General features: G+C 48.0%; 43 protein-coding genes and 3 tRNA genes. 8 read left to right on the top strand and 38 right to left on the bottom strand.

Going from position 1 to position 53844, the window contains the following annotated elements:
* From KOI40_RS17905 to KOI40_RS17885, 5 genes are all read right to left on the bottom strand, one after another.
* Nucleotides 1-3442, bottom strand: a 3442-nt coding sequence (locus KOI40_RS17905) for a VCBS domain-containing protein (protein ID WP_216098922.1), incomplete at its 3' end; no start/stop codon positions are given.
* Nucleotides 3443-3453: 11 nt separating this feature from the next.
* A complete protein-coding gene (locus KOI40_RS17900) occupies nucleotides 3454-4017 on the bottom strand; it encodes a retention module-containing protein (RefSeq protein WP_216098921.1) in 564 nt (187 codons plus the stop codon).
* 91 nt (nucleotides 4018-4108) lie between these two features.
* Nucleotides 4109-5392 (bottom strand): TolC family outer membrane protein, encoded by a 1284-nt coding sequence (locus KOI40_RS17895; RefSeq protein WP_216098920.1) that lies wholly within the window; start codon nucleotides 5390-5392, stop codon nucleotides 4109-4111.
* Between the two features lie 242 nt (nucleotides 5393-5634).
* Nucleotides 5635-7029: an HlyD family type I secretion periplasmic adaptor subunit gene (locus KOI40_RS17890; RefSeq protein WP_369413204.1), complete on the bottom strand. Its 1395-nt coding sequence runs from the start codon at nucleotides 7027-7029 to the stop codon at nucleotides 5635-5637.
* Entirely contained in the window at nucleotides 7019-9193 is a 2175-nt protein-coding gene (locus KOI40_RS17885) for a type I secretion system permease/ATPase (RefSeq protein ID WP_216098919.1), read from the bottom strand. The genes KOI40_RS17890 and KOI40_RS17885 overlap by 11 nt, the downstream gene beginning before the upstream one ends.
* Before the next feature lie 153 nt (nucleotides 9194-9346).
* On the opposite strand from KOI40_RS17885, the gene KOI40_RS17880 reads away from it, so the two are divergent.
* Nucleotides 9347-9682: a hypothetical protein gene (locus KOI40_RS17880; RefSeq protein WP_216098918.1), complete on the top strand. Its 336-nt coding sequence runs from the start codon at nucleotides 9347-9349 to the stop codon at nucleotides 9680-9682.
* Here KOI40_RS17880 and KOI40_RS17875 read toward each other — a convergent pair.
* Both KOI40_RS17875 and KOI40_RS17870 read right to left on the bottom strand, forming a co-directional pair.
* Complete coding sequence (locus KOI40_RS17875) at nucleotides 9679-9828, bottom strand: hypothetical protein (RefSeq protein WP_216098917.1); 150 nt, start codon at nucleotides 9826-9828, stop codon at nucleotides 9679-9681. The two genes, KOI40_RS17880 and KOI40_RS17875, sit on opposite strands and share 4 nt — an antisense overlap.
* A gap of 163 nt (nucleotides 9829-9991) precedes the next feature.
* Complete coding sequence (locus KOI40_RS17870) at nucleotides 9992-12499, bottom strand: acyl-CoA dehydrogenase (RefSeq protein WP_216098916.1); 2508 nt, start codon at nucleotides 12497-12499, stop codon at nucleotides 9992-9994.
* Nucleotides 12500-12765: 266 nt separating this feature from the next.
* Between KOI40_RS17870 and KOI40_RS17865 the strand changes: the two genes are divergently transcribed.
* From KOI40_RS17865 to KOI40_RS17855, 3 genes are read left to right on the top strand one after another with little or no spacing between them, the layout of a single operon-like run.
* Nucleotides 12766-13566 (top strand): gamma-glutamylcyclotransferase family protein, encoded by an 801-nt coding sequence (locus tag KOI40_RS17865; protein ID WP_216098915.1) that lies wholly within the window; start codon nucleotides 12766-12768, stop codon nucleotides 13564-13566.
* A 48-nt stretch (nucleotides 13567-13614) separates the two neighbouring features.
* Nucleotides 13615-14379 (top strand): hypothetical protein, encoded by a 765-nt coding sequence (locus KOI40_RS17860; protein WP_233710375.1) that lies wholly within the window; start codon nucleotides 13615-13617, stop codon nucleotides 14377-14379.
* Between the two features lie 22 nt (nucleotides 14380-14401).
* Nucleotides 14402-19555 carry a diguanylate cyclase domain-containing protein gene (locus KOI40_RS17855; RefSeq protein ID WP_216098914.1) on the top strand — a complete coding sequence of 1718 codons (5154 nt, stop codon included), beginning with the start codon at nucleotides 14402-14404 and terminating at the stop codon, nucleotides 19553-19555.
* A gap of 129 nt (nucleotides 19556-19684) precedes the next feature.
* Here KOI40_RS17855 and KOI40_RS17850 read toward each other — a convergent pair.
* From KOI40_RS17850 to KOI40_RS17795, 12 genes are all read right to left on the bottom strand, one after another.
* Nucleotides 19685-19761, bottom strand: a tRNA-Pro gene (locus KOI40_RS17850).
* Between the two features lie 175 nt (nucleotides 19762-19936).
* Nucleotides 19937-20296: a MerR family transcriptional regulator gene (locus KOI40_RS17845; protein ID WP_216098913.1), complete on the bottom strand. Its 360-nt coding sequence runs from the start codon at nucleotides 20294-20296 to the stop codon at nucleotides 19937-19939.
* The gene (ihfA, locus tag KOI40_RS17840) at nucleotides 20277-20579 is read right to left on the bottom strand and encodes an integration host factor subunit alpha (RefSeq protein ID WP_167181520.1); all 303 of its coding nucleotides are present in this window, start codon (nucleotides 20577-20579) and stop codon (nucleotides 20277-20279) included. The genes KOI40_RS17845 and ihfA overlap by 20 nt, the downstream gene beginning before the upstream one ends.
* Nucleotides 20580-20603: 24 nt before the next feature.
* On the bottom strand, nucleotides 20604-23003 hold the full coding sequence (gene pheT / locus KOI40_RS17835; protein WP_216098912.1) for a phenylalanine--tRNA ligase subunit beta: 2400 nt from the start codon (nucleotides 23001-23003) through the stop codon (nucleotides 20604-20606).
* Between the two features lie 127 nt (nucleotides 23004-23130).
* Nucleotides 23131-24183: a phenylalanine--tRNA ligase subunit alpha gene (pheS, locus tag KOI40_RS17830; RefSeq protein WP_216098911.1), complete on the bottom strand. Its 1053-nt coding sequence runs from the start codon at nucleotides 24181-24183 to the stop codon at nucleotides 23131-23133.
* Nucleotides 24184-24386: 203 nt separating this feature from the next.
* A complete protein-coding gene (rplT, locus tag KOI40_RS17825) occupies nucleotides 24387-24743 on the bottom strand; it encodes a 50S ribosomal protein L20 (RefSeq protein ID WP_216098910.1) in 357 nt (118 codons plus the stop codon).
* A 32-nt stretch (nucleotides 24744-24775) separates the two neighbouring features.
* The gene (gene rpmI / locus KOI40_RS17820) at nucleotides 24776-24970 is read right to left on the bottom strand and encodes a 50S ribosomal protein L35 (protein WP_216098909.1); all 195 of its coding nucleotides are present in this window, start codon (nucleotides 24968-24970) and stop codon (nucleotides 24776-24778) included.
* A 138-nt stretch (nucleotides 24971-25108) separates the two neighbouring features.
* Nucleotides 25109-25648, bottom strand: a complete 540-nt coding sequence (gene infC, locus KOI40_RS17815) for a translation initiation factor IF-3 (protein WP_216098923.1) — start codon at nucleotides 25646-25648, stop codon at nucleotides 25109-25111.
* Nucleotides 25649-25684: 36 nt separating this feature from the next.
* On the bottom strand, nucleotides 25685-27607 hold the full coding sequence (gene thrS, locus KOI40_RS17810) for a threonine--tRNA ligase (RefSeq protein WP_216098908.1): 1923 nt from the start codon (nucleotides 27605-27607) through the stop codon (nucleotides 25685-25687).
* 209 nt (nucleotides 27608-27816) lie between these two features.
* On the bottom strand, nucleotides 27817-28887 hold the full coding sequence (purK, locus tag KOI40_RS17805) for a 5-(carboxyamino)imidazole ribonucleotide synthase (RefSeq protein WP_216098907.1): 1071 nt from the start codon (nucleotides 28885-28887) through the stop codon (nucleotides 27817-27819).
* A gap of 36 nt (nucleotides 28888-28923) precedes the next feature.
* Complete coding sequence (gene purE, locus KOI40_RS17800) at nucleotides 28924-29412, bottom strand: 5-(carboxyamino)imidazole ribonucleotide mutase (protein ID WP_216098906.1); 489 nt, start codon at nucleotides 29410-29412, stop codon at nucleotides 28924-28926.
* Between the two features lie 153 nt (nucleotides 29413-29565).
* Nucleotides 29566-29642, bottom strand: a tRNA-Val gene (locus tag KOI40_RS17795).
* Between the two features lie 282 nt (nucleotides 29643-29924).
* On the opposite strand from KOI40_RS17795, the gene KOI40_RS17790 reads away from it, so the two are divergent.
* From KOI40_RS17790 to KOI40_RS17775, 4 genes are all read left to right on the top strand, one after another.
* On the top strand, nucleotides 29925-30845 hold the full coding sequence (locus tag KOI40_RS17790; RefSeq protein ID WP_216098905.1) for an NAD-dependent epimerase/dehydratase family protein: 921 nt from the start codon (nucleotides 29925-29927) through the stop codon (nucleotides 30843-30845).
* Between the two features lie 5 nt (nucleotides 30846-30850).
* Nucleotides 30851-31909: an MraY family glycosyltransferase gene (locus KOI40_RS17785; protein ID WP_216098904.1), complete on the top strand. Its 1059-nt coding sequence runs from the start codon at nucleotides 30851-30853 to the stop codon at nucleotides 31907-31909.
* Nucleotides 31910-32070: 161 nt separating this feature from the next.
* Nucleotides 32071-32145: transfer RNA gene (locus tag KOI40_RS17780), tRNA-Asn, on the top strand.
* Nucleotides 32146-32384: 239 nt separating this feature from the next.
* Complete coding sequence (locus KOI40_RS17775; RefSeq protein ID WP_216098903.1) at nucleotides 32385-34322, top strand: polysaccharide biosynthesis protein; 1938 nt, start codon at nucleotides 32385-32387, stop codon at nucleotides 34320-34322.
* A gap of 91 nt (nucleotides 34323-34413) precedes the next feature.
* On the opposite strand, the gene KOI40_RS17770 is transcribed toward KOI40_RS17775, so the two are convergent.
* From KOI40_RS17770 to KOI40_RS17680, 19 genes are all read right to left on the bottom strand, one after another.
* Entirely contained in the window at nucleotides 34414-35256 is an 843-nt protein-coding gene (locus KOI40_RS17770) for a glycosyltransferase (RefSeq protein WP_216098902.1), read from the bottom strand.
* 202 nt (nucleotides 35257-35458) lie between these two features.
* Nucleotides 35459-36514 (bottom strand): glycosyltransferase, encoded by a 1056-nt coding sequence (locus tag KOI40_RS17765; RefSeq protein WP_216098901.1) that lies wholly within the window; start codon nucleotides 36512-36514, stop codon nucleotides 35459-35461.
* A 30-nt stretch (nucleotides 36515-36544) separates the two neighbouring features.
* Nucleotides 36545-37330 (bottom strand): sulfotransferase family protein, encoded by a 786-nt coding sequence (locus KOI40_RS17760; RefSeq protein WP_216098900.1) that lies wholly within the window; start codon nucleotides 37328-37330, stop codon nucleotides 36545-36547.
* Between the two features lie 200 nt (nucleotides 37331-37530).
* Nucleotides 37531-38442 carry a sulfotransferase family protein gene (locus KOI40_RS17755; protein WP_216098899.1) on the bottom strand — a complete coding sequence of 304 codons (912 nt, stop codon included), beginning with the start codon at nucleotides 38440-38442 and terminating at the stop codon, nucleotides 37531-37533.
* Between the two features lie 13 nt (nucleotides 38443-38455).
* Nucleotides 38456-39193, bottom strand: a complete 738-nt coding sequence (locus KOI40_RS17750) for a sulfotransferase family protein (protein WP_216098898.1) — start codon at nucleotides 39191-39193, stop codon at nucleotides 38456-38458.
* On the bottom strand, nucleotides 39190-40623 hold the full coding sequence (locus KOI40_RS17745) for a lipopolysaccharide biosynthesis protein (RefSeq protein WP_216098897.1): 1434 nt from the start codon (nucleotides 40621-40623) through the stop codon (nucleotides 39190-39192). Before KOI40_RS17745 ends, KOI40_RS17750 begins: the two co-directional genes overlap by 4 nt.
* 114 nt (nucleotides 40624-40737) lie before the next feature.
* Nucleotides 40738-41844 (bottom strand): glycosyltransferase, encoded by a 1107-nt coding sequence (locus KOI40_RS17740; protein WP_216098896.1) that lies wholly within the window; start codon nucleotides 41842-41844, stop codon nucleotides 40738-40740.
* A gap of 20 nt (nucleotides 41845-41864) precedes the next feature.
* The gene (locus KOI40_RS17735) at nucleotides 41865-42875 is read right to left on the bottom strand and encodes an NAD-dependent epimerase (RefSeq protein ID WP_216098895.1); all 1011 of its coding nucleotides are present in this window, start codon (nucleotides 42873-42875) and stop codon (nucleotides 41865-41867) included.
* 3 nt (nucleotides 42876-42878) lie between these two features.
* Nucleotides 42879-44048, bottom strand: coding sequence for a nucleotide sugar dehydrogenase (locus KOI40_RS17730; RefSeq protein ID WP_216098894.1), 1170 nt, complete (start codon nucleotides 44046-44048; stop codon nucleotides 42879-42881).
* The gene (locus tag KOI40_RS17725) at nucleotides 44045-44371 is read right to left on the bottom strand and encodes a MarR family EPS-associated transcriptional regulator (RefSeq protein ID WP_216098893.1); all 327 of its coding nucleotides are present in this window, start codon (nucleotides 44369-44371) and stop codon (nucleotides 44045-44047) included. The genes KOI40_RS17730 and KOI40_RS17725 overlap by 4 nt, the downstream gene beginning before the upstream one ends.
* A 198-nt stretch (nucleotides 44372-44569) precedes the next feature.
* The gene (locus tag KOI40_RS17720) at nucleotides 44570-45676 is read right to left on the bottom strand and encodes a glycosyltransferase (RefSeq protein WP_216098892.1); all 1107 of its coding nucleotides are present in this window, start codon (nucleotides 45674-45676) and stop codon (nucleotides 44570-44572) included.
* Nucleotides 45673-46857, bottom strand: a complete 1185-nt coding sequence (locus tag KOI40_RS17715) for a glycosyltransferase family 4 protein (RefSeq protein WP_216098891.1) — start codon at nucleotides 46855-46857, stop codon at nucleotides 45673-45675. Before KOI40_RS17715 ends, KOI40_RS17720 begins: the two co-directional genes overlap by 4 nt.
* A 423-nt stretch (nucleotides 46858-47280) precedes the next feature.
* A complete protein-coding gene (gene gmd / locus KOI40_RS17710; protein ID WP_216098890.1) occupies nucleotides 47281-48315 on the bottom strand; it encodes a GDP-mannose 4,6-dehydratase in 1035 nt (344 codons plus the stop codon).
* A 20-nt stretch (nucleotides 48316-48335) separates the two neighbouring features.
* Nucleotides 48336-48740 (bottom strand): GtrA family protein, encoded by a 405-nt coding sequence (locus KOI40_RS18955; protein ID WP_216098889.1) that lies wholly within the window; start codon nucleotides 48738-48740, stop codon nucleotides 48336-48338.
* Nucleotides 48724-49620 (bottom strand): aldo/keto reductase, encoded by an 897-nt coding sequence (locus tag KOI40_RS17700; protein WP_216098888.1) that lies wholly within the window; start codon nucleotides 49618-49620, stop codon nucleotides 48724-48726. Before KOI40_RS17700 ends, KOI40_RS18955 begins: the two co-directional genes overlap by 17 nt.
* Before the next feature lies 1 nt (nucleotide 49621).
* The gene (locus tag KOI40_RS17695) at nucleotides 49622-50341 is read right to left on the bottom strand and encodes a glycosyltransferase (RefSeq protein WP_216098887.1); all 720 of its coding nucleotides are present in this window, start codon (nucleotides 50339-50341) and stop codon (nucleotides 49622-49624) included.
* A gap of 14 nt (nucleotides 50342-50355) precedes the next feature.
* Nucleotides 50356-51345, bottom strand: a complete 990-nt coding sequence (locus tag KOI40_RS17690; protein WP_216098886.1) for a hypothetical protein — start codon at nucleotides 51343-51345, stop codon at nucleotides 50356-50358.
* Nucleotides 51346-51347: 2 nt separating this feature from the next.
* Nucleotides 51348-52463, bottom strand: a complete 1116-nt coding sequence (locus KOI40_RS17685) for an FAD-dependent oxidoreductase (protein WP_216098885.1) — start codon at nucleotides 52461-52463, stop codon at nucleotides 51348-51350.
* A 10-nt stretch (nucleotides 52464-52473) separates the two neighbouring features.
* Nucleotides 52474-53625, bottom strand: coding sequence for a hypothetical protein (locus KOI40_RS17680; RefSeq protein WP_216098884.1), 1152 nt, complete (start codon nucleotides 53623-53625; stop codon nucleotides 52474-52476).
* Nucleotides 53626-53844: the final 219 nt, after the last annotated feature.

The raw sequence follows: 53844 nt of genomic DNA, 5'->3' as shown, positions 1-53844 counted from the left end.
CCGCATCATCATCGCTGATGCTCAGCGTGCCGGTGTCGCTCAGGGTCGGATCATCCGCATCTTCGGTCACCGCACCCACCGCATCGCCACCGATGACCGCACCGTCGTTGGTGCCCGTGATGGTCACAACGATGTCGTGCGCCGTGCCGTCCGCTGACAACACAGTGAAGGTTTCTTCTTTCGTATCACCTTCGCCCAGGTACTGAACGTCGGCATTCGCAACCGTATACGTCCACACGCCCGCACTGGTGATGCTCAAGCTGCCCAGCGCGCCCGCACTCGCGGTGATGCTCGATGGCTCAGTCTGGAAGATCGCCTCGCCCGCATCATCATCGCTGATGCTCAGCGTGCCGGTGTCGCTCAGGGTCGGATCATCCGCATCTTCGGTCACCGCACCCACCGCATCGCCACCGATGACCGCACCGTCGTTGGTGCCCGTGATGGTCACCGTCACGATCTCGGTGTCACTGCCACCTTCTCTGTCGGTCACGGTCACGTCGAAGCTGACGGTGGTTTCTTCACCCGCAGCCAGACTCTGGAAGTCACTGCCGACACTGTAGGTGTATTCACCTGTGGTCGGATTGATGCTCACGCTGCCCTGACCCGCGCCCAGGGTGCTCACGCTGTAGGTGTGCGTATCCCCGGTGTCCACGTCGGTAAAACTCGGCGTACCACTCACGCTGACACCATCTTCTATCGCACTCAGATTACTGACTGTCAGCACTGGGTCGTCGTTCACCGGCGTAATATCCAGGGTCGCGGTGACACCCGTAACCGTGTGAGAACCATCAGTAACGTCATAGCTGAAGACTACTTCAGTGTCGTCGTTCAGCGCGGGAGTGTATGTCCAGGTACCATCGCCATTATCGTCGAGCGTGCCGTTGCCGCTGGTAATTTGCAGGTTTACAGCCTCAAGCCCATCACCATCGACATCATTGGCAGCTGCCAATAATTTGCTTTGATCAATAACATGCGGACCGCTGTCTTCCTCTATAGCCGGTGGTCTTACAGGACTGGCAGTAGGTGGGTTGTCATTTTCATTTGACAATTCAATGGTAAAGGTTGCTTTACTGCTGCTGCCATCGGTTGAGGTTGCAGTAATTTCAATGGTCGGTGTGGAGTCAGTTTCATAATCCAGCTTAGAGCCATCTGCAACGGTTACTACACCCGAAACAGGATCAATAGTGAAAGCACCATTGTAGTTATCACTCAAACTGTAGCTGACCGAATCCGAAGTATCTGGATCGGTTGCCAGCCCCGTAATACGAACCTCGGTACCATTCAAGGCATTTTCATTGACGGCATTATCCGCAGAATCCGAGTCAGTAACGGGTGAAATGCCATCCAAATTTATGGTGTAGCTTTGGCTATCAGTGGCCGAGCCTTGCGCACCATTTTCGCCAAATGCATAGACTACGGCTTCAACGGTAGTATCAGCATCTGCAGTGAGTTCTGAGCCCGGGACATCTACCGAGAAGCTGCCATCACTCGAATTCATCGTGGTTTGATAGTTGATGCCATTAACCGTGACAATCACGATACCGGTGCTCAAACCGTTAGCGTTGACAGTCCCAGTCAGAGTGATGGTACTGCTTTCTTCCGCCGCACTGATGATGTTGTCATCAGTAACGGGATCCAGAGTGATGCCAACATTGGTATTGTCGACGCCGTCATTATCAAAGATACGCAAAGTACCCTGACTATCCACCAGGACAGCACCCGATGGATTCGACAGATTAACCAGGGCCATTTCCGGATTGGGATTGCTCTCGACAATCAGATCATCAATGATGGGAACCGAAATTGTCGCTGTGGTTTCACCTGGAGCAAAGGTAACAGTGCCTGATGTAGCAATGTAGTCTTCACCGGCTTTCGCAGCGAGATCAGCCGTGCTGAAATCGACAGTGACCGGAGAGTTTGAAGGCTCGCTGAGCGTCAGAGTAAAAACTGCATCACCCTGCCCTTCAATCGCGTAGACAAAGTCGATATTGATACGAGGAAGGTTTGATCCATCGCTGTCGTTATCGGTGATAGCAAATTGAAGTTGCTCGTCATAGACGTTATCACCCGAAACAACCGCATCGAAATATTCAGTACTTTCAATTTTTGCATCATCAAAGATGGGAACACGGATCTCAACAGCGTTGTTTCCCGCCTCCATAACGAAGCTGAAAATTGGACGGGGAACACCAAACTCATCGTACTCGATGCTGGTCTGCTCCATCACCTGCCAGGTCACGCCACCATCGTTAGAATATTCAATGGGTACGAGGTAGTCATCCCCGTACTCTGCAATTTGGTAGCCCAGCGCGGCACTCAGGTTCTCACTGGTAAAGTTGATATTGAGGATTGAGTCGGTATCAAAAGTGAGTTCACTCTTTAGAGTAAACTGATTGAATCCGTCCCCTTCATTGACATCATCGATATCTGCGGACAGATGAGACTTGTAGCTATCCTGAGTGGATGAAGTTACTTCTTTAATTGCCGTCCAGTCTTCCACTCTGTAATCGAGGGTCAGACCTTCCAAATCGTACTGATCAAAGCCTTCTTTCAAAACGATGGCATAGTTACCGTTGCCACGATCTTCAAGAGTGCCTATATCCTGGTAGGCTGCACTTAGCTGTACGTTCTTTACCACCAGGTTTTGTGTAATTACCTGCTGGCCTACAGCCCCTGCGAGGAGATCGCCGGTATTGAACGTGATTTCACCATCCAATTCACTGTAGTTGTAACGCACCGTCCCGCCTGGGACATTAATACTATCGGCCAGTCGCTCATCTGTAGATTCCGGAGCACGGTCACCGGCCAACTGCTGTATGACATCAGCCACATGCTCCATGGCCTGACTTTCAAAGACATTCTCGCCCTGTCCGCTGGAATCCAGCTCACTCTCGCGGGTGAACTCAATCCCGAGCGATGAAAGAACCAGGGACAACATTTCCTTACCAGCGGTTGCCAGATTCAGCGGCTCACCGGTCGTCGGATCGATGTAACCGGTCAGTGCATCGCGAACTGCCTGAGCAATATTGATGTTGGTCGCATAGCTATCGCTGGTATTTTGCAGATCATCAGTCTGCAAAATACCGTCATTGGGTGTGCTATCTTGCAGATCATCGTCCAGGGCCTGCAGGAAAATGGCCATATTTTCGAGATAGTTGGTATTGCTGTCTGAAAGTTCAGTCCCAACAATGTCCTGCAGAAACAACAAGCCATTTTCAATGACATCAGCACTGAATTGGGCAACGGTTACATCGCCAACAGAAAAAGTAACTGTGTCACCAGTGCGATAAGCAAAGGAACCTGGATTCCCCTGATCACCCGTTAATCCTGTAAGACCTGAAGAGGTGGTATAAGTCACACCATTAACAAAAGTATCAATCAGGTTAGCGACCAAATAATCTGGAGCTTCAGGTTGTTGACCACCAGAGTCTGAGTCCCCCAAAGTAAACTGACCTACTTGGGGACGATCAACTCCTGTCGTTTGCTGGATGCCCAGAGCTTCTGTTTCAAAGCCACTGGTCGGCGTGACCCGATCACCGTTGTAGGTGATGCGAATGCCCCCTCAATTGCGCTGTCTGTAGACGCTACGTTATTTTCACCTGCGGCGGGTTTAGGCAGTAATTCTTCAAGAGACTGCCCGTCTTCCAGAGCTTGTGCCAATCGATCAAAATCAACAGCCTCATCAATACTGTCTTTTTCCCCGGCGCTATCGAGAAGAGCGATCAGACGCTGATCAATGGTGAGTGCCTGATCATGACCAAGAGTGACCACAGCACCATTATTAAATGTAAGAACCAAAGCGCTTCCCGAGCCTGTCAGCACGGTTTCGTTCAAACTAATCCACTGCCCTTCCTGGAGGGACTGGGTCTGCTGAGAAGAGCGGGCAGAAACATCCCCCTGGATGGCCGTAACGCGTGCAACACCTGACTGCACAGCCTGATTTTCGTCAGCTGACCAGTGTTCACTCCGGGTAGTATCGCGAGTTTCTGTATTTTCCGTCATATGCTCATCTGCCATAAGTGTTAACGCTCTTCATTTACGCTTTTACACACAAAAGGGCCCAAAAGAACCCCAGAGTTTTGCTTGGTTTACAACGGTCAGAGCCTGCTTACGCCCCGCCTATATCTTTAAGTAATTGGCCCATTGAATTCAGAACCCGATACTGAGAGAAAACACCGTCGTAGTTTGCATTGATCAAGGCTCTTTTCGATTCAATCACTTCATTTTCGGTATTGAGCAAATCCAGTAATGTCCGCTTGCCGATATTGAATTGCTTTTGATAAGCCTCGCGAGTATCTGTAGCTGCTTTCACATGCATTTCCAGATAGGGCATCTGACCTTGAATGGTTTGAAAGGCAGTCCAGGACAGACGCAGACTTTCGATCACTTGTCGGTGGGTGTTGTTGCGGATATCCCTGGCCTGCTCCAGTAAATATGCGGTACTTTTCCGGCGAGCCTTATCTGCGCCACCGTTGTAGAGGTTGTAAGTCATACGTAACGCCACAACGGTGTCTTCGTTATCACCTTCGATACCGTCTACATCTTCATCCCAGCGCTGATCGGCTTCCAGCTGCAATCGCGGCCAGTAATTGCTCTCTGTAGCCTGATATTGGGCTTCAGCAGATTCCACATCAGCAGTGGCAGAAAGAAGAGTTGGGTGCTGCTCAACAGCTGTCTTCTCGGCATCTTGAATCAATGAAGGTAACACCTGGTTGACGGTTGGCATTTTCAGCTCATCAAGATTCGGATAGATACTGGTGACTCGATAGAAATTCGTTTTCGCATCCAGAAGATTACTTTGCGCGGTAATCATATTGCTCTGGGCTAACGCCAGACGGGCAGTAATCTGGTCCAGATCGGCCTTGCTGCCCACACCGGACTTATTCCGCAAAACCATCTGATCATGAATATTTTGATGCTCTTGCAAGGTTTCGCGAGCAAGATCCAGCAGTTGACTCTGGCGTAGCAAATTAAGGTAAACCTCAGCCACTCTGAGGGCTGTATTCTCTTCAACTTCAACCGCCTTGTAACTGGCACTGGATTGACGGGCTTCTTGACGGTTGACCTCTTCACTGGTGGCAAAGCCATCAAACAGCATCTGGCGAACAGAAGCGGACGCCTCGTGCCGGGTCAACGAGACCTCTTCATCACCGGTCGAGGGCGCTTCAACGGTTTGACGACCAATTCCGGCCGCGAGGTCAACCGTGGGCAAATAACCGGCTTTTGCCTCACGAACTTCTTCACCGCGAGATTGGACAACATGATGAGCAGCCAGAACCTCTGGATGTGTTTCCAGGGTGTGCTGCACGGTCTCTTTTAACGTTAGGGCGCTGGCATAGGGCGTCATATTGACCAACACCAGACCAACCCACAAAATCTGTAGCGTTCTCATATTTGGAATGAATCCCTTCTCATAGAAAGTGTGACACAGTTCACAAATAAGAATTTTACAGACAATAATCTATTTAAAGAACATCTTTTTAATCACTTAAACGCATTAATCGTTTAAAAATGCGACAATTCAGTCACAAAAAATACAAAAAATACGTTTGGCTGGGAGAAAAATAGGGAAAAGTGATTGGCACCGCTCAAATGCAAGCTCAAAGAGGAGATGGCGTCATTTTTTTGACAACCTTATCTCTCTCTGAGCGCCAACTGCTTGGTTTTGAGGATGGGCTTTAACAGGTAGTCCAGTACGGTCTTTTTACCCGTTAGGATATCGACACTGGCTGTCATGCCAGCAATGATAGGCAGCGGTTGGGATTCACTGCCCAGAAAGGCGCGATCGGTCTCAATACGCACCAGATAAAAGCTTTCGTCCTTGTCATTCACGATAGTGTCCGGACTGATGAGTACGACCTTTCCGTCGAGACCGCCGTGAATCGAGAAATCATAAGCGGTAAATTTCACCTTGGCCTGCTGCCCCGGATGCAGGAAGGCAATATCCGACGGGCGAACCTTGGCCTCAACCAGCAGCTTGTCATCGGTGGGCACAATTTCGACAATATCCATACCCGGCTGAATCACCCCACCGATGGTTTTAAGCAACAGCTGTTTAACCGTCCCTGATACAGGCGAGGTAACCAGCGTGCGCTGAACCCTGTCTTCCAGTGCATCACTGGTTTCAAGCAGGCGGGACAATTCCGATTGGGCCTCACTCATTTCAGTGTAGGCCTCGGTTTGAAACGCCAGATCGGCATTACTGAGCTTCTGCTTCGCCTCTTTCAGACTGGACTCGGCACGGGGTAATGCCAGCTCCGCACCTTGCAGCTCACCTTCCAGATCATTTACCTGACGCTCCAGACGCAACAGCTCAACCTTTGAAATTGCCCCTTCTGCCGCCAGCGGCGCCGTCATTGCCAGCTCACTTTTGAGTAATTCAAGGCTGCGACTTAAGTGATCCCGCTTCGCACTGAGCTCGGACAACTCCTGCTTCTTCTGCTCAACCTGCTCCTGCAGAACCTGAATACGGCTTTCCAGTTCACGGCTGCGGGACTCATGAATGGCCAGTTGCTCATACAGATATGGCGGTGCGATGTCCGGATAGCCATCGACACCAAAGGTCTCTCCTTCAGCTTCGGCTTTCAGACGCACCACCTTGGCTTTAAGCTGCATCACGGTGACATCAGCTTCCCGCAGTGACGAGGAAAACTGGGTATCATCAATGCGCAGCAAGGGTTCACCACGCTGAACCATCTGTCCTTCATGGACATACAGCTCAGCCAGAATCCCGCCTTCCAGATTTTGTACCACCTGAACATTACTCGAAGGAATAACCTTACCCTCGCCCCGGGTAAACTCATCCACATTGGCAAATGCAGCCCACAGCAGCATGACCAAAAAAAACGCTGCAATAGCCCACAATAACTGCTGCCCACCACGGGGGGAGCGCTCCATAACGGCACCAGCGGCTGAGGACATATAACTGATTTCCTCAACATCCGCTTTTGATTCAGCTTCAAACCACTGTTTCCACAGGGGCTTGCCTTGCCACTCCTGTTTAAGCGCTTCTTTAAGGTTATGTAACACGGAGCTGCCCTTTTCGTAATGCTTCCAGAACCTGCTCTTTCGGACCGTCTGCGATCAGCTTGCCGCTGTCGAGAACAAGAACCCGATCAACCAAAGACAGTAAAGCGGTTTTGTGGGTCACCAGAATCAATGTTTTACCTTCGGTAACTGCGGCCAGTTTCTCTTTGAGCCGTACCTCACTGCTATGATCCATTCCCGTGGTAGGCTCATCCAGCACATACATCGGTGGATCCTTCAACACGGCACGGGCCACTGCGATAGCCTGCCTTTGCCCCCCGGACAGAGCATGCCCTCTCTCTCCCACCGGGCGATTAAAACCCATGGGATGGCTGTTCACAAACTCTGTCACTCCGGCGATGTCTGCAGCGCGAATAATATCGTGATCTTCGACGTGTGGTGCGCCGTAGATGATGTTGTCTTTCACCGAGCCGTAAAACAGAACGGTATCCTGCGGAACACAACCAATATTCTGTCTCAAGTCGGCTGGATCAATTTGTTTGATATCGACATTGTCCACCAACACGGAACCTTCCTGAGCCTGGTAGAGCCCCAACATCAATTTTTGCAAGGTAGTTTTGCCGGATCCGATACGGCCAATAATCCCAACCCGCTCACCCGCCTTGATCTCAAACGAAATACCATCCAGCGAAGCAATCTCTTCGTCGGGATAGGAAAAACGCACCTTATCAAACCGAACACTGCCCTCCAGCTGAGGGCGCTGAATAAATGACTGCTCTTCTTCCCGCTCCTGCGACTTGGCGATCACCTGCTCCAGCCCCTGATAGGCCGTCACCGTTTGATGATAATTTACCAACAAACCGGCCACCTGCCCCATTGGCGAGAGCGCGCGGGAAGTCAGCATGACTGAAGCAATCAAAGCCCCCATGGTCAGTTCGCGCTCGGCAATCAGATAAACGCCAATCACCACCACAGCCACAGAAGTAAACTGAATAATTCCCGACGACACCGTTGCCGAGGAACTGGACAAAACCCGCATCCTTTGTCCCCAGCGGGCAAGATGGCCAACTGACGCTTCCCAGGTCCCCTGAATTCGCCCTTCGGCACCAAGAATTTTCACGGTTTCCAGACTGGAGAGTGTCTCGACCAGCGTTCCGTTCTTCTGGGCACCCGCCTGGTAGGTCTGCTCCACGGCATAACGCAGAGGCCTCTGGATATACAGTGCGTAACCAATAATCAAAGGAATCGCAGCCAAAGGTGCCAGTACAATTGGCCCGCCAATATAAGCCACCACCAGCAGGAACAGGATCACGAAGGGCAAGTCAACAAACGTGGTTACGGTGGTTGAAGTGATAAAGTTGCGAACGGTTTCGAACTCCCGCAACTGACTGGCAAAAGCCCCAACGGACTGGGCTTTCTCAGACATCCTGGCACCAAGCACCCGCTCCAGAATATAACTGGACAACAGGATGTCAGACTTTTTTCCGGCCACTTCGAGAAAATAGGTGCGCAGACTTTTCAATAACAGATCAAACCCGTAGACAATCGCCACACCGATTGCCAGTACCCACAGAGTTTCCAGAGCATTATTGGGAACAACCCGATCGTAAACATTCATCACGAACAGGGGATTGGCAAGTGCAAAGATATTGATCAACAGAGAGGCCAGCAGCACATCCCGATAGATCCGCCAGGAACCGGCGATCACACTCCAGAACCAGTGTCCCTGACGGCGGGGCTTGATATTCTGGGTGCGGCTATCAAACCGAAAAGTCGGTTTGGCGAAAATACAGTAACCTGAGTAATAGCCTTCGAGCTCGTCAAGGTCGATACGCTGCTCACCATCGGTCTCAAGATCCAGAACCAATGCCTGCCTGGTCTTGGTATCCACCTTCACCAACACAACCGCCTGATCATCTTTCAGCAGCAGCACGACCGGACACACCAGAGAGCTGATCGCGGATAACTCTCGCTTAACAACCTGTGCCTTCAAGCCCGCACGCCCCGCCGCCCGAACAAATAACTCCGGGGTCAGACGCTCTTTAACCAACGGCAAACCTGCGGTGACAGAAGCCCGGGAGCAAGGCCTGTGTTCCAGACGAGCCAGCTGCATCAAGCAGGTCAGCAACGGATCAAATACCCCTTCAGTGGCGTCCGCGGGCGAAGTGCGGTCCTTAAACAAATCAGATGGGCCTTGAACAGTCATAAAAATTCACTGATGATTAATAGTCGATGCATTGTAAACGAAAGTGTCTGATCTTGTAGCTATGTTGCATCATACTGATTTGAACGGCAAAGTTATAAAATATTCATCCACCCTACTCTATAGCAAGAAAGCCTTGCAACCGCAGGATTCACCATGCCCTATGCCATTCGTAACTCCAAAGGCCATATCATTGCCCTGCTCAACGAGCCTGCTGTCGGTGCTGATGAATTCGTTTCAGCCGACCATCCGGATGTGGGCGCTTTTTTGAATCATGACGAGGATCTCGACCCCAAGTTTGCACTGGCCGAGTCAGATAAGGAAATTGCACGGGTTACTGAGGATTTGATTCACTTGCTGGTGGCAAAGAATGTGATTCTCTTTACCGAGCTTCCCGATCCGGTACAGCGGAAATTACTCAACCGGGAAAAACTGCGCTCTTCCCTACATGGCGCCATTGATAACTTCCTGGATGAAGACGAATATTTCTAGCCCCCCTGTCCTTGGCAAACTCGCGTCGAGTAATACTCTTCGCTGACAATCTCGTGATGTACCACAACGTCAGTCAGTACAGTCGTTTGATCAATCAGGTCGGGAAAGACTTTTTCATATTCGGACTCAAGAACAATGACAAGCAATCCCGACTCTCCTCAAGCATGAACTTCTGCATGGAGTTAATCACCAGAACTTTCAGTGATCCGGCATTTGCCCCGGTTTTATCAGGGGGGACGACATGCATCAAGGCAAAGCCAAACTGAACACTAGTTGCATACATGGCCAACGGAAGCACTAAGCACAGTATTACTCGTGTCTGGCCGGGCGCTCAACCACTCTGCGCTTGCCTTTGGCACATTCCGCCAGCGCCTGTAAGCCATCCCCATCGAATGCGTCGACACGAATCACGTCGTACAACGCCGTCAGAGCTTCCAGCAGAGGTTCACGCTCTTCTTCTGTTATTACGTTTTCAGAATACGCCCAATCCACCAATTCCTTACGCTGATGCCCCATTAACAAATCGATACCACTCAATTCATCGGCATTTCGCTGGCGCATGGCATCGTGCAGACGCTCACGCAATTCACGGGTTTCATTGGCAAGCTTGTACGCGTTCAGGACACGACCCAATGGATCTTCCGGATCGGTGTTGATGTAACAGCCGCGGGCAATGCGTTGGCGCAGCGGGGTATCGTTAACAATACTGGCCGCCACTTCGGCCCCCAGGCGATCATCAGGGCCATTAAGACCGGTGGCCCCCAGTGGAAACACCAGCAATCGAAGAGGCCAGCGTAACGCCTTAACCGGGAAGTTGATGATCAATTGGCGCATGGAAGCCTGCAGATCCCGCAGGCACATTTTCAGGCACCACTCCACCACCGGGCGCTGATCTTCGGCATAATCCTCTTCGTGCCATTGCTTGATCACTGCCGTGGCGTAATACAGCTGGACAAGACAATCCGCCATTCGTCCGGATAAACGCTGACGCGCTTTAAGACCACCCCCAATACTCAACAACGTCACATCGGTCATCATGGAGAAAGCCGCCGAAAAACGTGCGAGCTGGCGATAGTATGGTTTTATGTCTCCCAAATCGGGAACGGGCTCCAGGTACCCTTTCGTCACGCCCAGAACAAAAGCGCGCAGACCATTGCGGGTGGTGTAAGCCAGATGACGGTAGAACACCTCATCAAAACTGCTCACTGCAGCAGACTCATCATCCATTCCCGCCGCTTCAATTTCTTTAACGATAAACGGATGGCAGCGAATTGCCCCCTGCCCAAAGATCATCAGGCTGCGGGTGAGAATATTGGCCCCTTCCACCGTGATGCCAATGGGCACGGCCTGATACCCCCGTGCGAGAAAGTTGCGCGGGCCAGTGATGACTCCACGTCCGGCGACTACATCCATGGCGTGATTAATGACTTCCCGCATCAGATCGGTGTTACGGTACTTGAGTACCGCTGACGGCACAGACGGTCGGACGCCGCGATCCAGCATTCCGGCAGTCAGCAGGCGCGCTGCATCCATCATGTAGGTGTAACCGGCAACCGGCTCGAGAGCTTCCTGCACGCCTTCAAACTGGCTGATGGTACGACCAAACTGTTCGCGCACCAAGGCATAGGATCCAGTTGCCAGACTGGCAACCTTGCCAGCTCCTGTTCCCAGTGCCGGCAGAGAAATTGAACGGCCTATGGACAGGCATTCCAGCAACATGGTCCAGCCTTTGCCCAACATCTCCTGCCCACCGATCACCTGACTCATCGGGATAAAGACATCGGTTCCCCAGGTCGGACCATTCATAAAGACCGTATTCATGGGCAGATGACGGGCTCCGGCATTCACTCCGTCCAGATCCCGTGGCAGCAGAACACAGGTCACACCGACATCACCGTCATCCCCTCCGAGAAAGCCCGCCGGGTCATACACCTTGATGGCAAGCCCAATCAGAGTCGCAACTGGCGCCAGAGTGATATAGCGCTTGTTCCAGGTCACTTTCAGGCCCAGAACCTCCTCCCCTTGCCACTGCCCTTTGCAGACGATGCCTTTGTCCGGAATGGCACCAGCATCGGAACCCGCCATAGGGGAAGTCAGAGCAAAACAGGGAATCTCTTCACCACTGGCCAGGCGAGGTAAATAATGCTGTTTCTGTTCGTCTGTGCCGTAGTGCATCAACAGCTCGCCTGGCCCCAGAGAGTTGGGCACCATGACCGTGACGGCCCCCGACACACTGCGGGTGGAGAGTTTCATCACGATCTCTGAGTGGGCCGTGTTGGAAAACCCTTTGCCGCCCTGCTCTTTGGGAATCACCAAGCCAAAAAAGCCATTGTCCCGAATGAATTGCCAAACTTCCTCGGGCAAATCGAAATGTTCATGAGTAATTGCCCAGTCATCGAGCATGCTACACAGGGTTTCTACCGGACCATCGAGGAACTCCTGCTCTTCCGGACTGAGGGTTGCCGGTTTTGCATCCAATAGTTTGTTCCATTGCGGCTGTCCGGAAAACAGCTCTCCGTCCCACTCGACAGTGCCGGATTTCAGGGCTTCTGCCTCTGTATCTGACAACGTCGGCAATCGTCCTCGCACCCAACCCAACAAAGGGCGGCTGAGCTTATCTTTCCGCAACTCACCTGGGAGCACCAAGATAAGCCCCAGAGCCAGCAAAACACCCCCAAACACAATACTTAGAATATGGAATCCATCCAGAACCAGACCGAATACGGTGGCGATCACCAGCACCAATGCTGCGGTTGAGCCTCCCACCCCCAGATACAACAGCACCAGGGCACTGAACAGCAATAAAAGGACACTCATGTAAAACCTCCGCAGCAGCTTGGATTTATCGACAAATCCCCCTAAACATCGACCATAGGTCACGGAGTTGCAAGTTTTGACCGAGAGAGAGCACGGTATATTTGACGCAGAAAGCACCGTATAAAAAGAGATAGGAGCTTGCTGCCATCGAAATATTGATTTCAGCCATGATCCCTGTATTGTTATAGCAATTTTGGCGTCAGTACTCAGAAGTCACCAATAGAGTGTGATACGGGCTGACACTGGGAAGGGTGCTTGATAACAGAATGTTTCGCTATTTCGGCTTTGGCTCCAACTTGAACATGACGTCACTGCGAGCCAAGGGGGTCATTCCCCTGTCTGCTCGTCGTGCGGCCCTGTACGGTTGGCGCTTGCGCTTTAATGTTCAGCATTTCTTTCGCCATGAAGGTGGGGTCTGCAACATCGAGCCCAGCGACAATCCCGCCGATCGTGTGCTGGGCATCCTCTACGACTGCCCCGATGAGGCATTGGCCCCTTTGGATGCTGCTGAGGCCTGTGGTCACGGTTATGATCGCATCACGATCGAGGTAGAAACTGAAACCGATGCCGCACCAGTGAGTGCAATGACTTACATCGGCATTCCGGAATTTATCGACAACCGGTGCCTGCCCAGTCGCCGCTATCTGAATATCGTTGTCGAGGGTGCTCGCAGTGCCGGACTCGACAACAGCTATATTGAAGATCTGGCAAGCCAGCCCCTGCATCAGCCGGCGGTTTACCCGACCTTCTGCCCCCCACCCGGCGACTACCCTGTATTTAATGCCAACGATCTGGCCCAACACCCTTTATACACCTCATTATGGGGATCGGTTTTTGATATGACAGAGGCACGCTCTCTGCATACTTTTCTGAAAGGGTTCTTCGGTGGACAGGATATGACCCTGTTTCATCTTAAGCGCCTGGACAGCAGTACCAGCAATGAATCCATGGAAGACATCAGGCAGGGACGCCTTAACAAGGCCCAGCGGGAATATCTCAATGCGTATCTCAATGAGTATGCCAGAGAGTACCGCTACGCTGGCCAGTTCAGTTATGACGAGAACTGAACAGCAAGAAAACACATCAACAACAGCACAAACTTGACGAGTGTAACGATGGAACCGTTTTCCCCGACCCTGATGCCCGCGGCACTGCCCCACGGAACTATTGAAGAAGTCTTTGACGATGTATTTTTCGTCAGTGGCGCCATGGAAACCGTCCTTATGGATACGGACTGGCAATTCAGCCGCAACATGACCATCGTCCGCGAAGGTGAGCGTCTGGTACTGATCAACAGTGTGCGCCTGAGCGACGAAGGCCTGACGGAGTTGAACAAGCTCGGGCAGGTCACTGATGTGATCAGACTTGGAGCGCTTCACGGTCGGGATGATGAATTTTATGTTCGCCATTATGACGCCCAATACTGGGTCATGCCCGGCATGGAAAGTGAACAGTGCGATCATGGCACGGAGCAAAATCAAACCATTCCCCCAATTTCCGGTCGCCCACTTACCCAGGAAGGTCCGCTCCCTCTCGCGGATGCCACATTGTTTCAGTTCACCACTACCCAGCTCCCAGAGGGCATTCTGCGACTTGAGCGAGCCGGCGGTATTGTCATCGCCTGCGATGCCTTGCAGAACTGGCTGGCACCGGATGAGTATTTCTCTGACGCCTCTCGATCCATGATGCAGGAAATGGGTTTTTTCACAGCAGCGAATCTCGGGCCGGTCTGGCTTCAGGCAGCCACGCCTGCCGCTGACGACTTTGCCCGTCTGAAACAACTTTCGTTCAAGCACGCCCTGTGTGGTCACGGCTCTCCCTTGCGTGACACGGCGCATGAAGCCTACTGCAGTACCTTCAACCGACTCTTCAACGTCTGATCCTGCGGCACGGAGAAGCTCAGTGGCGGAGGAACTGCAATTACCCGGCTATGAAGTCGGTTCGGTATTACGTCGACACAACGGTCACGTCATTTACCGTGCCCGTCGATTGGCCGACAACGTCTCCGTGGAGCTGGAAACGGTCGAATCCGAGTACCCGGACCGCCAGCAAATTGCGCGAATTCGTCGAGAAAGTGAGATCACTCATCGCCTGTCGGGCATTGAGGGTGTTCGCAGAGTTTTTGATGTAATTCCTCACGGCAGCGGCAATCTGGCCCTGGTCGCCGAACTGTCTGAAAACACCCTTCGGGCACATCTCAACCGGACGATTGAAAATCAGCACGGAGAAAACGGCCTGCCTCTGGCTGACGCACTGGATATCATTCTGCGACTCACCCGAATCCTTGGGCAGATACACTCTCGGGATCTCGTCCACAAAGCCCTGACGCCTGAACATGTTTTTTTCAATCCCGCCACAGGCGCTATAGCCCTTGCTGGATTTGGCATTGCATCCGAACTGGATCAGGAGCGTCAGGCAGTGCAGATGTCACATCGTCTCGAAGGACCACTGCCCTATTTGTCACCAGAACAAACCGGCCGCATGAACCGGGATCTGGATTATCGCTCCGATTATTATTCGCTGGGTATTTTGTTGTTCGAACTGCTCACAGGCGAGAGACCATTTAAGGCGGATAATCTGCTGGAATGGGTGCACGTTCACATCAGTCGTCTGCCGCCTGCCCCGCATGACATTGCAGCCCATGTGCCGGAAGCCCTTTCGGCCATCGTCCTCAAACTGCTGGCCAAGAGTCCTGAAGCTCGCTATCAAAGCGCTGAAGGGCTGATACACGATCTGGAACACTGTGCCGATCTGCTGACGACAGAGCAGAACATTGCCCCCTTTGAATTGGGTCAGCACGACAGGGTACAGAAATTTCTGATCCCGCAAGAACTCTATGGCCGCGAAAACGAATTGCAGACACTGCTGGCTCTGTTTGAAGCTGCAGTCAGTGGCCGCAATGAATTTTGTCTGGTGCACGGTTACTCAGGTGTGGGCAAATCCGCGCTGGTGAATGAGATCGACCAACCTCTGGTTCGAGAACGTGGATTTTTGGTACAGGGCAAATTTGACCAGTTCCATCAGGGAGAAGCCTACACCCCTCTCGCGACGGCGTTCCGTGGTCTGGTGCAACAGATCCTGGCGGAGCCTGAAGACGCTCTGCAAAATTGGCAGCAACGCTTACTGGAAGCTTTGTCACCCAACGCTCATCTGGTCATGGAGTTAGTCCCCGAACTGGAATTGATCATTGGCCCACAGCCAGCCGTTGTAGAACTGCCCCCCGCTGAAGCCCGCAACCGCCTGCATATTGTATTGACAAACTTTTTGCGCGTCTTTGCAGACGAAGGGCACCCCGTCGTACTGTTTCTCGACGATTTGCAGTGGAGCGATGCACCAACGCTGGAATTATTGCGCCGCTTTGTGACTTCCCACGATCTGAGTCATCTGCTGTTGATTGGCGCTTATCGGAGCAACGAAGTCGGCGTGGGGCACCCGCTGCGCCTTCTGCTCGACGATCTACAATCGCAAAAGCCAATTCATCAACTGCCCATTGGCCCTTTGGATCAGGACTCAGTAGCCCGTCTGGTGGCCGATGCCCTCTACCGTGAAGTGAACGAGACACGTCCGCTAAGCGACTTGCTGTACAACAAGGCTCAGGGCAATCCTTTTTTTACCAATGAACTCTTGCGTGAACTGCACAAGCAGAACTCGATTTCCTACGACCCCAACGCCGGTCACTGGAACTGGACGCTGGATGCTCCACGCTGGTCTGAAGTCAGCAGTGATGTCGTAGAATTCATGCTGGATAATCTGCGACGACTGCAGCCAGAAACACAACAGGCCTTGCAATTGGCTGCCTGTATTGGCGGAACCTTTGATCTGCAAACCCTGGCAATCATTTATCAAAAGTCCACTGCAGAAACCGCTGCGGCACTGCTGCCAGCACTCAAGCAGCACACCGTTCTGCCCCTGCATAATGATTATCGTCTGGTCAGCAGTAATCTGGAATCAGACTCGCGTAACGGTAAACACGCACAAACAACGCCACTCAACCCCAGCTATCGTTTTCAGCATGACCGCGTGCATCAGGCCGCCTACGCTCTTATTGAAGTGAAACAACAGCAGCAAGTGCACTATTCTGTAGGACGCTTAATGCTGGAGCATGCCAGTGTTCACGACACAACAAATGGTTCGGCTGCAGCCGCAGTTCCTGCAGACCGCCTTATCGATATTGTCGGCCACCTGAACGAAGGTCGCTCTTTGATCAAGTCCGACCCGGAAAGGTTGCAGCTGGCCGAACTGAATGTGCGCGCCGGAGAGCGGGCAAAACATTCCGCCGCATACGAAGCTGCTTTGTCTTATCTCCGGATAGCGACCGAACTGCTTCCCGCAGATCCCTGGCAACAGGTTCCAGACTTGATGCGAGCACTGGCCGCTGAAATCCAGCAGTGTACTTACCTGACCGGTCACACAGCAGAGGCGGAACAGTGGATCGAACTGATGTTGCAGCACGCAAAATCGGATCTGGAACGCGGGGATATCCTTGCCATCCGTACGCGCCAATATGCCACTCTCGGGCGCATGAAAGACTCCATTCTCTCTGCCATTCAAGGCCTTAACCTACTCGGAATAGAATTTACCGACCAACCGACACAGGCGGATATTACTGAAGAGCGACGAAGAATCCTCGAGAATCTGGGCGAACGCAAGATCGAGGATCTCGTTAATGCTCCACTGGTGGAAGATAAAGCAACCCTGATAGCCATGCGACTTTTGATGGAGATTTTTGCCGCAGCCTTCCTCTCTGGCAGCGGCAATCTGTTTGCCTATCTGGTACTGAAGTCTGCCAATCTATCCCTACGTCACGGCAACAGCCCGGAATCCGCCTTCGCCTACGCCAGTTACGGTATGCTGCTGTGCGGTGAACTGGATGAGCCTGCCCTCGGTTATCAATACGGCAAAGTCGGACTGGCCATTAACGAGCGCCTGGACGACCTGACTTTGCGGGCACGTGTGATTTACGTGTACGCCATGTTCGTACATCACTGGAGCAACCACTGGTCGAGCCTGACTCCCTGGTTCCGCAAAGGCATCGAAGCCGGTTACCAGACGGGAGATCTGCTCTACCTGGCATACAGCGCACAGGACTGTGTGATTTGGGATCCGACACTGGAACTCGATACCGCCGAGCAACAACATGCCGAGCTGCTGGAGATTGTCCGCGAGTGCGCTTATCAGGACTCTCTGGATTCAGGCACCCTGTTCTTGCAGCAGCAACGCAATCTTTTGGGGCTGACCGAATCCCAAAGCTCGCTCAGTGATAGCAGCTTTGACGAACAACAGTGCCTTGAGGGCATGCGCCAGCGTCAGTTTATGACGGGCATTGCCAACTACCATATCTACCACGCCGAACTAAACCTGCTCTATGGTGATGAAGAGCGAGCCCTTGAGCATGTCCGGGCACAGGACAAACTGATCAAGTCAGCCATGTCCCTCCCCCAACTGGTCCGCTTTTACATCATCGCCTGCCTGACCTTGTCCAGTCGTTACCCCCATATGGAGGAACAGGAACAAGCCGAGACCTTACAGCGACTGCAACAGGATCTGGCACGAATGACCCGCTGGGCGGATAACTGCGAGGAAAACTTCCGTCATCTTCAATATCTGATGCAGGCTGAGCTGGCCAGACTGGCTGGCGATAAAATGGCCGCACTGGATTATTACGACGCCGCTATCGAAACCGCACAGAAACACCGTTTTCTTCGCGACGAAGCCACGGCCTGTGAACGGGCTGCGCGACACCTGCTGGCTTGCGGACGGCGACGCTCGGCTGAGGGCTACCTTCGCGGTGCCCACCAACTCTACAGCCGCTGGGGCGCCAAGCGCAAAGCCGCTCTGCTGGAGCAGGAATTTCCAGTATTACATGAACTGGTGCTGGCCACCCCCGAATCCATCAATCAGAGAAGCATGAGCGAACTGGACGTCGCATCCGTAATGAAAGCGTCCCGTGAGATTTCCGGTGAAATCGTGCTCGACAAGTTGTTAAAAACGACACTGAATATCCTGCTTGAAAATGCCGGTGGACAGTGGGGCTGTCTGCTGGCCCGCCGGGACGGACGTCTATTCATTGAAGCCGGTAAACTTCCGGAACAGGGCTTTCAGGCAGATAACCTCCCCAGCCACACCCTGGTACCCACAGTCGATGGCGACAAGGTACCTATGCCAATCACCCTGATCAGTCAGGTCCTTCATGGAAGTCAGGCTGTGGTTCTCCATGATGCGACCAATGACACCCAGTTTGCACAGGACCCTTACGTCAACCGGTGCCAGCCCCGATCCGTATTGTGTGTTCCCATTGGCCGGGAGCATTTTGAAGGCGCCCTGTATATGGAAAACAATCTCACCAGTGGTGTCTTCACCGAGGCTCGTGTTGAGGTTATCCGGCTGCTCACCGCCCAGGCATCCGTTGCCCTGGAGAATGCACGCCTCTATGAACAGGTCCAAGACTATTCACGCACACTGGAGCAAAAGGTCGCCGAGCGAACAGCGCGCCTGCAACAGCTCAATCAGGAACTGAAAGATCTGGCAGAGCACGACGGACTCACGGGAGTCGCCAACCGCCGCCGGGGCGATGCTTACCTGAAACAGATTTGGGGACGGTTACGTCGCGAAAGACAACCACTGTCGGTGGTGATGCTCGATGTAGACCACTTCAAAACGTTCAATGATAACTACGGCCATCAGTCTGGGGACGAATGTTTGATCGAAGTGGCCTCAACGCTAAACACCTACCTGCATCGCCCAGCCGATCTGGTTGCCCGCTACGGCGGTGAAGAATTTATTCTGATACTGCCCAATACCGACGCCCACGGAGCGGCTCAGGTGGCCGAACACGTCCGACAACGAATAGAGGCACTGGCCATCACCCACGACTTCTCATCGACAAGCAATGTGGTAACCATCAGCGCAGGAATCGCCACCACTGTCCCTGACTCCGAAAGGGGTATCGAGAAATTGCTGCGCCAGGCCGATATCGCGTTATATCAGGCTAAACAGATGGGGCGTAACCGGGTTCATAGTGCCGCTCCAGCGATGAGCACCACTGAGTCAACCTGAACCTTCTCGCCAGAATCTTTGCATCAAGCTGCTGTACAGGTAAATCAGGCTCTGGAAACGAAAAAAGCCACCCTGGGGTGGCTTTTGGCTATCTGTGTGCAGAGAAACTGTACACAGAAGCTAGAGATTTGGTCGGGATAGCAGGATTCGAACCTGCGACCACCGCGCCCCCAGCACGGTGCGCTACCAGACTGCGCTATATCCCGATAATGGTCTTTAGAAACACACGAGCTTCTGAACACCGGGGTTGGACTATTTTTCGATCACGACCGCCTTGGCAGTAACGATCTAACCCATTGATTTAACTAGGGATAGCCCTGGGGGTGAGAGGGCTGAAATCATACCCTAACAATTTGGAAATGCAAGTGATTTGTAGACGATTTACGGTCGGTTGAGAACCACCAAAACCTCTTCCAGTTCGCTGATCATTTGACTGACCAACTGGGAGAATTGGGTCGCGTCCTGCTGTGCATTATCACCGCTCATTTGTTGACGTGCACCACCAATAGTAAAACCCTGATCGTAGAGCAATGCACGAATCTGACGAATGGTAAGAACATCCTGACGCTGGTAATAACGGCGATTTCCACGACGCTTGACCGGTGCCAGCTGCGGGAATTCCTGCTCCCAGTAACGCAGAACGTGGGGTTTTACCGCACACAGATCACTGACCTCACCAATGGTGAAATAGCGTTTACCGGGAATGACGGGAAGTTCGTCGTTATTGGTTGGTTCCAGCATAGTTCTCTACTCGAGCCTTCAGTTTTTGCCCTGGGCGGAAAGTCACGACCCGGCGAGCCGAGATAGGAATCTCTTCGCCGGTTTTCGGGTTACGTCCTGGACGGGAGGTTTTGTCACGCAGATCGAAGTTACCAAAACCTGATAACTTCACATGCTCATTGGTTTCCAGAGCCGTGCGGATCTCCTCAAAGAACAGCTCTACCAATTCCTTGGCTTCACGCTTGTTGAAGCCAAGTTCTTCGTAGAGCATTTCAGCTAAATCCGCTTTGGTCAACGCTGACATCGCGAATGGCCTCTTTGTGCCCCTCTACCTCAGGGAAGCGTTATATGACTCCTCCAGGGAACGAATGACAACATCCATGGAGGCATTAATCTCATCCTCAGTAAGAGTGCGCGATGGATGCTGAAACGTCAAGCCCAGAGCAACACTTTTTCTATGTGGATCAATGCCTTTGCCAACATATACGTCAAAGACCTTTAACTCTGTGAGGCAGTCCCCAGCGCCCTTTTCAATGACTTTTTGCAGATCACTGACCGCTGTAGTCTGGTCAACAATGACGGCAATATCTCGGCGCACCTCAGGGAACTTCGACAGCGGTTCGAAGCTTGGCAACTTCGCTTCAGCGATGGATGCCTGGGTAATTTCAAACAAATACACAGAGTGGGTCAGCCCCAGGGTCTTCTGCAATTGAGGATGCATGGCGCCCAACAATCCGACCTGCTCGCCGTTGCGCATTACGGCAGCGGATTGTCCGGGATGCAGTGCTGGATGCTTGGCGGGCTCGAAACTGAAGCTGGCATCATCGGCCAAAAGCGACAAAACGGACTCCAGATCACCCTTAATGTCGTAAAAATCTACATTATCGGATTTCCCGGTCCAGCTCTCCTCCAGACGAGGACCATAAATTAAACCTGCCAGCATCGGTTCCTGTTTCAGGTTTTCGATACCTTTGCCCTCAGCAATAAAACGCTGACCGGCTTCAAACAAGCGCACGCGATCCTGCTGACGATTCAGGTTGTGCTGCAGAGAACTGACCAGCCCTGGCCACAAAGTCGTACGCATCACCGCCATATCGGCGCTGATGGGATTTTGCAGTTCTACAGGCTCGGCGTCTGGATCAAAATGCTTGAGCAATTTAGGCTCAACAAAACTGTAAGTGATTGCCTCCTGATACCCCCGAGCCACCAGCTGACTGCGTACCGCACTCAGGCCAATACGGGCTTCGTACTGCATGGGAATGCTCAGATCCGCATTCAGACTGGTGGTTGGCAGACGGTTATACCCGTAAATGCGCGCCAACTCTTCCAGCAAATCTTCTTCGATAGCAATATCAAAGCGGTAACTTGGCACCTTAAAGCGCCAGCCGCTATCCGCCTTGACGGACATTTCCAGCCCCAGACGGGTCAGGATATCGACCACCTCTTCATCATCCATGCTGAAGCCGAGACCAGACAGAATGCGCGAACGGCGCAGACTGACTTCGCGATCCTTGGGCGCATGTTCGTTCTCGACTTCAATCACCGGGCCAGCCTGACCGCCCACAATATCCAGCAACAGCTGGGTGGCACGCTCGATCGCCACAGCTTGCAGCTTGTAATCCACACCTCGCTCAAAGCGATGGGAAGAGTCGGTATGAAGGCCGTAGTTACGAGCACGGCCCGCAATGGCCACCGGGAAGAAAAAGGCACTTTCGAGGAAGATGTCCTGGGTTGCAGAAGTCACCGAGGTGGCCTCGCCGCCCATGATACCTGCCATGGCCACCGCCTTTTCATCATCGGCAATCACCAAGGTGTCACTTTTCAGCTCAACTTCCTGGCCATCCAGCAGTGTCAGCTTCTCACCATCATCCGCCATACGCGCCTGCACACCACCTTGCAGGGTGTTCAGATCAAAGGCGTGCATGGGCTGTCCCAGCTCCAGCAACACGTAGTTGGTGACATCGACAACCGCATCAATAGAACGAACCCCTGCACGACGCAGCTTTTCCTGCATCCACAACGGGCTGCCCTGGCTGACATCCACGCCGCGAATCACGCGTCCTACATAACGGGAACAGGCTTCACCGGCATTCAGCGTTACCTTAAGGACATCATCAATGGTTGGAGCAACCGGCGCAATTTTCGGCTCTTTCAACTCCAGACGATTCAATACCGCCACATCACGAGCAATGCCTTTCACCGACAGACAGTCGCTGCGGTTTGGCGTCAGATCCACCTCGATACACTGATCGTTGAGATTCAGGTATTCACGCAGGTCAGCACCAACCGGTGCATCTTCTGCGAGCTCCCAGATGCCGTCACTGTCTTCACCCAATTGCAGCTCAACCTGAGCACACAACATACCGAAAGACTCAACACCGCGCAGCTTGGCTTTCTTGATTTTAAATGGCTTACCGTCTTCACCCGGAGGCAACACTGCACCTACGGTCGCGAAAGGAATTTTAATTCCGGGACGTGCATTGGGCGCACCACACACCACCTGACAAATCTCATCGCCATTGCCCGCCACTTTGCAGACACGCAGCTTGTCGGCATCAGGGTGTTGTTCGGCCTCAAGAATTTCACCCACCACAACACCGGAAAACTCACCAGCCACTGGCTCTACGGCGTCGACTTCCAGGCCGGCCATGGTAATCTGCTCAACCAAATCGGCAGTTGTGAGGTTGGGGTTAACCCATTCGCGTAACCAATTTTCGCTTAATTTCATAATCTTTTGCTTATCCGATAATTTGACCGTTTAAGCAGGGAGACAAAACGCTCAACCCACTTAACCATTCTCGGCGACTGATACCGCCCGATCCCTACTCACTGAGACCCAATCTAGAACTGTACAACTAGAACTGTCCCAGGAATTTCAGGTCATTCTCAAAGAACATACGCAGATCATTCACGCCATAACGCAACATCGCCAGACGCTCCACCCCCATACCAAAGGCAAAGCCGGTATAGGTTTCGGTATCGACGCCACTGGCTTTAAACACGTTCGGGTGCACCATGCCGCAACCCATGATCTCCAACCAGCCAGTGTGGCTGCACACACGACAACCTTTACCACCGCAATTGGTGCACTGGATGTCAACCTCGGCGGAAGGTTCAGTAAACGGGAAATAAGACGGGCGAAAACGCACAGGGACATCCGCTTCAAAGAACGCTTTCAGAAATTGATCCACAGTGCCTTTCAGGTCGGCAAAGCTGATGCCTTTGTCGACAACCAGGCCTTCAACCTGATGGAACATGGGGGTATGTGTCAGATCCGAGTCACAGCGGTATACCCGCCCCGGGCAGATGATGCGAATCGGCGGCTCCTGATTTTCCATCGTTCGCACCTGAACCGGCGAGGTGTGCGTGCGCAACACGTATTTTGCGTCTGTCGCCGCCGGGCCGTCGCTTTTTACCTGCTCACTCTTGACATAGAAGGTGTCGTGCATCGCGCGAGCGGGGTGATGCCCGGGAATATTGAGGGCTTCGAAGTTGTGATAATCGTCTTCGATTTCAGGGCCCACCTCAACGGCATAGCCAACCGCTGCGAAGATGTCCTGAATGCGCTGCAGAGTGCGCGTAACCGGATGCAAGCCACCGTTGGTCTGCCCACGGCCGGGCAGAGTCACATCAATAGTTTCTTCAGCCAGCTTGGCGTCAATAGCCGCCTGCTCCATCGCCTGCTTGCGCTCAACCAGCTTTTCCTGAACCGCTTGCTTGGCTTCGTTGATTTTAGCGCCTGCTGCCGGGCGCTCTTCTGCCGACAATTTCCCCAGGCTTTTCAGCAAGGCAGTGATCTGACCTTTTTTACCAAGGTACTCGACTCGCACATGATCCAAGGCAGCCAGATCCTGTGCATCGGCAACCAGCTTGAGCGCTTCTTCTGTCAGCGCTGCCAGATTTTCCATTCGGGTCTCCCAATAAGTGAGGGCTTGTTATAGAACTGTTTTAATCAAGACGTAAGAAATTTATTCAGAGAGATCAGTCATGCTCTCTATTGCGATGATTTACTCTCGGTCGCTCTGAATAAATTGCCTAAAAAACAAAAAGGGAGGAGCTGAACAAACAGCTCCTCCCCTTTCGCATTCGTACTGAATAAGGTTTGACCTAATTAGGCCAGAGCTGCTTTTGCCTGAGCAACAACAGCTGCAAATGCAACCTTATCGTGAACAGCCAGGTCGGCCAGAACACGACGATCCAGTTCGATGTTTGCTTTCTTCAGACCAGCAATCAAGCGGCTGTAAGTCATGCCTTCTACGCGTGACTGAGCATTGATACGAGTGATCCACAAAGCACGGAAATTACGCTTGCGAACACGACGGTCGCGGTAAGCGTATTGACCAGCTTTGATAACAGCCTGTTTGGCAACACGGAATACGCGCGAACGAGCACCGTAGTAACCTTTGGCCTGCTTTAAGATTTTCTTGTGACGACGACGCGCCTCTACACCACGTTTTACACGAGCCATGATTAATCCTCTCTAAATGTTAGTCAGGCCAATTACTTGGCGCGAAGCATACGATCGACCGCCGGTACATCAGCAGCGTTCAGGGTGCTGGTGCCGCGCAGCTGACGCTTACGCTTGGTGGTCATTTTAGTGAGGATGTGGCTCTTGAAAGCGTGCTTGTGCTTATAACCAGAACCGGTCTTTTTGAAGCGCTTGGCAGCACCACTGTGTACTTTAGCTTTTGGCATGAGAATTCTCTCGATTTTAAAGTTGAACAAAAAACACTTGCTCAGAGGTAGTACCGCGTCTCAGACACTAAAGCGTCTTTGATGGGTACCTTTCTGTTAAAGCGCCATTTAAAGTCATCCAGGCAGCTAAAAGCCCGATCACTTTCTCTTTTTGGGTGCCATGACCATAAGCAGCTGACGACCTTCCATTTTCGGATACTGCTCAACGACACCCAGGTCCGCCAGATCGGTTTCGATGCGTTTCATCATCTCCATACCGAGTTCCTGGTGGGCCATTTCACGACCACGGTACCGCAAGGACACCTTGATCTTATCCCCGTCTTCCAAAAAGCGAGTCAGATTACGCAATTTAATCTTGTAATCGCCAATGTCAGTACCGGGACGAAATTTCATCTCTTTGATTTGCTGCTGCTTTTGTTTCTTCTTGGCAGCCGCTTTGGTTTTCTTGATATCAAACAGGTGCTTGCCGTAATCCATGACTTTACAGACTACCGGTTCAACATCACCAGCCATCTGCACCAGATCCAGCCCTGCACTCTGGGCGCTTGCCAGCGCCTCTTCCAAGGAAACGATGCCTGCCTGCTCACCGTCTGCACCGATCAGGCGTACTTGTTTCGCCTCAATCTGATCGTTAATCGGTGCTTTTTTGGAACGTCCTTTGGAATTTTCTCGTTTGATAGTAGTAATCTCCTAAAATTTGACTGCTTATGCAGCCTACAACGACGAGCGGCCGCGACGTGCTACGTCAGCGGCCAAATGGTCGGCAAATGCCTCAAGACTCATCGAACCCAGGTCTTCGCCGGAGCGTGTACGTACGCTGACGGACCCTGTCTCAACCTCTTTATCGCCCACAGTGAGCAAATAAGGGATCTTCTGAATTGTGTGCTCGCGGATTTTAAAGCCGATCTTCTCATTTCTCAAGTCCGAAATGGCTCGGAAGCCCTTGTTTACCAAGGTTTCTTCCACTTTTTGCACATATTCGGCCTGATTGTCCGTAATATTCATAATCACGGCCTGCTCAGGTGCCAGCCAGGCGGGGAAAGCGCCTTCGTAGTTCTCGATCAGAATCCCGATAAAGCGCTCGAAAGAACCCAAAATCGCACGGTGCAACATCACCGGGGTCTTGCGAGAACCATCTTCGGCCACATACTGGGCATCCAGGCGGCCCGGCATGGAGAAATCCACCTGAATGGTGCCACACTGCCAGACTCGACCGAGACAGTCTTTCAAAGAGAATTCGATCTTTGGACCGTAGAACGCACCCTCTCCTGGCAACAGCTCCCAGGCGTTACCCTTGGCATCCATAGCATCCATCAGGGCTTTTTCAGCCTTATCCCACACTTCGTCACTGCCTACACGCTGCTCGGGACGAGTGGAAATCCGAATAATCACATCCTCGAAGCCAAAATCGGCATACACGCTGTTCAGCAGGTCGGTAAAGACAGACACCTCCTCCTGAATTGCCTCTTCCGCACAGAAGATGTGGGCATCATCCTGAGTAAAGCCGCGCACACGCATAATGCCCTGCAAAGTGCCGGAGGCCTCATTGCGGTGACAGGAACCAAACTCCGCCAGACGCAGCGGCAAATCACGGTAGCTCTTCAGGCCCTGATTAAAGACCTGAATATGGCACGGGCAGTTCATGGGTTTCACCGCATAGTCACGGGACTCTGACTCAACCGTAAACATGCTGTCACGGAATTTATCCCAGTGACCGGAACGCTCCCACAAGGTGCGATCCACAACCTGCGGGGTTTTGATTTCCTGATAACCGTTATTGCGCTGAACCTTGCGCATATACTCTTCAATGGCCGTGTAAATAGCCCAGCCTTTCGGGTGCCAGAACACCATGCCGGGCGCCTCTTCCTGCAAATGGAACAGGTTGAACTTTTTACCCAGCTTGCGATGGTCGCGCTTGACCGCTTCTTCCAAAAACTTCAGATGCGCCTTAAGCTGCTTCTTGTCGGCAAAAGCCACACCATAGATACGCTGCAGCATCTGGTTGTCGGAATCACCGCGCCAGTAGGCACCATTAATATTCATGAGCTTGAAATGGTGACAAAACTTCATGTTCGGCACGTGAGGGCCGCGACACATGTCAATGTATTCTTCGTGTTGGTACAGCCCTGGCGTGGCTGTTTGCGGAATATCCCGATCCAGGATTTCCATTTTGTAGGTTTCACCACGAGACTCAAAAATATCCCGCGCTTCCTGCCAGCTGACATTCTTTTTAACGACATCATAATCGGTCTTTGCCAGCTCCAGCATGCGTTTTTCCAACGCAGCCATGTCCTCTTCCGTCAGCTTGTGATCCAGATCGACATCGTAATAAAAACCGTGCTCAATGGTAGGACCAATGGCCATCTTCACGTCCGGCCACAATTGCTTGATGGCGTGCCCCAACAGGTGAGCACAGGAGTGGCGGATGATTTCCAGTCCATCCTCGTCTTTGGCGGTAAAAATCGTCAGCTCGGAATCTTCGGAAATCAGATCGTGTGCATCCACACGCTCGCCATTTACCTTACCGGCAATGGTGGCCTTTGCCAGACCAGGGCCAATATCAGCAGCAACATCGAGAACAGAAACAGGTTTATCGAACTCGCGCTGCGAGCCATCGGGAAGGGTAATTACAGGCATGGTATATCCTAGCTTCAGTGGTGAGCCCTACGTAAGCCCACATGATCATATTTAGAGGTGTAATGCTTTACAAAACATTAAGGGGTGCAAAGTATAGAGAAGTTGACCGCGAGCGGCTAGTGGCGAACACCAACAAGATCAGAGACAAACAAAATAGACATGCGCGCCAGATAGACGCGCACAGACAAACATAGACCCACAGAAACCGGTCAGGACTGAACCGCAGCCTCAACCCAATCAATCACTTCTTCGTAACGTTCCGGCAACAGAGCTTTCAGCTCGTCCAACCCCTGTATCAAGGTTTTATCGCCACTGTGAGTAAAGGTGATATGGCCAACCTTGCGCCCCTCGCGAACCTCTTTGCCATACCAGTATGGCTCGGCACCGGAAATCGCCCACCAGCGCTCATCACGCGGGGTACCCAACAGGTTGATCATTACATTCAGGCCTTTCACCTGAGGCTTGGCCAGAGGCACTCCGGCCACTGCACGAACATGACTCTCAAACTGACTGACACTGGCACCCGCCTGGGTCCAGTGGGCAGTGTTGTGAACACGTGGCGCCAGCTCATTAACGATCAGCTCGTCTCCGACCCGGAAACACTCCATCGCCATAACACCCACATAGTCCAGCCCGTCCAGCAGCTTCGCCAGCATGGCTTCGGCTTTTGGCTGCAGAGCCGACAAGCGAGACAAGGGAGCGACAGATGCCGTCAGAACCCCATTGAGTTGCAGCGTTAACGTCAACGGATAGAAGAATTTGTTGCCATCGCGATCACGCACGCCAACGATAGCCATCTCTTCATCGAAGTTAATGCCCTGCTCAACAATGGCCTCATTGCGCCATTCATCGGGAATCTGAGTGCCGTCAGCTTCTTTCAGCCAATATTGACCGCGACCGTCATAACCACCAGTACGACGCTTCATCAGCGCCCTTTCACCCAGCTCGGCATAAACCTGCTCCGCTGTCAGAGCATCGTCCACCAATTTCCAGGGAGAAGTCGCCAACCCCAAATCATCCAGCAATTGCTTTTGGGTCAAACGATCCGCCAGACGCCCAAAGACATCCAGATTGATAAAGTTAGGGTGTTTTGCCAGCTTTTCCGTAACCGGAGTTACCGGCCACTGCTCGCGCTCTGCAGTCACGACATCATTAGCCTGCAAATCAGGCAGTTGATCGGAGTCGATATCCACCGGGATAACATCCACACTCAGCGGCATTGCCGCATGCTTCAGCATGGCTCCCAACTGACCATGACCCAAAACCCAAACTTTACTCATATCAACTCTCTACAATCGCCCAATTCAGAACAACAGTTATACACGCGGATCAGGATCAGCAAGAATAGTGTCGGTTTGCTCCTGACGGAAAGCATCAATACGCTTGGCAAGCTCCACATCAGAAGTCGCCAGAATTTGTGCAGCCATAAGACCGGCATTGAACGCACCCGCACCACCAATCGCCAAAGTGCCCACTGCAACTCCGCGAGGCATTTGCACAATAGAAAGCAGACTGTCCTGACCACTTAGAGCTTTACTTTGAACCGGAACACCCAGTACCGGCAAACGGGTTTTAGACGCCACCATGCCCGGCAAGTGGGCTGCACCACCAGCGCCAGCCACAATCACCTGATAGCCGTTATCGGCAGCAGCGGCAGAAAAAGACATCAGCTTGTCCGGCGTGCGATGAGCAGACACAACCTCGACGTGATAGTCGACACCCAAACGATCCAGAATGTCAGCCGCTTCTTTCATTGTAGGCCAATCGCTTTTGGACCCCATGATAATGGCAATTTTTGGTTGCATGTGCAGTCTCCGGAAGCCTCTGGCCTCTTATGGCGGCCCACAATTCAGAACGGGCGCAGTCTCTTTACGGGCCTTGGCCCCCAAACGAAAAAACCCGCCTAAGTAAGCGGGTATTTACTGCAACTCGTCAAAAACGAATTGCTTTTAACAATTTGGTAGGACTAGGCAGATTCGAACTGCCGACCTCTACCATGTCAAGGTAGCGCTCTAACCAACTGAGCTATAGTCCTATGATCATCAGGAGCAAAAACTTCCAGCACCCGGATTTTACATCGTTTCCTTTCTGTCAGACCAGCCAAAATACGGAATAAGACCAGTCTTTTCAGGAGCTTAGGCATATTATCAAAAACCTGTCTCCCCGAAAGAGGCGCGTACTTTACCAGCCCCCTCAAAACTAGGCAAGCCTTTGATTGCAACTTCTCGTTCGCTACTCGCACAAGGGAAAACAAGGTAGAATTTCGCGCAAAATTGCAGCCGATAATGGAATCACCAAACCAATGGAATCAAACCACGTGCGAATAGCAGTTACAGGCGCCAATGGATACGTGGGAACTGCACTGTGCAAACACCTTCTAAATCAGGGGGCCGAGGTCATTGCCCTGATTCGCGAAGGCACTGCGACGACACTGGGTAAAGAACACCCTCGCCTTCAAATTACTCCTGTTAACTACCAGTCTCCCGAATCACTTGAGAATGCACTGATCGACGTCGACGTTATCATTCACCTGATTGCAAAAACTCACGCCCAGGACGTGATGTCAGAGCTGGAAGACTACCGTGCAATCAACGTCGACATCAGCAAGGCCCTGGCCCAGGCAGCCATTAAAGCCAAGGCAAAACGTCTGGTTTTTTTAAGCAGCATCAAAGTGAATGGAGAGAGCACAGACAGCAGGCCATTTCAGAACACGGACCAACCTGCACCCACAACCGCCTACGGCATCAGTAAAATGGAAGCGGAAGAAGCTCTGAAAACCGTCTGCAACGGAAAAGTCGAGCTGGTCATTATCAGACCACCCCTGGTTTACTCCCCCGACGCCAAGGGCAACATTAGCACCCTAAAGAAAGCCATTACCAAAGGCCTGCCACTGCCACTGGGTCGCCTTTGCAACAAAAGGGATATTGTCGACCTGCCACTTCTATGTGAGTACCTGTATAAAAGCTGCATCATCCCCGACGCTGCTGGGAAGTCGCTGCTCGTCTGCAATAACGAACCACTGTCAACCACCCAATTAATCAGACGCCTGGGGAAAGACATCAACCAGAACCCACGGCTTTTGCCGATTCCTGCCAGCCTCCTGAAAGCACTGGGAGCAGCGCTGGGCAAACAGGAACAAATCGACAAACTCTGCGGCAATCTGCAGGTCAACGGCGAGCAAGCCAGACAACTCCTTAAGCCCCACTCAAACACATCAAACACCCCGAAAGAACTTTAAGCATCATGATCTCCAGAGACCTTCTTTATTATGCCCCCGGGTTTATTGCCGCCACGCTCTTTACTTATGGCATAGCCCGACTTTACATCAGACACGCCCTCAATAATGGCATCCTTGATACACCCAACGCCCGCAGCTCCCACACCGCCCCCACCCCAAGAGGTGGAGGCATCTCTATTGTCACCGTTTCGGCGATCATCATCGCCACAGCACTTCTCGCCCCCTCGGCCGAACTGGTAGACAAACTCCCACAGCAAAGTCTCATCGCGCTTCTGCTCGGCAGCCTCATAGTGGCAGCCGTCGGCTTTATGGACGACCTGAAGTCTCTGTCAAACAAGGTGCGCTTCAGCGCCCATCTACTGGCCAGCCTGGCAGCACTTTCACTGATAAAACCGCTGCCTTCACTCCCGCTCCCGGGCATGGAGATTCAGCTACAAGGGGTCTGGCTTTTACTCTTAGCCCTGGGCCTCACGTGGTTAATCAATCTCTACAACTTTATGGATGGCATTGATGGCATTGCCGCCACAGAAGCTTTTAGCGTATTGGTCGGTGCCAGCCTGATCGGTGGTTTCGGGCAGCAATTAACGGACTCCCCCTTCCCCTCCTCACTATTGATAATGCTACTGGCCCCCTTACTGGGCTTTTTGCTGTTAAACCGCCCCCCAGCAAAAGTGTTTATGGGTGACGGCTGCAGCGGCTTTCTCGGCATGCTCCTGGGGCTGCTCGCCATCACTTATGCTGCAAACACCTCCGTCAACCTGTGGTGCTGGGCTATTTTACTGGGGGTTTTTATTGTGGATTCCGGCTGGACACTCAGCACCCGTGTCTTCACCGGACAAAAGTGGCACCAACCTCATCGCAGCCACTGCTACCAAATTCTCAGCCGCAAACTGCAATCCCACGGAAAGGTGACCCTTGGCACCGCAGCAGTTACCCTGCTTTGGCTTACCCCTTTGGGATTTCTGGCCAGCCTCCACCCCAATTACGGAGCACTCTGTCTGCTGGCAGCCTACACACCGCTTGTTGCGCTCTGCTACTGTCACGAGGCAGGGCTTCACAACTAACCAATCCTCATCAGAATCAAAAATGTCGTCTTTTTCACTTATAAATCAAACAGTTATTTTTTAAAGAAAATTTACATACAACCCTTGACGAGGCCATGATCGGGCTATAATATACGCGCCATCTTGAGCCAAGGGCATCACCCACCGCTCCTGATAACGATTCCGACATAGCTCAGCGGTAGAGCAGTTGACTGTTAATCAATTGGTCCCTGGTTCGATCCCAGGTGTCGGAGCCAAATTTAAAAAGGCTGCCCTTTGGGTGGCCTTTTTTCGTTATGCCCATTTCAAAGTGTTACTCATCTCAGGAAAGCGACCGCACACCTGCGTATAATTGATTTATCCGTAATTCACGGTAATATCCATATGAGCAGCATGGATAAAGCTTGGCACCAGAATTCGCCGGAACATCTGCATCAAACCAACTTCCCAGGTTCGGCACACCGCTCATGGAACCAGAGATAAAGAACCCACCCGAATGATTCGATCCCTATTAGATTCTACTCGCCCCACTAAACGATTTGTTTCAGTTGCCTACGATGTTGTGGCACTCAGCTTTTCCCTTTATATCGCATGGGCACTTCGTCTGGGTCAGTTCGATATTGCTCCAAAACAGATTGATCTGGTCTGCCTGGGAATCACCGTCTGCGTTTCAATAACAGCATTTATACGACTTGGCCTGTATCGAGCCATTCTGCGCTATATGGCTCAGGATGCAGCGGTCAGCATCGCAGTCGGATTAGCAATCTCTTCGCTCACCCTGGCTGCCAGCAGCTTCTTTTTGCAAGCGTCTATCCCACGCTCAGTGCCTGTCATCTATTTACTCACCGCCTCGTTCCTGATTGGCCTTCCCCGCTTGATGGTGCGCAATCTGGTGCAAATGCTTCTTCCCATCGGCGACACCAAAGTCCTGATCTACGGCGCCGGCAGCGCAGGACGTATGCTGGCAGACTCTCTACGCCCCAGCCACGACTACCAGCCTGTTGCCTTTCTCGACGACGATCCCAGATTGTGGAACAACAAAGTAAAGGGGCTCCCGGTTTTTTCCAGCAAGGACGCCGAAAAACTCATCAAAAAGCACCGCTGCGAAAAAATCTTTATTGCTCTGGGAGCCATTGATCGCCCCACCAGACTGATGATTATCCGGCAGCTGGAGAAACTGTCCGTCCAACTCCAAACGATCCCGCCGCTTGAAGAGCTAACCAGTGGTCAGATTAAAGTTGAAGAGATTCGCGACATCCAAATCGAGGACTTGCTGGGACGTGACCCAGTGGAACCCGACACCAGACTGATGCAATCCAACATCAGCAACAAATCCGTGATGGTTACCGGAGCAGGCGGCTCTATCGGTTCGGAGCTGTGTCGCCAAATCATTCAGCACCAACCGCACACCCTGATCCTGTTTGAACTTAATGAATACAACCTCTATGCCATTGTGGAAGAGCTTGAAGCCACCATTCAGCACCAAAACCTGACGGTCAAGCTCATCCCTCTGCTGGGCAGCGTGCAAGACAAACAACGTCTGACCAACGTCATGAAGCTGCACCATGTAAACACTCTCTACCATGCTGCAGCCTATAAACATGTACCGCTGGTTGAGCAAAACATCATCGAAGGCATCAAAAACAACGTATTCGGTACCCTTAACTGTGCTCAGGCCGCAGAACATGCTGGTGTGAATACCTTCGTGCTGATTTCGACCGACAAAGCCGTGAGACCAACCAATCTGATGGGAGCCTCCAAGCGACTGGCCGAACTCACCCTCCAGGCCTTGAACGACAACAGCCAGACCCTGTTTTGCATGGTCCGCTTCGGCAACGTCCTGGGCTCCTCCGGCTCGGTGGTCCCCAAATTTCGTCAGCAAATCAATAATGGCGGCCCCATCACCGTTACCCACCCGGAAATTACCCGCTACTTTATGACCATTAAAGAAGCCTCGCAGCTGGTTATTCAGGCAGGCGCGATGGCTGAGGGTGGCGAGGTCTTTGTTCTGGAGATGGGTGAACCGGTTAAAATCGCCGATATGGCTAAAGAGATGATTCAACTATCCGGGTTGAACGTGCGAGATATCAATAACCCGGATGGTGACATCGAAATCCAGTATACCGGCCTGCGCCCTGGGGAAAAATTGTACGAAGAGCTTCTGATCGGCAACAACTGCCAGGGTACCACTCACCCGCGGATTATGCGCTCCGAGGAAGAGAAACTGGACTGGCACGCCATGGAAACTCTCTTGCAGGAGATGCAACAACAGTGCGAATCACTGAGCCTCAAGAAATTACGGGAAACTATTATCAATGCTCCCACAGCCTATCAGCCGAGCAATCCGATTCAGGATTTAACTCACACTACAGACAGCGATTTGGCGTCAAAGGACACCCAGCTAAAAGCATCGAACGTTGTAGAAATGAAGTAAAATAGCAGCAAACAGAACGTAAAAAGGGAGTGATAAACTCCCTTATTCTTCAACAGGCAAGGCTAAAAGTCTGTTTCAGAATTACCTAGCATCAACCGTAAGTTCTGCCACGAGGGTCAAAGAGCTTCATCCCCCGATAAAGCAGGTGCTGCAGAAACTCCGGAAATATTCCTCTCACCGCTGGCACATAACACGCCAAACGCTTCCAATAAGACTGCTGTAAGCTTTTCACACCCGCCGAACCAATCCTTGCCTGACGAATCACGTCTCTCAGAGATTGACGAGAATGTGTGTTAGCGCCGAAACGGTAAAGCAACAAAGGCTCAGGAACATTGGCAAACTTCACAGAAGCTGCACCACAACGGAACCACAACTCGTAGTCCTGACGACGCTTGAGGCGCTCGTTATAGCCCCCCACCGCTTCGATCAATGATTTTTTAAACATGACCGTAGGGTGAATAAATGGGCAGGTAAACAAATTTTCATGAATACGCTCATGATTGGTAGGCATCCTCCGAAGCCCCCCCGGATTCCCTTGCTCACAAATTTCTCTTGCAAAGGTACCTACAATTCCAATCTGATCATCCTCTTGAAACTTGGCCAGTTGCTTTTCAAAACGCTGTGGCAAAGCGATATCATCGGCATCCATACGCGCCACCAAATCATACCGGCAGTGTGCCAGACCCGCATTAAGAGCCATAGCCAAACCACGGTTTTCGGATAAGGCAACCAAAGTCAAGACATCACCCAAGCGTTCAGACCAACGTTCGATGGCACTGTCCATTTCTGCTGTTTGAGGGCCATCTTTAACCAATACGATCTGGCTGGGCGGAACAGACTGCCCGTCCCATACACTAGTCATCGCATCATTAAAAAAGTCTACTCGCTCTTTCAAGTAGACTGACATCAATACAGAATAATTAGGCTGGCTCACCCGGGAAACCCTCACATATAGCCTGAAAACCAAAAAATGGATGTTCCGATATATCCTCAATCAACCTTCTTAACGTCTTTGGTAATATTGAGGACAGGCCATTATAACAAGAAATTGAGAACCAAACCTCATTAGAGATTGATTCTATTGTGTATTGCTTCTTACAAAGACACCCTATATTCCTTTAAAGAATATAAAGTATCTATATTTTAAGAGCCTCAGAATAAAAGGTAGTTACATTTCTATCCGCATCTGCCAATTGCTTCCCATAGTCCCTGATTCGTTCGAGGTCTTCATCTTTGCAATTAAGCTCAGAGGCCTCGTCCAGTACTCTGACCACTTCGCTTGAATCCAGAGAACCCATTCGGTAGCCAATCCCCAAATCCTCAATAATGGAGCTCATGTTCGTACCCCCTGAAAGAATAGGTATGCACCCAGCTATCAAAGCCTCCATTACCGATTGTGGCTGCCCTTCATAGCGTGAAGTGTGGATAAAGAACTTGCTTTGCCCCAGAAGCCTCCACTTTTCAGGCCCAGTAACCGCTCCTCCTAACTTCACATGGCCCTCAGAAATCAATGAAGTTAGTTTTTTTTCTAGATATTGCCGGCCGCCATTAAAGTCAGGCCCAAAGATATTTACCGAAAACCCTTTTGGCCAACCCTTTTCATATAACAATAAAATCCCATCCGATAAGACATCTAACCCTTTGTGATATAAATCCAACCTGCCTATAAAGGTGACCGAGTTCTCCTTGTCTCCCGCGCCTGCAACGCCAGGCACACTAATAGAGTTCGAGGCCACAAAAGAAGACGTTTTCCCAATATCAATACTGTTCAAACGCTCATCATCCATAAGAAAATGGATTGCTGATGCTCCCCTCAAGTAAGGCTTTACGAAAAACAGGTATGCAATTCCCTTTTTAAGAGGAGTTTTTTTGAAAAGCTCCCTCATTAACCCTCCACGGGCACTGACCACATATTTTTTCCCGTGTAGCTTCAGCTTTAATGCCAACCACCACAACTTGATATCAAAAGAACCAGAAAAAACAAAAGCATCAAAATCTGAGAGGGAAAATGAAGATATCGGACGAACTGAATGAGAGTTAATATTGACAGGGCTTTTTATCTTGGTAGAGAAAACTACTGCTCTTTCTGCAAGCTGCAATTCGAGACCTTTATTTGCCAAAAGCGTAACAGAGTAACTGGGACCTGTGATTCTGTCTTTTGGGATTGATGTAAAAAAAGCTACTTTTCTCATAAATTAATTACCACCAACTTCACCCCAAGGTTAAAACTCATAACCAAAATCAATAAAATCCCTTTCATAAAGTTCAGATACAATTTTTTTGTTTTCCCTACCAAAAATATCTTCCGAATAAAAGACATCTCTTTTCTCTGTAGATGAGGTTGTAGAAACACCCTGCCCCCTAAAGCTTGAATCTATTTTTTTTAAGAAGGGTAATTTTAAGCGCTTGGCAATATCACTATAGTCAAATGTTAGAGACTCAACTTTTCCAACATAGTCAATACGATCTAAGCTGGGCAACAAAAACAGGTACTGAGGCACCCAATGGTGATCTGAAAACATGAACTGCCTGGAGGACACCAGATGTTTTAAAAATGAATTATAATTTTCAGCAGGATTCACTTTATATTTCGGATGGTACACTGAAGGATACCGACCCCTATATTCAGGCATACTAAACTTATCAAGATAAGCACTTAAAATCCGGTCGTATGGATTTCTAACGACAGTAAAAAAAAAGTAATTATTAAGAGGCACATTCGCCTTCAAAAGAGTCCGCCCACCTAGCGAAGAAAAATACCTCCTTGTAAGGTTATTTCTATCCCACGCTTTAATACCCTTACCTTCAATGGACTCATACAGAAGGTTAAGCATTGTGGTATTTGCGGACTTGGGAACACGGCAATAAACAAACTCATATTCATGACAAACTAAAACTGAAGGTGCAACTCGCCGAATGCAACGTACATCAAACCTTCTATCACTTGCCAAAACAATAGGATTGAGATATCCGCTAGCTAATGTAATTCTGTCTATTAGTCTTTTCATAATTGTATACTGAAGGCCAGCGAAAAGTGGCTTCAACCTTAATCTTCATAAAAATTGATAACATGACGGCTTTATTTCACAACCGGAAAGTTTAAGCCCAAAGAAGAAACACCTCCTTGAAAGGAATTTCTTAGAAATCTGAACTTAGTAAGAGTTTATCACCCACAAAACAGTGCAATATCCAAACGCGCTATTACTTATTACTTCCAGCCTTTGACTTTACGCATCATAGACAAAATAAAAGGGCGTACTTGAAGCTTACGTTTTAAAACTGATCCAACGCTACTTCTTTTAATATCGGCTCCAGAAAGTTGATAACCCAACGCCTTAAGGTACTGAGATGAAATTGTTTCAAAAATTTCGATTTCAGAGTGCATTAACTCGCTTTTCCATGCCTCAATTCTGGAACTATCCGGTGGACTTCCAACCAATAAATGCTGTTCTCGGCGGTAATCAGGCATTCTAAATCCAGTACCTTGCAACATTTTAGCTGTATATTTAATTCCAATAAATTCACACAATCGACGAAGCTCACCTTCAGGATTGTTTAATATTTTCTCATAGCTGACGGTCATCACCCTATCAGGAAATGCATGCTCTGCAGCAAACCCAAGTGCAACACGCTCTCGCCACCATTCTGACGCCTCATAAATAGTATCCGCCCCCCACTTCAGCCTCATCATGGAGGATGCCACCGCCCTACCATCTCTCACAATATTGATAAATTTTGCTACCTTGAAATTTTCTAGCAGTAGATCAACGTAACGAATATTGTCAGGAGTATGATCTATCCAGTAGCAAGGAACACTCCCAGAGTGCTGAAACGAATATTCTCTCACCAAGCTCTCAAGAGCCAGTTGTTTACTAGCGGAAGTCCTAGCCAGCTCTTTAAATCTATCAATTGACAAATCCCACGTCTTAAGGCGCCATAGGTTTTTATAATTTAAAGTATTTCTCTCATCGTAGAGGTAATCAATTTTAAACTGGGACTCAGGCGTTACCACTGCACCTTCTACAGCTCCCAATAAAGATGCAAGCATCGTGGTTCCACTTCTACCGCAACCACCAATAAAAACAGGACGTAAACCTTCATGATTATTTAAGTCAGACATAACACCCTAAACCTCAACAATCATATCCCAAAGAAATAAAATCATTTTTATACAGCGCATAAATTTTTTTCTTCTGGTTGCTGTCCAGCTCAATCTTTACCTTCTCATGAGAGCTTGCATGAGGGCGCCAATCCACAATATCACTCTTCTTGAAGAGCTCATTAAGAATAAATGGAAGATCTCTACCTATAGTTTCTATTTTCCCAAGATAATCCAACTCTTCAATAGGTATGAAAATCAAGTCTGTCTGAGGAGCCCAATGAGCATCCTCATAGATTCCACCACTTTCTAAATAACTTAGAAACTCATCGAAAGAAATATGCTCATTCACATCTCTGGAAAAATACCTGGCTACCTTAGCCTTCTCAGGCTTCCCTCGATGTACTTTATCAACATAAGCTGAAACAATTCGCGTGTAAGGATTTCTCACAATGCTGAATTTATAATAATCGTTAACTGAACCCATATCAGATCGACTGACTGTACTAGGTAGACTGTACGACTTTTTAATCTTCCGAATATCTGCCTGTTCACTTGGCAACACACCAGTTTCAGCATAACTTAAGGAGGCCACTACTGTAGAGTTGGCGGACTTTGGTATCCTGAAATATATAAACTTTCCGCTATGAGAAATTGCACACCTGGAATTGGCCATATTCACTGGAAACTTTTTATTGTAACCAGAAAAAAATGGTTTTTGTTTTATAAAAAAATTCCGAACACTTATTAACATCTTACGAACAAAAGTCATACCTTACTCTTTTTAAACATCAAATAAAAAAACCATACAATTGGATAACCAAGCTGATTCTTACTCAACAAAAAAACGCACAAAAACCATACGATTACTGAAACAATAGAACCGACCAAAAAAGTAGCCACTTCTCCTATATTTAAATCACTAAATACAAGTTTAACCAGACTTAAAGAAAAATAAACACAAAGAGAAATGACGATTCCTGGGACATGACTCAGCAAAAACTTTCCAAAACCCAATCCAGTTACACTCAAACCCAAACGAGTCATAAATATATAATGCAAAATAAGGGCAGCCAAAAGGCCATAAGCAACACCTTCTACACCATAGGCCTTTCCCCAAAAACAGCCACAAAATACAAAAAACGCAAATTTGAACTGTACATAAGAAAGCTTATAAACTTTCCCTACCGCCCGGGCAAATTCACCATTAATTTTATAGCCCAGGCGAAAATATATTCCTATGGCCAAAATTTCAAATAAAGGAACAGCCCCTTCCCAATCATGCCCTAAAAGAATAAAAATTAGCTCTTGAGAAAAAACATACAAAACCACACTTGCAGGTGCCACTAGCAGTGCTGTCAAATACACACCTTTAAAATGGGCTGCAGACAACTTTTCTTTATCGGCCTGAAGAATTGAAAACGCCGGAAACAAAACTTTCGAAATTACCGTTCCAAAAATACTCGCAGGCATAGTCATCAACTGGGCTGATCGATTATATAACCCTAAAGTTTCAGAGCTCATATAGCGACCGATAATGACCTGATCAACCTTGCTAGCTACTGTATTAAAGAAAGATGCCAGGGATGAGCCTCCCCCATAAACCAATAAGGCTTTCAATGGCACCAATTCAAAACGAAGGCTCTTGTCATGAGGCTTTTGAATTATCAACCAAACACTTCTTATAAGTTCAGTGGAAACGTGTGCAGCAACCAGCGCCCAAACACCATAATTTAAGTAAGCCAACATACACCCTACGACGCCGTACCCACCCAAATATGATAAAACATCTCTTATCGCCAGAGATTTAAAATGCATTTCTCTTACAATTAACGCTTCCGAAATGACTGACAACCCTCGAATCAAAAAAGAGATCGACAACACCTCCAAGACCAGATCAAGCTCGGGCATGGAGAAAAAATTAGATATATACGTTGACAGTAAATAAACCAGTAAAGATGCACCTACCCCAACAAACACACTAAATGAAAAGGCACTACTGATATGTTTAGGCGTCAGAGTTTCAATCTGAACCACCGCTTTACCAACCCCAACATCAGATAGAAGAGTAGCGAATGACATTACAATCATAGCCGATGCCATAACGCCATAATCCTGAGGCATTAAGAGCCTGGCCATGATCGATAAAAATAATAATTGCAATGCCATCTTGAAAAAGACCGACAAAACCATCCAGCTCATGGATGAAAATACCTTTCTGGACAGCTGCTTTTTATTCACCTTTACTTTAGAGTCTGCCATCACCATTTAAACAACACCTAGCCTCAAAAGCACTAACTGATACTTACATTCCACTTAGGCATTTCCTTCAAATAATCGGACATATAAATCACGTATTTCAGACTCAGAGTAATCGTTCTCTAATAGCGCTATAGACTCCTTGAGAATTTCAAAGTTATTTGACAAAAGAGTTTTGATAGCGTCGACGTACAAATTGACCTCATCACTTTCTACCAAAACACCCGCACTGTACTTTTCAACAATTTCTTTAGGGCCAGTGGAACAATCGTAAGCCACTATAGGCTTTGACAATGCTAGCGCCTCCAGAATAGCATTAGGCTGCCCTTCGGCTTTAGAGGTCGACAATAAAAGATCACAAGCACTGATAACTGCATAAGGATTTTCCTGAAAACCCAACAATTCTATGTTTTCATGCATGCCGCAATCATCAATATACTCTTGAAGCTTCTCTTTAAGAGGGCCTTCACCAAGTATTAACAAACCACAAGAAATATCTTTTGATAAAAGTCGAATTACATCTATCGCCTTATGAAAATCCTTTTCCTTCACTAATCGACCAACCGCAACAATTTTACAGGTCCGATTTTTAATCCACTCTGGCAACTCATATTCTTTAAGAGAACGATACCTTATTTTCTGAACTGATACTGGATTTCCAATAACATGCCTAATCAGTTTTTCACCGCCACATCCTGATTCTTCAAAGTCTTTCTCCATCGCCAGATTTAAATTAATGACATGGGGTTTATTTAGCCAGCTAGACAATCGATAAATCATTCTAAAAGCGAAAAGTAGGCGTGGGGGTTTAATCTTATATGCTTTTAAAGACAACGCTTCTCGAACAATGACTTTCCCACGAAACCGACTGACAAAAGACGCAAGGATCACTAATACATTGTTTGCTATGCCCGTAGAAAACACAGCATCGAAGTTTCTTCCAAGTAGTTTTTTAAATAAGATTAACAGCACTAAAAAAACATTCTCATGCTTTAATCTAACCTTTGTGACACTTGAATCGATTGCATCAATATAAGTTTGCTCGCCTCGACAATAATTAACTTCAACAAACCAACCATGTTGAGCCATCTCGTTAGCAACAAAGATAAAATTCTTTCCAGCTCCTCCTGAGATAGAACGAATGTAAAACAGCGCTTTTTTCATATAATAGTTATCTTAATCCATTAATTACCATTAAAACCACGATACCAATCCACAAAATTCTGAATACCAGTCTCAATAGAGGTAGATGGTTTAAAACCCACATCCTTAATCAGATCATCCACATCCGCATAGGTAATGGGTACGTCCCCCGCTTGCATGGGCATCAGGTTTTCAACCGCTTTTTTGCCACAACCCGCCTCAATCGCTTGGATAAATCGTCGCAAGGTGACCGGCTGGTTATTACCTATGTTGTAGACCTTATAGGGAGCCTGAACATTGGTTTCTGAACAGTTGTAAGGCTCTGGAATTTTGTTGATCACCCGAACCACACCTTCGATGATGTCGTCGATGTAAGTAAAATCGCGCTTCATCTCGCCGTTGTTGTAAACATCAATGGGGTTGCCGTCGAGTATGGCCTTGGTAAATTTAAACGCTGCCATATCCGGTCTGCCCCACGGGCCGTAGACGGTAAAAAAACGTAGCCCGGTTGTTGGCAAGTTGAATAAATGGCTGTAGGTGTGCGCCATCAATTCATTGGATTTCTTGGTGGCCGCATACAAACTGATTGGATAATCCACCCGATCTTCAGTGCTGAACGGCTGCTTGGTGTTCATACCGTAAACTGAGCTGGATGATGCGTATACTAAGTGTTTAACGTTCTGTTGGCGGCAGCCTTCCAGAATATTAGTAAAGCCCACTAAATTAGCATCGACATAAGCCCGTGGGTTTTCAAGGGAGTAACGAACTCCAGCCTGAGCAGCCAGGTTTACAACCACGTCAAAGGTATGTTCTGAGAACAGAGATTCCATGCCTTTTTGATCTGCTAGGTCCAGCTTAATAAACTGATACTCAGCAGTAACGCCTATCTCGGACACCAATCGGTTAATTTCTGCAAGGCGGCTTTGCTTTAGAGTTGGGTCATAATAGTCATTGAGGTTATCGATACCAACAACACTGTGCCCGGCTCGTAACAGCGCCTGCGCCAAATGAAAACCGATAAAACCGGCAGATCCGGTAACAAGAATATTCATAAATTAATCACTTCCAAACAAATCGCGCGTATAGACTTTATCGTCGATATCACTCAGGTTTTCAGAGCGGCGGTTAGCCAACACCACATCACTGAGTTGTTTAAACTCTTTCAGGTCTCGAATAACACGGGAGTTAAAGAAGGTTTCTTCCTGTAATTCAGGTTCATAGATGACCACTTCGATCCCTTTTGCTTTGATCCGCTTCATCACACCCTGGATTGCGGATTGCCGGAAATTATCAGAACCTGTCTTCATCACCAAACGGTAGACACCAACGACTTTGGGGTTTCGACGTAAAATCGAATCTGCAATAAAGTCTTTGCGGGTGGTGTTGGCATCTACAATGGCTTTAATCAGATTACTGGGCACATCGTCGTAGTTGGCCAAAAGCTGTTTGGTGTCTTTCGGCAGGCAGTAACCGCCATAACCAAATGAGGGGTTGTTGTAGTGCATCCCTATACGGGGGTCCAGTCCTACCCCTTCGATAATGTGGGCAGAATCCAGGCCATGAGTTTCGGCGTAGGTATCCAGCTCATTAAAGTAGGCCACCCGCATGGCCAGGTAGGTATTGGCAAATAGCTTAATGGCCTCTGCCTCGGTACTGTCGGTAAACAGTAACGGTATATCTTCTTTGACGGCCCCTTGCTGCAGTAGGCTGGCAAATTCTTGCGCCCTTTCGGACTGCTCGCCCACAATAATTCTGGAGGGGTACAAGTTGTCGTAAAGGGCTTTACCCTCCCGCAGGAATTCGGGAGAAAACAGGATATTTCCGGTATCGAATCGTTCTTTAATTGAAGCGGTATAGCCAACGGGAACGGTGGACTTGATCACCATCAAGGCATCAGGATTGATCGCAACCACATCCTGAATCACCGATTCTACGGTGTGGGTATCAAAGTAGTTGGTCATCGGATCGTAATCTGTCGGTGTGGCGATAATGACTATATCCGCCCCTTGATAAGCCACCTCTTTATCCAGAGTCGCCTGCAGAGTTAAGGAGGTATTTTCGAGGTAATGGGTAATCTCGGCATCCTGGATGGGTGAACGCTTCTGGTTCAGCATGTCCACCTTGCCCAGATCCAGATCCAGAGCGACAACCTCATTGTGCTGCGCCAACAGCACAGCGTTGGACAGGCCCACATAGCCTGTCCCAGCGACGGCGATTTTTTTCATGATTTGTCCTTGGAGCTCTCTAGCCCAAGCTCTTCGATTTCCTTTTTGAGCCGTTCATATTCGGCCATTTTGATTTTCAGGAAGCGACGCGCCAAAGAGGCCCTTTCCTGAATACCAGAGGGGGTCAGCAAATAGGCGTAGGCAGACTTGTTCTTGTGATTTTTGAAGTTATTGGCCTTCAGCAGCCCCTTCTCAACCAGGGCCCGCAGGCAATAGTTGACCTTACCAAGACTGACGCCTAATTCATCCGATAGCTGTCGCTGGGATACATGGGGGTCGGCCTCGAGCAGGCGGAGGATTTTGAAGTGGATTTCGTCGGCCACGGGAGTATGCGTTCAATGAATGAACGGGGGATTATATAGGTCGAAATAGGTGTGTTCAAGGATTGAACGTACCTAGAGGGTGTCAGCAGAAAGTGATCAATATTTCCAACACTAGACCATCAGCTGGCAATGCCCCCCTCCCCCTCCTAGTTCCGTACGACAGAGATTAGTATTAAAGTCTATTTCAAAAAAATAAAACTAAAGAAGGCTACGGTACAACTCAGCGTAATCTGAAGCCATTTTTGACGATTTGAAAATTTCTAAATACCTTCGACGGGCGGCACTCCCCAGACTCTGAGCCAGATCTGGGTTTTCCCAGAGTTTAAGCATGGCCTCCCCCAAAGCCGCAGAATCGCCAGGCGGAACCACCAAGCCCGTTTGACCTCCGATATTAATATAGGTTGTACCAGTACCAATCTCACAAGAAATCAACGGTTTGGAGAACATTGCTCCTTCCAAGAGGGAAATCCCAAATGCTTCAGAAGGCAAATGAGAAGGAAAGACAAAGCCGTAACAGAGCTCCAGAAGTGCATTTTTATCCTCTTCCGGTAGAGTCCCAGTAAAGATTACACTATCGAGCCCTAATTTCATTGCCTGGGCATGGAGATCAACCTCAACACCACCACTCCCGACAATTACGATGGGCAATTTTGTCTGGCACGCGGCATCCAACAAAAACTGCAATCCCTTGTAATAACGCAATGCGCCAACAAATAAAAAGAATTTGGGTGGTAGTTTGGCACGCCACTCTTCCAGTTTTGCTTCTGTTGATTGAGAGTAACTATGCTCATCCAGCCCATATGGAATTACATGAATCTTGTCGCGATATTTAGCCAGCACAGGACTAAATTGAGTGTAAGCGGGAGACGCTACAACGATTGCATCCACACTACTTAAAAACCGATACATCAGCGGCTTATACAACTGCAATAAGCCTTTTTGCCGAACTATATCGGAGTGGTAGCTAACAACACAGGGCTTTTTATGGCGAGTAAGAAAATGGACCACATCCATAAAAGGCCAAGGATAATGGAAATTCACAACATCTACTTCACGAGACAGCTCATAAAAATCACTTATTGCTGCCACAGACAGTGCATTAGAAGCAATTTCAGCCGTCATTTTTGATTTATGGGTGATATGTCGAGACACAGGAATATCTCGATTAGAGCCTGACCTGCTGACAGTAAGAACCTGCGGTTCTACACCATACTCAGTGCTGCTTTCCGAAAGCTGAAAAATAACCTGCTCCACCCCACCAAAGCTGTCAGGATGATAGGTTTTATAAAAATGCAGGACTTTCAAATCTGTTCAACAACCCGTTTATAGACCTTATAGGTATTTTGCGCACACTCTTGCCAAGAAAACTTTTTTGCACGGATTTGACCTGATAGGATTGCGCTATCCCGCCAGATTTCATCCTCCAGCCCTCTACGAATCAGCTCGGTAAATCCTTCCACATTTTCTGCTGTGGTCATTAACCCGCAATCTCCTACCACTTCCGGTAAAGAGGCACTATCAGAACAAACTACCGGAACACCAGAAGCCATTGCCTCGAGTACTGGCAAACCAAAACCTTCATAAAAAGATGGAAACGTAAACAGTCTTGCTCCAGAGTAGAGAACAGGTAAATGCTCAGAGGGGGTAAACCCCAAATATTTGGCCCAACCTTCAGCTTTTGCCTTATCAATCCGTCGGTGTACAGCATCACTCCCCCATCCATAGTATCCCGCGAAGATCAACGGCCAGCGCCGCCTCATGGAAAGAGGGAGTCGACTGTAAGCATCCAATAGGGTCAGCAAGTTTTTTCGAGGTTCAATTGTACCTACATACAATGTATAGCCACCGTGATCCAGATCATACTCGTTAAGTATAGCTCTACAGGCATCAGAACTTCTGGGGTGGAACTCCGATCCGGAGGCCAAAGGAACCGCAAACACCTTATCCAAAGGCCAAGAGAAATAATCCGCGACCTCTCTTCGGGTAAATTCAGAATCGGTTATTAACGCGCTTGCGCGCCCCAAACTCGCACGCATAGACTTCTGCATAAAACGAACGCGTTGCGCTGGATGATAATGCGCCCATGTAAAAGGCGACAAATCATGAAAAGTAGCAACGCCAGGGCCTGATAGAGGAGGCAAATAATAATTAGTGGCGTGATATATATGTTCTTCATAGCCCTTAAGAGCCTGTCTTTGTAATAAAGGCAAACAAAGCCTATACAGCTCTAAAAAGACTCCGTTACTTTGCACCAATCTTTTCAACCTGAATCGGTCAGAAGTAGCATTCGGTGTATCAGTAAGTGAACCGGCATCCGGACTAGGAAGTTGTTGAACTATCCTACGTCCAGAAAAGTAGCTCAATTCAATATCAGACAGCAATTGCAGCTGCTGTATAAGTTCCCAGGTATAACGACCAATACCTGTAAGAGGAAAGGTGATGGGATCTACAGAAATAAGCGTTTTTATTGGTATAGAAGTTTCCAAATAAATTATCCAAATTTAATCCCATGTACATACAGCCATTTTTGGCAATAGTGATGGCACGTTAGGCTATCTAACTGTTGACACATAGGCGAAGCAAAGAGTGTCATTTTGAAGTCTGACTTAACATCCATTGAAGAGTTTGGCGAATTTCTGGCGTCTCCCATTGCCCAATACAGGACCATAATTTCGATGCATCGCCACAAAGAGTTTTGACCTCATTAGAGCGCACGAAATCTGGGTTAACCTGTATTTCTATCTCGTGTCCGGTAATCTCGGTGCACATAGCCAACACTTCTCTCAACGAATAAGCTCCGAAGTATATCGACCAGTACCCGTGAGAGGGAATATTATCGATTCGACAGATAAAATTACATTCAATAAATACTTCCCCCAAGCAACCATTCCAATCCGACGAACAGACCTTTAGAATGAAAAGCCTAACTCATTTCGTTTTAGATCAGCTTCCATCATCATCTTAGCTAATTCTTCTAAACTTGTTTTAGGACTCCACTTAAGTTCTCTACTAGCTTTTTCAGGATCACCAATGAGCAAATCAACCTCAGCTGGACGATAATATTTAGGATTCACTTTAACGATTGTTCTGCCATTATCCATATCTATGCCAATCTCAGACTCTCCAGAACCTTCCCAACGAATAGGTATTCCCGCAGAGTGGCATGCAAGAGTGACAAATTCTCGCACAGATACGGTTCGGTTCGTTGCCAATACATAAGTATCTGGAAAATCTGCCTGGAGCATTAGCCACATACCCTCTACATAATCTTTGGCATACCCCCAATCTCTTTTAGCATCTAAATTACCAAGTTCCAGAAGTTGCTGCTTGCCTAGTTTAATTTTAGCTATCGAGTCAGTAATTTTTCTTGTTACAAACTCTCTGCCCCTAAGCGGTGACTCATGATTAAAAAGAATTCCACTGGAGCCAAAAATAGAATATGACTCCCTATAATTGATCGTCATCCAATGTGCGTACAACTTAGCAACTCCATAAGGGCTTCTTGGATAAAAGGGGGTGCATTCTGTCTGAGGAACGTGCTGGACTTTTCCAAACATTTCAGAGGTTGATGCCTGATAGAAGCGAACTTGTGGATTTACTATTCGAATTGCCTCTAAAATATTTACCGGACCAAGACCTGTAATTTCTGTGGTGGTTATAGGTTGTTCAAACGATACGCCAACAAAACTTTGAGCTGCCAGGTTATAAAATTCATCTGGACGTACTTTTTCTAATAATCGAATTGAAGATGAAAGATCCGTTAAATCATAATCAACAAGAGATAAATTGTCATGCTGCGCTATACCTAGCTCCTCTAGTCTCCAAAAGTTCACTGAACTAGACCTTCGGAAAGTTCCTACTACCTCATAACCTTTAGACAAAAGCAACTGAGCCAAATAAGCACCATCCTGACCAGTAACTCCTGTAATTATCGCTTTTTTCATAATTTGTCCTAAACATCACACTACGATTTAAATAGCATTTTAGTAAAAGTAAAGTTAAAAAATGTAACAAGAACTAATGATACTAATTGAGCCAAATATACATTGACCCTTATAAACTCATGAAGAGAATATAATATAATTAGATTCAAAAAAAACCCGATCACATTTATAAAAACGAAGGAAATAAACAAAGTTGGAACCTGCTTCTTATGAGAAGAAAAAGTCCAGCTCTTATTTACATAAAAACTGTTTAAGGTGGCTAAAAAAAAACCTACACTACTAGCCAGCACATACCAAACATCGTAAATAACCAAAGCCGAAAACACGCCATAACTTATAGTCGTATTCAAGGCCCCAACGAGACAAAACCTAAAAAATTCAGACCTAACCAAAACTTGCAATTTCAACTCATTGCTCCAATCCATTATAAACACCCAGCCTTGAAATATCAGAAAGCTTTTTTCTGAACCTCCAAATACTTTCCATCTGACTGAGTGTGGATGGGGCAACTAAGTAACCAAACAATTCTGGAGTATTTTCAGAAAACAGCATAGATAAATGATAAAGATTTTCAATTTCTTCAATATCATCCATCCATTTTAACAACTTCTTTTTTAAGGCTTCAGTCATAACACTGCTATGATAATCTTGACTACGGACTACTTTTACGTAGCTTTTTTCATCATAGTCATCTTCAGAGAGCCTTATTCCACCCGCAGATATTCCATAAGCCCAAGTACGTAAATTGAGTTTATTTAAAATAGAATAACGTTTCAAATCAGAAGTTGAAAAGTTATGTTTGACCTGAATATCAACTTGGTTCAAACCTATATTTTCAAGTTCCGACAAATAGGCTTGAGGGTATTTAATACCGGACAACCCTAATCTTGTCTCACTTGTAAGCTTAGATTCAATACCAGCCAATGTGTCCGACAATTGACATGGCACACTTCTGTTATCCCAGTGAATCATCAAACAATAAAAGGATTCTGCAAAGTAGTTTTGTGCAAGCTCAAACTGCGAAAGGGCATTATCTCTACTTAAATCACAAACTGGCTGATTGATATTTGACAAACTACCGAATTTGAAAGTTACTTTTAAGTCTTTGACTCCAGTACTTTTAATCCACTCAGAAACATATCTTGGGGACTTACGAAAGTCATCGTGGCGACCATTTAAAGGATAGTTATTCGCTGTATCGACAAATCTCCCTCCACCACTATAAAAGCTATCGAGTATCCTAAATGCTTCCAACCTATCAACAGTCCAACCCCAAAGTGAGGTTCCAAGACAAATTTCCTTCATTTCAGTGTTCATGCTGTTTAAGTGATTTCATAGCCGAGAGATACTCTAATGTCAACCTTCCAACTTTGACTTTACTATCAGGGTCATCTACCCATTTAACCGGCAGTTCGAATAAATTGAGCCCCATCCACTCTGAAACTACCAAAATCTCAGTACAAAAAAACCATCCGTCACTGACAGCTCCCCTCTCGAGTATTTCTTTTAGATGGCTTCGCTTTAAAAATTTAAAACCACACATCCCATCTGAGAAATGACATTTTAAGTAGATAGAAAGCACTAAATTAAACATGCGAGACGTAAATTCACGAAACGGTCTTCTCCCTATAACCTGTGAATCCTTGTGAAGCCTGGAGCCATAAATAATATCAGCACTATTTGTCTGAAAAACATCAAAAACTGTCAATAGATGTTTGAGGTCTGTGGCCAAGTCGAGATCCATATAGCCTACAACATCCGCATCACTATGAGACCATGAATGTTTAAGTGCCAACCCCACACCTTTACGATCAACTCGTAGGTACTTTACTTGGCCAGGGTATTCAGCAGCTAAAGATTCTGCAATCTCACCAGTTCTATCGGTAGAGCCGTTATCGGCAATAACAATTGACCAAGCAACAAGTTCAGGGCAATGCTCTAAAAAAAAGTCTTTCACTATAAGTACATTACGCCTGAGAGAAGCCTCTTCATTCAAAACAGGGATCGTTAATTCCAAAGACGTCATAAATATCCTCTTTGTTACTTAGTTGATTCTGTAGATACATTATTCCTTTCTGTATCTAGCATTACAGAACTATGATATTCACCAACTATCCAATAAGAGTTATGTTTACCCTGTCCATTCAAAAGCCTCCCTAAATACTCTCCAAAAAAACTTAGAATAACAAAGAGAATCATAAATAATACCGAAATAAAAATGACTAACGAACTCCAGCCATCAGCTACATTTTCATTTAATAATTTACTGAGAAAGCTGAAAAGAGCAAACACAAATGCAGAAAAACTACCTATTAGTCCTAACATGCTCATCCAGCGAAGTGGCTTGACCGTATTGAAAATCAACAAATCAATCAACTCGATAAATGATGAAATAAAGTTTCTCCGACTTTCACTTTCATACATATATCGATAGGTTCCCTCTGCTAGTCCAGTTTGAGATATTCTGACAAATATTTGATGTTCTGCACTTTTAGCTTTCGTAACTGCATTGCACGCTACCCTACTAATACATCTTAGAGTGGTGGCATCAGAGGGCACATAATACTCGATTTCTTTTAAAATCCATGAAGCTAAAGGTCTCAAAAGGCGATAACCTATAGACTTTCTCGCATTATCAGCGACACCTACCAGGATATCTAAATCACGATTTTGACACATAGTCACCATATCAACGATTGCCTCTGGAGGATCACACTCCGGATTAAATGACAATACAAAATCACCAATTGAATTTTCTAGGCCAATAGCAATACTCAAATCGAAGTCAACTTCATATGACAGTTCAATAAACCTTATTGAGCCAATCTTGTTCAAAAAGTTATTAAGCTTTGCTCTAGAAATTGTCCTTGGTTGGTCTTCAATCACCAAAATTTCGTAATCAAGGAATCGTTCATCCAAAAAGGTAGACAAAGAAGCTAATTTTTCGAATAGATTTCCTGCTTTAACAACAGAGGCTACAATAACAATGCTTACAAAATCTTCTGATTTTTCCTTATAGTTAATCAACACTTCTATTTATCCAGCCCTTTCGAAGAAATTACATCTATAACATCGTAAATATTATCGATTTTCCCACCCATTAGACAATGGTAACCACGTTGGCCGTAATTATCCTTAAAAAGAATAGGGCGGCTATCGTTCTTTTCACTTGCCGGCAATATAGTTTTGACTTCACGTAAAGACTTTATATATACAGATTTTTCTAAAATAGGCAGGTAGCGTGCAGCATCTTTCACCATTCTTTTCCAAGCTGACTGATAGACATCATTTTTCACCTCAAACATATTAAGGCATTTATTTTTATCGACCCAATCAAAGTGGGGAGTATATCTGACATGAGAAAATGAGTGATATTCGGTCGAAGGGAAAGGCATCACAGAGAAAAAAGGGCCACACATTACAGTAATACCTAAAGACTTAAGTTCATCCGGCACGTCTACAAGACACATTTCAGTCATCTCATGCTTAAGAGGCAATACTTTTTCTCCAGAATTTATGTTCAGTTCATTCAAGGATGAATAGGTACAATTAAATACTTGTTCTGAAGAAACCTTTACTAATTCATCATCGACATATACATCAGACAATAATTTAGAGCCATCTTGTAAGACTTTTTTTACATAAGCATTAAAAAACAGATTGACACTTGAATCATCAAGCCTCCCCTTCATAGTTTTTTTGAGTTTTTTACTATCGAATGCGTATTCAGTTACTGAGTAGCTTCTTTCAATAAATTTTTTATTGACTAAGCTATCAATAAAAGCAGGAGCTGGATTTAAAGGGGCTCCTACCCTCTTACAAAAACTCTCAAACTGCTGGGCGGTCACCTTACCTAAAGGCTGGCCAATCATGTAGATTTTATCAAATGATTTATCTATACAATTAGAAAACTCGGACACAAAACGTGGAAATGAAACACGTGATCTAAGAGCGGTTAAAACAGACCGAGGATAATGATATCCATTATGAACACGCGCCTGATTATTGTAGGAAGCACGCTGCATTAAATCATATTCTTTTTCACATAAAATTACTTTTTTACCTAAACTAGAAAAATAATTAGCTATATAGGCACCGTAAAACCCACCTCCGACAATTAAGATATCGCACTTCAGAGAACTATCCATTCATTACTACCTACAGCTCCTCAAGGGCTAATTGACAATCAGCACTCTTAGGATTTGCGTTAAACCACATATTTCCATCTTGAACCAGCTCAAAAGCTACATATCCATTATGTGGCCATGTTTCTTTATCAGGAAGTTCATTTAAATCTACAAGTAAAAATCTTGTTTCATTTTCAGGCACCCAAGCTTCGTCTTTAACCCTAAAACCATTATCCCACTGAAGAACACTTTTTTGTGAGTCCAGTATATGGTAACCAATAGAAAGAGGATACTTACCGACATTTAATTTCCAAGTTTTATTGCTATGATTTTTTACGGCTATTCTAATTTGAGGTTGATTTTCACTATTAAATGAAACGCTGCAATCGAGTTCTCCTAAGAGATCGGCTTTTTCTAATCGTGTTTCAAAAAAGGCACCAATAAAAGTGTCCTCAAGCACTACCCCATCATGCTCTTTAAGATTTATGGAAAGATTATCAACATCAGAAGAACTATTTATCGCTTCAGCTAATTTCAGCCTGGAAATATTATTGGGCAATAACTCAAAATTAATTTTCCGAACATCTTGAATAACAAGCTGATGAGGTCTCATTTCATTACTATATTCAATTGTATACCCTGGGCTTTCAATATAGGAAAAAGCCATTTTAGCTGAATCATCCACAATAAATGAGAGGTTATATTTTCCCTCAAGAAGCTTACGTAATTCAGAAAACTCATCTGGCTTAAGAACCCACAAGTCAAACAAAACCCCTCTAAAGCCCGATGCTTGTAATACAGGGAGAATGTCATCCAATGTTTTATCTGTAAGGCCCATATGCCAATTATCTACAGGGCTATTTTTTGAGCCACCATTACTCCAATGCAAATTTGAAGAATGCAAATATGCTCGCATATGAGCAAAAGCACCCCAGCCATAATATTTATTGTCAGATAAATATTGTGAGTAGGGATACTGATAAACCATACTTCCCGCAGGTAGTGAATTTTCTATAGTTTGGACGAATTTCCTCTCTGCCAAAAAACGACTAGAAGCACTCAAATTTCCACTTTTATCACTATCGGCAGGTATTTGATCAATAAGGGCTAATATCCCTATAAACAATACGAAGATATTTATACCACCTTTCCAATGAGGTCGTGTTTTCAATAAACTTGTCAACCAAACTGCTAGCATTACAAGAAGAGAGTAGTATAAAAAAAGCGGGTATCGATCATAAGCACGAATAGTCGGATAAATTAATGCTATTAGAGTGATCCTGCCCGCCAACAGTGGACACGCTATTAAGCGACGTTCTTCGCCTCAAATGCTTCTGGGCTAATAAAGCCGTTGGCACTGTGTCGGCGGGTTCGATTGTAGTCCACTTCGATATACTGGAAC

The sequence above is a fragment of the Pseudomaricurvus albidus genome, from assembly GCF_018863235.1.
Taxonomy (GTDB): Bacteria; Pseudomonadota; Gammaproteobacteria; order Pseudomonadales; family Cellvibrionaceae; genus Pseudomaricurvus; species Pseudomaricurvus albidus.
This window is presented reverse-complemented; position numbering and strand designations above follow the sequence as displayed.

Coding starts and splice junctions, on each gene's coding strand:
- KOI40_RS17900 (WP_216098921.1), bottom strand. CDS start 4,017: ATGGCAGATGAGCATATGACGGAAAATACAGAAACTCGCGATACTACC.
- KOI40_RS17895 (WP_216098920.1), bottom strand. CDS start 5,392: ATGAGAACGCTACAGATTTTGTGGGTTGGTCTGGTGTTGGTCAATATG.
- KOI40_RS17885 (WP_216098919.1), bottom strand. CDS start 9,193: ATGACTGTTCAAGGCCCATCTGATTTGTTTAAGGACCGCACTTCGCCC.
- KOI40_RS17880 (WP_216098918.1), top strand. CDS start 9,347: ATGCCCTATGCCATTCGTAACTCCAAAGGCCATATCATTGCCCTGCTC.
- KOI40_RS17870 (WP_216098916.1), bottom strand. CDS start 12,499: ATGAGTGTCCTTTTATTGCTGTTCAGTGCCCTGGTGCTGTTGTATCTG.
- KOI40_RS17865 (WP_216098915.1), top strand. CDS start 12,766: ATGTTTCGCTATTTCGGCTTTGGCTCCAACTTGAACATGACGTCACTG.
- KOI40_RS17860 (WP_233710375.1), top strand. CDS start 13,615: ATGGAACCGTTTTCCCCGACCCTGATGCCCGCGGCACTGCCCCACGGA.
- KOI40_RS17845 (WP_216098913.1), bottom strand. CDS start 20,296: ATGCTGGAACCAACCAATAACGACGAACTTCCCGTCATTCCCGGTAAA.
- ihfA (WP_167181520.1), bottom strand. CDS start 20,579: ATGTCAGCGTTGACCAAAGCGGATTTAGCTGAAATGCTCTACGAAGAA.
- pheT (WP_216098912.1), bottom strand. CDS start 23,003: ATGAAATTAAGCGAAAATTGGTTACGCGAATGGGTTAACCCCAACCTC.
- pheS (WP_216098911.1), bottom strand. CDS start 24,183: ATGGAAAATCTGGCAGCGCTGACAGAAGAAGCGCTCAAGCTGGTTGCC.
- rplT (WP_216098910.1), bottom strand. CDS start 24,743: ATGGCTCGTGTAAAACGTGGTGTAGAGGCGCGTCGTCGTCACAAGAAA.
- rpmI (WP_216098909.1), bottom strand. CDS start 24,970: ATGCCAAAAGCTAAAGTACACAGTGGTGCTGCCAAGCGCTTCAAAAAG.
- thrS (WP_216098908.1), bottom strand. CDS start 27,607: ATGCCTGTAATTACCCTTCCCGATGGCTCGCAGCGCGAGTTCGATAAA.
- purK (WP_216098907.1), bottom strand. CDS start 28,887: ATGAGTAAAGTTTGGGTTTTGGGTCATGGTCAGTTGGGAGCCATGCTG.
- purE (WP_216098906.1), bottom strand. CDS start 29,412: ATGCAACCAAAAATTGCCATTATCATGGGGTCCAAAAGCGATTGGCCT.
- KOI40_RS17785 (WP_216098904.1), top strand. CDS start 30,851: ATGATCTCCAGAGACCTTCTTTATTATGCCCCCGGGTTTATTGCCGCC.
- KOI40_RS17775 (WP_216098903.1), top strand. CDS start 32,385: ATGATTCGATCCCTATTAGATTCTACTCGCCCCACTAAACGATTTGTT.
- KOI40_RS17765 (WP_216098901.1), bottom strand. CDS start 36,514: ATGAGAAAAGTAGCTTTTTTTACATCAATCCCAAAAGACAGAATCACA.
- KOI40_RS17760 (WP_216098900.1), bottom strand. CDS start 37,330: ATGAAAAGACTAATAGACAGAATTACATTAGCTAGCGGATATCTCAAT.
- KOI40_RS17755 (WP_216098899.1), bottom strand. CDS start 38,442: ATGTCTGACTTAAATAATCATGAAGGTTTACGTCCTGTTTTTATTGGT.
- KOI40_RS17750 (WP_216098898.1), bottom strand. CDS start 39,193: ATGACTTTTGTTCGTAAGATGTTAATAAGTGTTCGGAATTTTTTTATA.
- KOI40_RS17745 (WP_216098897.1), bottom strand. CDS start 40,623: ATGAGCTGGATGGTTTTGTCGGTCTTTTTCAAGATGGCATTGCAATTA.
- KOI40_RS17740 (WP_216098896.1), bottom strand. CDS start 41,844: ATGAAAAAAGCGCTGTTTTACATTCGTTCTATCTCAGGAGGAGCTGGA.
- KOI40_RS17735 (WP_216098895.1), bottom strand. CDS start 42,875: ATGAATATTCTTGTTACCGGATCTGCCGGTTTTATCGGTTTTCATTTG.
- KOI40_RS17730 (WP_216098894.1), bottom strand. CDS start 44,048: ATGAAAAAAATCGCCGTCGCTGGGACAGGCTATGTGGGCCTGTCCAAC.
- gmd (WP_216098890.1), bottom strand. CDS start 48,315: ATGAAAAAAGCGATAATTACAGGAGTTACTGGTCAGGATGGTGCTTAT.
- KOI40_RS18955 (WP_216098889.1), bottom strand. CDS start 48,740: ATGGATTGGAGCAATGAGTTGAAATTGCAAGTTTTGGTTAGGTCTGAA.
- KOI40_RS17700 (WP_216098888.1), bottom strand. CDS start 49,620: ATGAAGGAAATTTGTCTTGGAACCTCACTTTGGGGTTGGACTGTTGAT.
- KOI40_RS17695 (WP_216098887.1), bottom strand. CDS start 50,341: ATGACGTCTTTGGAATTAACGATCCCTGTTTTGAATGAAGAGGCTTCT.
- KOI40_RS17685 (WP_216098885.1), bottom strand. CDS start 52,463: ATGGATAGTTCTCTGAAGTGCGATATCTTAATTGTCGGAGGTGGGTTT.